This is a genomic window from Achromobacter sp. HZ34 (assembly GCF_002209485.1).
Lineage (GTDB): Bacteria > Pseudomonadota > Gammaproteobacteria > Burkholderiales > Burkholderiaceae_B > Bordetella_C.
In genome coordinates, this window is the sequence record NZ_NJIX01000001.1 from 1,319,948 (window position 1) to 1,377,618 (window position 57,671).

General features: G+C 62.3%; 49 protein-coding genes (1 of these 49 cut by a window edge). 14 read left to right on the plus strand and 35 right to left on the minus strand.

The genetic code is table 11. From position 1 onward, the window contains the following. Nucleotides 1-90 precede the first annotated feature (90 nt). Nucleotides 91-1,119, plus strand: a complete 1,029-nt coding sequence (locus CEY05_RS05610; RefSeq protein ID WP_088596437.1) for a tripartite tricarboxylate transporter substrate binding protein — start codon at nt 91-93, stop codon at nt 1,117-1,119. A gap of 7 nt (nt 1,120-1,126) precedes the next feature. Continuing rightward, complete coding sequence (locus CEY05_RS05615) at nt 1,127-2,104, plus strand: PhzF family phenazine biosynthesis protein (protein WP_088596438.1); 978 nt, start codon at nt 1,127-1,129, stop codon at nt 2,102-2,104. Between the two features lie 120 nt (nt 2,105-2,224). On the opposite strand, the gene CEY05_RS05620 is transcribed toward CEY05_RS05615, so the two are convergent. Next, the gene (locus tag CEY05_RS05620; RefSeq protein ID WP_198952675.1) at nt 2,225-3,250 is read right to left on the minus strand and encodes an aldehyde reductase; all 1,026 of its coding nucleotides are present in this window, start codon (nt 3,248-3,250) and stop codon (nt 2,225-2,227) included. A gap of 107 nt (nt 3,251-3,357) precedes the next feature. Here CEY05_RS05620 and CEY05_RS05625 point away from each other — a divergent pair, with 107 nt between their 5' ends. Beyond that, nucleotides 3,358-4,272: an AraC family transcriptional regulator gene (locus tag CEY05_RS05625; protein WP_233161366.1), complete on the plus strand. Its 915-nt coding sequence runs from the start codon at nt 3,358-3,360 to the stop codon at nt 4,270-4,272. Nucleotides 4,273-4,326: 54 nt separating this feature from the next. Here the strand turns inward: CEY05_RS05625 and CEY05_RS05630 are convergent, their stop codons facing one another. From CEY05_RS05630 to CEY05_RS05655, 6 genes are all read right to left on the minus strand, one after another. Further along, complete coding sequence (locus tag CEY05_RS05630) at nt 4,327-5,244, minus strand: MBL fold metallo-hydrolase (RefSeq protein ID WP_088596441.1); 918 nt, start codon at nt 5,242-5,244, stop codon at nt 4,327-4,329. A 213-nt stretch (nt 5,245-5,457) separates the two neighbouring features. After that, complete coding sequence (locus CEY05_RS05635; protein WP_088596442.1) at nt 5,458-5,910, minus strand: DOPA 4,5-dioxygenase family protein; 453 nt, start codon at nt 5,908-5,910, stop codon at nt 5,458-5,460. A gap of 15 nt (nt 5,911-5,925) precedes the next feature. After that, nucleotides 5,926-6,813: a YghX family hydrolase gene (yghX, locus tag CEY05_RS05640; protein WP_088596443.1), complete on the minus strand. Its 888-nt coding sequence runs from the start codon at nt 6,811-6,813 to the stop codon at nt 5,926-5,928. Nucleotides 6,814-6,946: 133 nt separating this feature from the next. Then, entirely contained in the window at nt 6,947-7,699 is a 753-nt protein-coding gene (locus CEY05_RS05645) for an enoyl-CoA hydratase/isomerase family protein (RefSeq protein WP_233161367.1), read from the minus strand. A 60-nt stretch (nt 7,700-7,759) separates the two neighbouring features. After that, the gene (locus CEY05_RS05650) at nt 7,760-8,950 is read right to left on the minus strand and encodes an acetyl-CoA C-acyltransferase family protein (RefSeq protein ID WP_088596445.1); all 1,191 of its coding nucleotides are present in this window, start codon (nt 8,948-8,950) and stop codon (nt 7,760-7,762) included. A gap of 5 nt (nt 8,951-8,955) precedes the next feature. After that, the gene (locus CEY05_RS05655) at nt 8,956-9,921 is read right to left on the minus strand and encodes an SDR family NAD(P)-dependent oxidoreductase (protein WP_088596446.1); all 966 of its coding nucleotides are present in this window, start codon (nt 9,919-9,921) and stop codon (nt 8,956-8,958) included. A gap of 275 nt (nt 9,922-10,196) precedes the next feature. Here CEY05_RS05655 and CEY05_RS05660 point away from each other — a divergent pair, with 275 nt between their 5' ends. Then, a complete protein-coding gene (locus tag CEY05_RS05660; protein WP_088596447.1) occupies nt 10,197-12,197 on the plus strand; it encodes a GAF domain-containing protein in 2,001 nt (666 codons plus the stop codon). Here the strand turns inward: CEY05_RS05660 and CEY05_RS05665 are convergent. From CEY05_RS05665 to CEY05_RS05690, 6 genes are all read right to left on the minus strand, one after another. Then, nucleotides 12,170-12,886 carry an ABC transporter ATP-binding protein gene (locus CEY05_RS05665; RefSeq protein WP_088596448.1) on the minus strand — a complete coding sequence of 239 codons (717 nt, stop codon included), beginning with the start codon at nt 12,884-12,886 and terminating at the stop codon, nt 12,170-12,172. The two genes, CEY05_RS05660 and CEY05_RS05665, sit on opposite strands and share 28 nt — an antisense overlap. Then, nucleotides 12,883-13,731 carry an ABC transporter ATP-binding protein gene (locus CEY05_RS05670; RefSeq protein WP_233161368.1) on the minus strand — a complete coding sequence of 283 codons (849 nt, stop codon included), beginning with the start codon at nt 13,729-13,731 and terminating at the stop codon, nt 12,883-12,885. Before CEY05_RS05670 ends, CEY05_RS05665 begins: the two co-directional genes overlap by 4 nt. Further along, on the minus strand, nt 13,728-14,723 hold the full coding sequence (locus CEY05_RS05675) for a branched-chain amino acid ABC transporter permease (protein ID WP_198952676.1): 996 nt from the start codon (nt 14,721-14,723) through the stop codon (nt 13,728-13,730). The genes CEY05_RS05670 and CEY05_RS05675 overlap by 4 nt, the downstream gene beginning before the upstream one ends. A gap of 10 nt (nt 14,724-14,733) precedes the next feature. Beyond that, nucleotides 14,734-15,591: a branched-chain amino acid ABC transporter permease gene (locus tag CEY05_RS05680; RefSeq protein WP_088596450.1), complete on the minus strand. Its 858-nt coding sequence runs from the start codon at nt 15,589-15,591 to the stop codon at nt 14,734-14,736. A gap of 14 nt (nt 15,592-15,605) precedes the next feature. Beyond that, nucleotides 15,606-16,802 (minus strand): ABC transporter substrate-binding protein, encoded by a 1,197-nt coding sequence (locus CEY05_RS05685; RefSeq protein ID WP_088596451.1) that lies wholly within the window; start codon nt 16,800-16,802, stop codon nt 15,606-15,608. Between the two features lie 90 nt (nt 16,803-16,892). After that, a complete protein-coding gene (locus CEY05_RS05690) occupies nt 16,893-18,842 on the minus strand; it encodes an AMP-binding protein (RefSeq protein ID WP_233161369.1) in 1,950 nt (649 codons plus the stop codon). A gap of 340 nt (nt 18,843-19,182) precedes the next feature. On the opposite strand from CEY05_RS05690, the gene CEY05_RS05695 reads away from it, so the two are divergent. Continuing rightward, complete coding sequence (locus CEY05_RS05695; protein WP_088596453.1) at nt 19,183-21,423, plus strand: gamma-glutamyltransferase family protein; 2,241 nt, start codon at nt 19,183-19,185, stop codon at nt 21,421-21,423. A gap of 62 nt (nt 21,424-21,485) precedes the next feature. Here the strand turns inward: CEY05_RS05695 and CEY05_RS05700 are convergent, their stop codons facing one another. The 4 genes from CEY05_RS05700 to CEY05_RS05715 all read right to left on the minus strand — a co-directional run bounded on the left by CEY05_RS05700 (nt 21,486) and on the right by CEY05_RS05715 (nt 23,935). Beyond that, nucleotides 21,486-21,992: a hypothetical protein gene (locus tag CEY05_RS05700; protein WP_088596454.1), complete on the minus strand. Its 507-nt coding sequence runs from the start codon at nt 21,990-21,992 to the stop codon at nt 21,486-21,488. 83 nt (nt 21,993-22,075) lie between these two features. After that, nucleotides 22,076-22,663: a TetR/AcrR family transcriptional regulator gene (locus tag CEY05_RS05705; RefSeq protein ID WP_088596455.1), complete on the minus strand. Its 588-nt coding sequence runs from the start codon at nt 22,661-22,663 to the stop codon at nt 22,076-22,078. Between the two features lie 103 nt (nt 22,664-22,766). Continuing rightward, entirely contained in the window at nt 22,767-23,363 is a 597-nt protein-coding gene (locus CEY05_RS05710) for an HD family hydrolase (protein ID WP_088596456.1), read from the minus strand. Between the two features lie 98 nt (nt 23,364-23,461). Further along, nucleotides 23,462-23,935, minus strand: coding sequence for an SRPBCC family protein (locus tag CEY05_RS05715; protein WP_088596457.1), 474 nt, complete (start codon nt 23,933-23,935; stop codon nt 23,462-23,464). Between the two features lie 104 nt (nt 23,936-24,039). Here CEY05_RS05715 and CEY05_RS05720 point away from each other — a divergent pair, with 104 nt between their 5' ends. The 3 genes from CEY05_RS05720 (at nt 24,040) to CEY05_RS05730 (ending at nt 26,412) form a co-directional block, all read left to right on the plus strand. Beyond that, nucleotides 24,040-24,924 carry a LysR family transcriptional regulator gene (locus CEY05_RS05720; protein ID WP_088596458.1) on the plus strand — a complete coding sequence of 295 codons (885 nt, stop codon included), beginning with the start codon at nt 24,040-24,042 and terminating at the stop codon, nt 24,922-24,924. Between the two features lie 382 nt (nt 24,925-25,306). Then, on the plus strand, nt 25,307-25,828 hold the full coding sequence (locus tag CEY05_RS05725) for a hypothetical protein (protein WP_233161404.1): 522 nt from the start codon (nt 25,307-25,309) through the stop codon (nt 25,826-25,828). A gap of 98 nt (nt 25,829-25,926) precedes the next feature. Further along, the gene (locus CEY05_RS05730; RefSeq protein ID WP_088596460.1) at nt 25,927-26,412 is read left to right on the plus strand and encodes a hypothetical protein; all 486 of its coding nucleotides are present in this window, start codon (nt 25,927-25,929) and stop codon (nt 26,410-26,412) included. 253 nt (nt 26,413-26,665) lie between these two features. On the opposite strand, the gene CEY05_RS05735 is transcribed toward CEY05_RS05730, so the two are convergent. Both CEY05_RS05735 and CEY05_RS05740 read right to left on the minus strand, forming a co-directional pair. Further along, nucleotides 26,666-27,562 (minus strand): hypothetical protein, encoded by an 897-nt coding sequence (locus CEY05_RS05735; protein ID WP_088596461.1) that lies wholly within the window; start codon nt 27,560-27,562, stop codon nt 26,666-26,668. Further along, nucleotides 27,562-28,683 (minus strand): hypothetical protein, encoded by a 1,122-nt coding sequence (locus CEY05_RS05740; protein WP_233161370.1) that lies wholly within the window; start codon nt 28,681-28,683, stop codon nt 27,562-27,564. Before CEY05_RS05740 ends, CEY05_RS05735 begins: the two co-directional genes overlap by 1 nt. Nucleotides 28,684-29,224: 541 nt before the next feature. On the opposite strand from CEY05_RS05740, the gene CEY05_RS05745 reads away from it, so the two are divergent. Both CEY05_RS05745 and CEY05_RS05750 read left to right on the plus strand, forming a co-directional pair. Further along, entirely contained in the window at nt 29,225-32,566 is a 3,342-nt protein-coding gene (locus tag CEY05_RS05745; protein WP_088596462.1) for a DEAD/DEAH box helicase, read from the plus strand. Next, complete coding sequence (locus tag CEY05_RS05750) at nt 32,556-33,122, plus strand: hypothetical protein (RefSeq protein WP_088596463.1); 567 nt, start codon at nt 32,556-32,558, stop codon at nt 33,120-33,122. The genes CEY05_RS05745 and CEY05_RS05750 overlap by 11 nt, the downstream gene beginning before the upstream one ends. On the opposite strand, the gene CEY05_RS05755 is transcribed toward CEY05_RS05750, so the two are convergent. Further along, nucleotides 33,100-34,413 carry an SGNH/GDSL hydrolase family protein gene (locus CEY05_RS05755; RefSeq protein ID WP_088596617.1) on the minus strand — a complete coding sequence of 438 codons (1,314 nt, stop codon included), beginning with the start codon at nt 34,411-34,413 and terminating at the stop codon, nt 33,100-33,102. The genes CEY05_RS05750 and CEY05_RS05755 overlap by 23 nt on opposite strands. 111 nt (nt 34,414-34,524) lie before the next feature. Here CEY05_RS05755 and CEY05_RS05760 point away from each other — a divergent pair, with 111 nt between their 5' ends. Continuing rightward, a complete protein-coding gene (locus CEY05_RS05760) occupies nt 34,525-35,487 on the plus strand; it encodes a LysR family transcriptional regulator (RefSeq protein ID WP_088596464.1) in 963 nt (320 codons plus the stop codon). Here the strand turns inward: CEY05_RS05760 and CEY05_RS05765 are convergent. After that, nucleotides 35,423-36,607, minus strand: a complete 1,185-nt coding sequence (locus CEY05_RS05765; RefSeq protein ID WP_198952677.1) for an SGNH/GDSL hydrolase family protein — start codon at nt 36,605-36,607, stop codon at nt 35,423-35,425. The two genes, CEY05_RS05760 and CEY05_RS05765, sit on opposite strands and share 65 nt — an antisense overlap. A 189-nt stretch (nt 36,608-36,796) precedes the next feature. Then, nucleotides 36,797-37,597: an SDR family oxidoreductase gene (locus tag CEY05_RS05770; protein ID WP_198952678.1), complete on the minus strand. Its 801-nt coding sequence runs from the start codon at nt 37,595-37,597 to the stop codon at nt 36,797-36,799. Nucleotides 37,598-37,735: 138 nt separating this feature from the next. Here CEY05_RS05770 and CEY05_RS05775 point away from each other — a divergent pair, with 138 nt between their 5' ends. Then, complete coding sequence (locus tag CEY05_RS05775) at nt 37,736-38,134, plus strand: MarR family winged helix-turn-helix transcriptional regulator (protein ID WP_233161371.1); 399 nt, start codon at nt 37,736-37,738, stop codon at nt 38,132-38,134. A gap of 225 nt (nt 38,135-38,359) precedes the next feature. Here the strand turns inward: CEY05_RS05775 and guaA are convergent, their stop codons facing one another. From guaA to CEY05_RS05790, 3 genes are all read right to left on the minus strand, one after another. Next, nucleotides 38,360-39,952 carry a glutamine-hydrolyzing GMP synthase gene (gene guaA / locus CEY05_RS05780; RefSeq protein WP_088596468.1) on the minus strand — a complete coding sequence of 531 codons (1,593 nt, stop codon included), beginning with the start codon at nt 39,950-39,952 and terminating at the stop codon, nt 38,360-38,362. A gap of 201 nt (nt 39,953-40,153) precedes the next feature. Further along, nucleotides 40,154-41,614 (minus strand): IMP dehydrogenase, encoded by a 1,461-nt coding sequence (guaB, locus tag CEY05_RS05785; protein ID WP_088596469.1) that lies wholly within the window; start codon nt 41,612-41,614, stop codon nt 40,154-40,156. A 301-nt stretch (nt 41,615-41,915) separates the two neighbouring features. Continuing rightward, nucleotides 41,916-42,911, minus strand: coding sequence for a tripartite tricarboxylate transporter substrate binding protein (locus CEY05_RS05790; RefSeq protein ID WP_088596470.1), 996 nt, complete (start codon nt 42,909-42,911; stop codon nt 41,916-41,918). A gap of 174 nt (nt 42,912-43,085) precedes the next feature. Here CEY05_RS05790 and CEY05_RS05795 point away from each other — a divergent pair, with 174 nt between their 5' ends. Then, the gene (locus CEY05_RS05795) at nt 43,086-44,081 is read left to right on the plus strand and encodes a tripartite tricarboxylate transporter substrate binding protein (RefSeq protein WP_088596471.1); all 996 of its coding nucleotides are present in this window, start codon (nt 43,086-43,088) and stop codon (nt 44,079-44,081) included. Nucleotides 44,082-44,193: 112 nt separating this feature from the next. Here the strand turns inward: CEY05_RS05795 and CEY05_RS05800 are convergent, their stop codons facing one another. The 7 genes from CEY05_RS05800 to fusA form a co-directional block, all read right to left on the minus strand. After that, complete coding sequence (locus CEY05_RS05800) at nt 44,194-45,099, minus strand: tripartite tricarboxylate transporter substrate-binding protein (protein ID WP_088596472.1); 906 nt, start codon at nt 45,097-45,099, stop codon at nt 44,194-44,196. 131 nt (nt 45,100-45,230) lie between these two features. Further along, a complete protein-coding gene (locus CEY05_RS05805; RefSeq protein ID WP_088596473.1) occupies nt 45,231-46,226 on the minus strand; it encodes a tripartite tricarboxylate transporter substrate binding protein in 996 nt (331 codons plus the stop codon). Between the two features lie 69 nt (nt 46,227-46,295). Continuing rightward, the gene (locus tag CEY05_RS30800; RefSeq protein ID WP_143220284.1) at nt 46,296-46,541 is read right to left on the minus strand and encodes a hypothetical protein; all 246 of its coding nucleotides are present in this window, start codon (nt 46,539-46,541) and stop codon (nt 46,296-46,298) included. 819 nt (nt 46,542-47,360) lie between these two features. Then, nucleotides 47,361-48,284 (minus strand): tripartite tricarboxylate transporter substrate binding protein, encoded by a 924-nt coding sequence (locus tag CEY05_RS05815; RefSeq protein ID WP_158219261.1) that lies wholly within the window; start codon nt 48,282-48,284, stop codon nt 47,361-47,363. Nucleotides 48,285-48,443: 159 nt separating this feature from the next. Then, complete coding sequence (locus tag CEY05_RS05820) at nt 48,444-49,439, minus strand: tripartite tricarboxylate transporter substrate binding protein (protein ID WP_158219262.1); 996 nt, start codon at nt 49,437-49,439, stop codon at nt 48,444-48,446. A gap of 161 nt (nt 49,440-49,600) precedes the next feature. Continuing rightward, nucleotides 49,601-50,629 (minus strand): tripartite tricarboxylate transporter substrate binding protein, encoded by a 1,029-nt coding sequence (locus tag CEY05_RS05825; RefSeq protein ID WP_088596477.1) that lies wholly within the window; start codon nt 50,627-50,629, stop codon nt 49,601-49,603. A gap of 204 nt (nt 50,630-50,833) precedes the next feature. After that, nucleotides 50,834-52,942, minus strand: coding sequence for an elongation factor G (gene fusA, locus CEY05_RS05830; RefSeq protein ID WP_088596478.1), 2,109 nt, complete (start codon nt 52,940-52,942; stop codon nt 50,834-50,836). Nucleotides 52,943-53,213: 271 nt separating this feature from the next. Between fusA and CEY05_RS05835 the strand changes: the two genes are divergently transcribed. Continuing rightward, nucleotides 53,214-54,062 carry an SAM-dependent methyltransferase gene (locus tag CEY05_RS05835; RefSeq protein WP_088596479.1) on the plus strand — a complete coding sequence of 283 codons (849 nt, stop codon included), beginning with the start codon at nt 53,214-53,216 and terminating at the stop codon, nt 54,060-54,062. A 57-nt stretch (nt 54,063-54,119) separates the two neighbouring features. Here CEY05_RS05835 and CEY05_RS05840 read toward each other — a convergent pair whose 3' ends face one another. The 3 genes in view from CEY05_RS05840 to purL are tightly spaced (at most 41 nt apart) and all read right to left on the minus strand, a layout consistent with a single transcriptional unit that may run on beyond the window. Further along, on the minus strand, nt 54,120-54,737 hold the full coding sequence (locus CEY05_RS05840) for a DUF1415 domain-containing protein (RefSeq protein WP_088596480.1): 618 nt from the start codon (nt 54,735-54,737) through the stop codon (nt 54,120-54,122). After that, nucleotides 54,737-56,209, minus strand: a complete 1,473-nt coding sequence (locus CEY05_RS05845) for a M20 family metallopeptidase (protein ID WP_088596481.1) — start codon at nt 56,207-56,209, stop codon at nt 54,737-54,739. Before CEY05_RS05845 ends, CEY05_RS05840 begins: the two co-directional genes overlap by 1 nt. Nucleotides 56,210-56,250: 41 nt before the next feature. Continuing rightward, nucleotides 56,251-57,671: the 3' end of a phosphoribosylformylglycinamidine synthase gene (gene purL / locus CEY05_RS05850; RefSeq protein ID WP_088596482.1), read on the minus strand. Its footprint extends 2,617 nt past the window's final position; 1,421 of the gene's 4,038 nt are visible here — the last part of the coding sequence; its start codon lies beyond the right edge, outside the window — the gene reads right to left on this strand; it ends in the stop codon at nt 56,251-56,253.

A 57,671-nucleotide genomic window follows, 5' to 3' on the forward strand; every position in this document is an offset into this window, starting at 1 on the left:
GCTGGCGCCGCATTGCGGTTTGGCACGCCGGGCCGGCCTGTCTAGCATGAGCACCATTACTCGATGAATGAATCAAGGGAAATTGCGCTCATGTGGAATTCCAGATTTTTCCCGCGCCGGGACCGCTACCGCCGGCGCCTCGCGGCGATCGCCTGCGCGACCCTCGCCACCGGCACCGCGGCGCTGCTGCCCGCCACGCCGGCTTGCGCGGCCTGGCCTGAAAAACCCATCACCATCATCGTGCCGTTTCCCGCCGGTGGCGGCACCGACGTCGTGATCCGGTCCGTGCAGCCCTTGCTGGCCAAGGCGCTCAACCAGACCATCATCGTGGAAAACCGTGCCGGCGCGGGCGGCACCATAGGCTCCGGGCAGGTGGCACGCGCCCAGCCCGACGGTTATACGGCGGTGCTCGCGACGACCAGCACGCATGCTGTCAGCGTCAGCGTCTACAGCAACCTTTCCTACGACCCACGCAAGGACTTCGCCTACGCCGGCTTCATCGGCGTGTCGCCCTACGTCCTGGCGGTGACGCCCAAGCTGCACGACGACCCGGCCCGTCCGCTGGACGTGAAAACGCTGACGGCCCGCATGAAGCAGGCAAAGACGCCCTACAACCTGGCGTCGGTCGGCGTGGGCACCGTCTCGCACCTGCTGGGCGAGCAGTTCGGCCGCGACATCGGCGTGCCGCTGACCCACGTGCCGTATCGCGGCGCGGCGCCTGCCTATACCGACCTCATCGGCGGCCAGGTCGACCTGATGTTCGACAATCCCATCGCCATGGCTGCCTACGCCAAGGCCGGCAAGATCATTCCCGTCGCCACGACCGCGCCCACCGCTCTGCTGCCGGACCTACCGACCTTTGCCCAGCAGGGGATGCAGGGATACACGCAGACCTTGTGGTATGGCCTGGCCTTTCCCAAGAACACACCGGCCGCCGTGGTGCAGCGTTTCAATGCCGAACTGAACAAGGTGCTGTCCGACCCGGACCTGGTCGCGGACCTCGGCCGCAAAGGCATAGACGCCAAGCCCGGCACGCCCGACGCCATGGCCAAGGCCGTGGACCTGGACGTGGCCTATTGGGGCCGCATCGCCAACGCCGTGGGCGCCCGCATTGACTAAGACCGCCATGACATCGCCCACCTTGCAGCCGCCTGCCCCACCCCCGCCCATGCAGGCCGTGATGCTGCGCGTGTTCTTGCGCGAATACGGCGCCGGGGGCGGCAATCCCGTGCCGCTGGTGGCGCAAGCGCAAGGCATGACGGCCGCGCAGATGCAGGCCGTGGCCCGACGCTACGGCCACGAATCCGCCTTCATCCTGCCCCCCGCCGATCCCGTCAACACGCTGCGGCTGCGCTACTTCGTCCCGGCGCACGAGATGGAGATGTGCGGTCATGCCACCGTAGGCACGCTGTGGGCCCTGCGCCAATGGGGCGCCTGGACCAGCCCGGAGGCTCGCATCGAAACCGCCAGCGGCATCGTCCACGCCCGCTGGGATGCGGCCCTGGGACGCGCATGGATCACCCAACCCGCCGTGCAGGTCCAGCCTCTGGATGTCGCTGCCTGCCGCGCGGTCAACGACGTGCTGCAGTCAGGACCTGGGGCCGATGCCACCGCGGGTGCCACTGCAGGTGCCGCTGCCGGTGGCCGGACCGCGGTCGAACCGCTGGTTCACATGGTGAACGCGTCCACCAGCCGCTACAAGACGCTGATCCCCATGCCGGACGTGGCAACGCTGAACGGGCTGACACCGAAGTTTTCCGCGGTACAAGCCCTGTGCGATCGCATCGGATCGACGGGCCTGTACCCCTATGCGGTGGAATCGGTGGACAGCCAGGGCAGCATCGTGCACGCACGCCAGTTCCCACGGTCATCCGGCTATCCGGAAGACGCGGCCACCGGCATCGCGGCGGCCGCGCTGTGGGGCTATCTGGCGGGCGCGGGCACCATCCCGGTAGGGACACCGGCAGTGCCCGCCGCCGCCACGGTGATCCAGGGGGTAGCCATGGGCTCGCCCTCGGCCATCGACCTGCTGCCCCGCTTCGATCCTGCCGGACAGGTGGACGGCTGCTGGCTCAGCGGCGCGGTGGAGTGGATCACGGATTGAAGGCGGCCACGCCAGCGCGGGCATTTTGCGTGCACGCACGGCACCGCCCGAGCCACCGCGGCGCGGCATCCGCGTGGCCGCCGTCATCATCGAACTGGTGCAGGGCGAAGGCGACTCCAATCAACGCACCAGCCCGAGACCCAGCAAGGTCTCGGCGCTGGCGACGATGGCTTCCTCGCTGGGCCGCGGCGTCCAGCCCAGCAGGCGTATCGCTTTTTCGCTGGTGGCATTCATATTCCTGCCGACCAGCGTCGCCACGCCCCGTAGCGCGGGATTCCGGCGCGCGGCAAGGCGCACCAGCCAATTGGGCATCTGCCACATCGGCGCCTTGCCGCCCGCCGCCCCCATGCGCCGGCGCAGCACCCGCGCGACATCGATCAGCCAAAGGCTTTCGCCGGAGATGGCCAGGAAGCGCTCGCCCTTGGCCGCCGGATGCGTCATGGCGCTCAGGTGCAGGTCCGCCAGATCCCGTGCGTCGACGAAGCCGCAATTGACCTTCGGGCACGCACGCTGGCCCTTCAGCATGTCCGTGACCAAGCGCACGGAGTGCGAATAGTCAGGGCCGAGCACAGGGCCAAGTACTGCCGTCGGGTTGATCACGGACAGCTCCAGCCCGCCGCCTTCCCGCGCGATGAAGTCCCACGCAGCGCGTTCGGACAAGGTCTTCGACTTCTGGTACGGCCATACGTCGCCGGACAGGTCGCTCCAATCCGTCTCGTTGAAGGGCCGCTGCAGTTCACGATGCCCCGCGCAGATCGCACCGAACGCGGAAGTCAGCACCACCCGCTTGACGCCGGCAGCCCGCGCGGCCCGCAACACCCGCAGGTTGCCGTCCACCGCCGGCCGGATCCAGTCGTCTTCGTGGACCTGGCTACCCGAAGGTGTCGGCGAGGCGCCATGCATGACATATGCACAGCCCGCGGCGGCCTCAGCCCAGCCGCTATCGTCGCTCAGATCGGCGACGACGAAAGACAGGCGGTCGCCGGCCTCCGCACCGCCCGCCCGCAGATTGCCGCGTACCTCCGCCTCCCGCGCCAGCGTACGGACGGTCGTCCGCACGCGATAGCCCTCGCGCAGCAAGGCCAGGATGCAGTGCTGTGCGATAAACCCGGTTCCACCCGTGACCAGCACCAATGCTTCGTTCATATCGATTTCCTGATTGCCATTCCTCATTGACCAGGCGGTCAGCTTAGTCGCCCGAATCCGTACTTTGAATACTTGAAAATGCGGATTACTTGCGCGATAGTGCGAGCATGAGCGCCGACCCGTTTTCCGAAATCCTCAATCTGACCAAGACCGAATCCGTCGTCACGGGTGGCTTCACGGCGGGCGGTGCCTGGGCCTTGCGCTTTCCGGCGCCGGACAAGATCAAGTTCTTTGCCGTGGTGAAAGGTGAATGCTGGGTCTGCATCGACGGCGAAGCCGGGCCCATCCATTTCGTAACGGGCGACGTGGGACTGCTATCGGCGAAGCGCGCGTTCGTGCTTGCCAGCGCCCCGGATATCGAGCCGGTCGACGCCATGACCGTGTTTGCCGGCGCTGGCAAACAAGCGGTACAGCTGGGCGATGGCGCCGACTTCACCCATATCGGCGGCCATGTCCTGCTCGACCCGGCCAGCGGCAAACTGCTGGCCGATGTGCTGCCCCCGTGGATACACGTCCCGGCGGCCTCGCCCCATGCGGAGTCCTTCCGCTGGATGCTGGCCCAATTGATCGAGGAACGCGCCAGTGAACAGCCCGGCCGCCAACTGGCATCGGCGCAACTGGCGCAGCTGCTATTCATCCAGATCCTGCGCGCGCACCTGCAATCAGCCGCCGCCATGCCGGCCGGATGGCTGAAAGCGCTGGGCCATCCGCGCCTCGCGCCAGCCCTTCGACTGATGCACGGCGAACCCGCGCGCGCGTGGCAGCTGGAAGAATTGGCCCAGGCCTGCGCCATGTCGCGCACGACATTCGCCTTTCATTTCAGGACCACGGTCGGCACCGCGCCACTGACTTATCTCACCGAATGGCGCATGCGGCTGGCCGAACGGGCGCTGGGCAAGGAAGACACCCCCGTCGCCACCATTGCCCATTCGCTTGGCTATACGTCGGAGAGCGCCTTCAGCACGGCCTTCAAGCGTGCAACGGGACGGTCGCCCAAGCATTATCGCAACGGCCTACGCTAAGCCGGACAGCCGTTGCACGGTGCGATGGCCGCGGCGGCCCACTCGAAGGGGCCCTCAGAAGTCCCAGAACACCGGCACCCAGCGAAAGGCGTCCCCGTCGATCGCCACGCGTCCCACCGAGGGGAACGGCATATGCGTCGCCACCAGCAGCGATCCGCTGTCCGCCATTTCCTTAAGCAGCCCGACGCGCACGCGCACCGCCTCTTGCGGATCGTGCTCGAAGCCGTTCTGCCAGTCCGGATGTTCGAAACCGACCGGGAACACGACGTCGCCCGCGAACGTCAGCTTGTCGCCGCCTGACGCCAGGCGCACCACACTGTGCCCGGGCGTGTGGCCGCCAGTGCGACAGACCGTCACGCCCGGCGCCACCTCGCAGGTTTCCTCGAACGTGCGGATCTGCTCGCGGTACTCGTTCAAGAAACGCGTGGCAGCCGACCGCAGCACGGGCGGCACCGCTTCCGGCATGTCCGTGTGCGTGAAATCCGGCGCCTTCCAGAAGGCGACTTCGGACGCCGCCACGTGAATACGGAGGTCAGGGCGAAACTGCTCCCGGATGCCGTCCACCAGCAGCCCGCCGACGTGATCCATGTGCATGTGCGTAATCACCAGATCGGTCACCGATGCCAGATCGATGCCGGCCGCCCGCAGTCGCTGCGGCACCTGTCCGGCGCGCGGAAAGCCGGGGAATTCCCCACCCAGGCCCGCATCGATGAGTATGGTCTGTGCGCCGATGCGTGCCACCATCACGTTCAAGGGCCAATCGAATCCCTCCGGCGGCAGGAACATTTCCTCCAGCCAGGCAGATCGATCGGCCGGTTCGACATTGGTGGACATGGTCACGGCCGGCAGCGGCAACACGCCGTCACTGATCACCAGCACTTCGATTTCTCCGACCTGCACCGCATAGCGCGACGGCACAAGTTCGTTGGGGCCGGGCATGCCGGACGGGGAAACGCTGTTTGGACTAAGCATGAGTGGACTCTCCGAGGGACGATTCGAATACCCCTGCCGCGGCAGTCGGGCACTGGTCACGGCATAACGCCGTATGTCGTCATCCTAGATAGCCCAGTCACGCGGCGGTAGACCCGCCGCCGGACACGCAGTGTTGCCTTGCGCACACCAAATGGAAAAGCCCCGGCAGGGGCTTTGTCCAATGGCAACGAAGATGTAGACGCGGACGCCTGTTCAAGGTGCCACGGTGGGCTGCGTATTCGGCTCGATGGCCGGTTCCGGTCCCGCTGCATCGGGCAGGCGCTGCGGGTTATGGATTTCGAGAACCTCCCCCATCCATAGCGCATGTTCCAGATGATCGGTCCGGGGACGTCCTGTATTGGGATGGACCAGCACCACCAGGCCTCGGCGATTGATCAACAGCCAGGGCACGAAGCGCGCGAATTCGGCGGGCGCGAAAGCCACCTGATACATGGGCCGCGCGTGCGGGCCCACCAGCGTGTCGTGCCAGCGGCCAAGCAGCACGGGAAAGCGCTGGGCGATTTCCTCGCGCAAGGCCTCGGCGGCCTGGCGTTGCGCCTGGTTCTCGAAATAGATATGGGCGTGATAGCTGCGGATGGTGTCCAGTGTCTGCACCGCTCGATCCTGTGCCGCAGCCGCGGGAGTTGCCGCAAGATTCTTGTCCATGCGCTGTCCTCCGGGTCAGGCCAGATAGCGCTTGAACCATGCAATGCTGCGATCCCATGCCAGCGTGGCCGCCTTCTCGTCGTAGCGCGGTGTCGAGTCGTTGTGGAAACCGTGATTGGTGCCAGGATAGACGTACGCCTCATAGGTCTTGCCGGCGGCTTTCAAGGCAGCCTCGTAGGCCGGCCAGGTGCCGTTGACGCCAGGATCGGTCTGCGCGAAGTGGAACAACAGCGGCGCCTGGATGCGTGCCACGTCTTCCGGCTTGGGCTGGCGTCCATAGAACGGCACCGCCGCGGCGAGCTTGGAATTGGCCACCGACGCCGCATTGGCGACGCCACCGCCATAGCAGAACCCGGTGATGCCCACCTTCCCGGTCGTCAACTTGCTGGCCTGCAGATAATCGACGGCGGCGAGAAAATCGTTCATCAATTTCTGCGGATCGATCTTCTGCTGTAGTTCGCGACCCTGGTCGTCATTGCCGGGATAGCCGCCCACGGAGCTCAGGCCATCGGGCGCCAGGGCGACAAAACCCGCCTTCGCGGTACGTCTGGCCACATCCTCGATGTAGGGGTTCAGGCCGCGGTTCTCGTGCACCACTACCACGCCCGGCACCGCCCCGGCCGCCTTGGCCGGACGCACCAGATAAGCACGGACCTGGCCGTGGCCATCGGGCGACGGATACTGGATATATTCCGCGACGATGTCCGGATCGGTAAAGGAAACCTGCTCCGCCAGCGCGTAGTTGGGGCTCAGCGAAGCCAGGATCCCGGCGGCGGTAAGCCCGCCCACCGCATATTTGGCGGCACGATCCAGGAAATCGCGGCGGCTGATCCGGCCATGCACATAGAAGTCGTATAACTCCAGCAGCTCCGGGGAAAAATCCTTGGCGGTAAGTCGATTCATACGGCTCTCCTGATTCGCGCGTCGGGGGAATGCCGATAGTGCCAGAAGAACCGGAGATTCGTACAGCCTGGGCGCGGTTGCCCGACCCTTTGCTACCTGGCCGGCAGTTGCTCCTTATAACGTAGCCGCTCCCTCACCTACCCGTGAAGCGAGGTTTGCGCTTGTCGGCGAAAGCCGCCAACCCTTCGGCAAAATCCTCGCTTCTCGCATAATCGGCAAAAGCGGTGATCTCGGCACGCGCGGCCTGCGCGGTGCTGACTTCCCTACTCGTGCGCAGCAAGTCCTTGATGACCCGCAAACCCAGGGGGCTGTGCCGCGCTACCGCGCTGGCAAGCGCGCCGGCCGCCTGCTTCAATTCGGCATCGGGCACCACCTGATTGACCAGGCCCCACGCCTCCAGCGTCCCGGCCGGCAGCAATTCGGCGCTGAGCAACATGTAATTGGCGCGGTTGGCGCTGATCTTGCGCGGCAGCCGCGCCGACGAACCACCGCCGGGAATGATGCCGTAGCGGGCATGGCCGTCGCCGATCTTGGCGGATTCCGCGGCTATTATCATGTCGCAGCACAGGATCAGTTCCAATCCACCTGCAATGGCATAGCCATTGACCGCGGCAATGACCGGCATCGGCAATGCCTCGATGCGGTCGAACACCTCCTGCGCATAACGCAGCTTGTCCAGGAAGCGATCCGTGGTCGGCTCGGCCAGGTCCGCCTGGAAACCCAGCAGGTCGCCCCCAGCGCAGAAGGCCTTGCCCGCCCCCGTGATCACGACGCAGCGCACCGCGGCATCGCCATGAAGCGCCTCGATTACATCGCTTAGCTGCTCCAGCATGGCGCCCGACAAGGCGTTCATGCTGGCCGGATTGTCCAGCGTCACCCACGCCACGTCGTCTATCCGTTCGTACTCGATCAGCGTCTTGTCCAGGTCGCTCTCCTCACGTCCAATTCAAACCCGCTCGTAAATCGCCGCGATGCCCTGCCCACCGCCTATGCACATCGTGACGAGCCCATAGCGCGCACCGCGTCTTGCCAGTTCATAGACCATCTTCACCGTGTTGATCGCCCCCGTCGCCCCCACCGGATGCCCCAGCGAAATACCGCTGCCATTGGGGTTGACCTTCTCCGGATCGAAGCCAAGCGTGCGGCTGACGGCGCAAGCCTGGGCCGCGAAAGCCTCGTTGGACTCAATGATGTCCATGTCGGCAACCGTCAGGCCCGCACGCTGCAGCGCCAACTGGGTCGCCGGCACCGGACCCATGCCCATATAGGCCGGATCCACACCGGCATGCGCGTAGGACACCAGCCTGGCCAATGGGCGCAAGCCCTGCCTGGCCACCGCGTCCGCGCTGGCCAGTACGCAAGCTGCCGCGCCGTCATTGACGCCGGACGCATTACCGGCCGTCACGGTGCCGTCTTCCTTCTGGAAGATGGTACGCAAGCCCGCCAGTTCTTCCGCGCTGACATCCGCGCGCACATGTTCATCCGTATCGAACACCACCGTCTTGCCCCTGGCCCTGGTTTCGATCGGCAGGATCTGCTCCTTGAAACGCCCGTCTTCGATAGCGGCCCGCGCGCGCCGATGGCTCAGCAGCGCCAGCGTATCCTGCTGCGCCCGTGTCACCTCGTGCCGGCGTGCCACGTTCTCGGCGGTGACGCCCATCAGGATCCTGTTGAAGGGATCCGTCAGCGCGCCGGTCAGGCTGTCGAGCAAGGACACATCGCCCATGCGGGATCCCCAGCGCATCGACGTCGACAGGAAAGGCGCGCGGCTCATGTTTTCGGCGCCGCCGCCAATGGCAATGTCCGCCTCGCCCAGCTTGATGGCCTGTGCCGCGCTGATCACCGCCTGCAGGCCGGAGCCGCACAGCCGATTCAGCGTCATCGCCGGCACCGTCTGCGGCAGGCCCCCGTCCAGCGCGGCGATGCGAGCCAGATAGGCATCGCCAGGCTCCGTGGGAATCACCTGGCCGAAGAAGACATGTCCGACCGTGGCGGGGTCGATGCCGCCGCGGCGTATCGCTTCGGCGGTGACGCTGGTCGCCAGCCGCGCCGGCGCCACATCGCGCAGGCTGCCGCCGAAGGAGCCGATCGCCGTGCGTACCCCGGCAACGATGAATACTTCCGTCGATTTGTCCATGGCGTTCAGGCCGCCGATCGCGATGACTGGCGCGCGGCGCGGGCCTTCAACAGTTCGCGTTTGGGCTGCTCGAATCCGGTGGCAGGGACATATTCTTCAGCACGGTCGGCCAGTGCCGCCGCGTTCTGCGCGATCGCCTCGGCGGCCGTGGGACCATCCCCGGCATAGATACCCGAGGTATGCGTCACGTTGGCGCACGCGAAGGCGCCGGCGCCGGCACACAGGATGGTCTTGGTGGGCGCGGCGGGCGCAACCAGGTACACCAGGCCTGGGGTCACGCTGCCGGGGGACAGCAAGGCCAGTTCTTCCTCTGGAAACAGCTCGGCGGTCATCCGGGTGGCGGCCGACGGCGCCAGGCAGTTGACATGGATGCCGTACTTCGCGCCTTCTATGGCCAACGTCTGCATCAGGCCGACCAAACCCATCTTGGCGGCGCTGTAGTTGGCCTGGCCAAAATTGCCGTACAAGCCGGAGGACGAGGTCGTCATCACGATACGGCCATAATTCTGGGCCTTCATGATGTCCCAGACCGCCTTGGTGCACCGCACCGCTCCCATCAAATGAACATCGACGATGGTCTCGAAGTCCTCCAGGCTCATCTTGCTGAAACTCTTGTCGCGCAGGAAGCCGGCATTGTTGACGAGGATGTCGATGCGGCCCCAGCGCGCCATGGTGTCCTGCACCATGCGCTGGACGGCGGCGGCATCGGTCACCGAAGCCACACTGGCGAACGCTTCGCCGCCCAGGGCGCGAATCTCCTGCACCACATCTTCGGCGGCCGACGACGCCTGCGTCTGGCCATCGCGCGTCACCCCGAGATCATTGATGACGACCTTCGCCCCACGCCGTGCCAGCTCGATCGCGTGAGAGCGGCCCAGGCCGCCCCCTGCGCCGGTCACGATGGCTACCTGGCCGTCCAGGCGTATGGGCGGCGTGGTGCCGGCTTGTCGTTGTTCTGGATAGGAGTGCATGTCTGAATAGTTATTGATGGAATAGAAGAAAGCGTCACTTGAAAAGGCGTCGCTTCACCCACCCGACTGTACGGAAGGCAATCCCTGCATACAATGTGACTTCCTCACAGATAGCCTAGCCCCATCTGGTCAAATAACACAACCCCCGGCCATCGGAACGGCGCTACGCTATGCCGCTGCCATGGCCTTGCCGCTGCCGTTTCCCCTGAAATTGCAGTCGTCCCTGCCCCCTCCTTGCCATTGCCGACTTTGCCCGTCCCGAAACGTCCGAAACGATGAAGCGCCCCGCCCCTGCCGCCCCCGCGTCCGAGATCACGCAAATCTACGCCGAAATGCTGCGCCTGCTGGACCAGGGCGAAGACCAGCAGGCTTCGCTGACCGCCCTGCTCCAGCAGATCGAGCAGATGGCGGGCGATGACGCCCAGCGCGAAGCCCTGCTCGCCGCCGCGCACCGCGCCATCGCCATCGGCAAGCGCATGGAGCAACACCAGCGCAACGAACTGGACCTGCGCGGCGTTTTCGAAAGCGCCCAGGCGCTGACCGAACTGAAAGAGTTGGACCAGGTCCTGTTCGACATCGTCGAACGCGGCCGGCGGCTGCTGGGCAGCGACCTGGCATGGCTGGCCGGGATGCATCCGGAATATGGCAACCTGGGCGTGCTCGCCGTCAGCGGCGTGTATTCCAACGAAACCAAGAATACGCACACGCCGGTGTACGCCGGCGTCGCCGGCCACGTGCGCCGCACGCGCAGCCCGTTCGCCACCAGCGATTACATGCGCGACACGCACTTCGAACATACCCCCGAAAACGACTTGATGATCGAGCGGGAGGGCCTGCACTCCCTGGTCGCCGCGCCGCTGCTGTCGGGCGCGGAAGTCGCCGGCATCCTGATCGTGGGCGACCGCTATTCCCGCAGCTACCATCCGCGCGAGGTCTCCATCCTGGCGACCCTGGCGGCCCACGCCTCGGTCGCCATGCGCAACGCCAAGGCCTTCGACCTGACCCGGCAGGCCCTGCAGGACACGGAGCGGGCCAATCAGCGCCTGACCGAACAGACCCTCGGCCTGGAGATGGCGGCGGATGCCCACGAGCAATTGACCCGGCTGCTGGCCAAGGGCGCCCCCCTCAAGGACCTGATCCTTACCGTCGCCAATATCCTGCACGGCCGCATCGTGTACCTGGACGCGGCGGGCATCGAGGTCTGCGTGGCAACCCCACGCGAATACGAAGCTCCGCGAGTGATCGATACCTACCGGCCTATCTCCGGCATTGCCGCCGGCATCCAATCCGCCGTCGGGCTCAGCCGCACCACCGGCCGGGCGACCGCCGCGCCGAGCGATACCGGCCAGCATTGCCAGGTGGCCGCCGTCATGAGCAAGGACGAATTGTTCGGCGCGCTGGTGATCCAGACTCGCACGCCCATGACCGAGGCCGCCGTGCGCATCTTCGAACGCAGCGCGACGGCAACGGCGGTACTGCTGCTGTCCGCCGAAAAAAGTTCGGCTTCACTCGACCAGGACATCAACCTGACCGTGCGTGCCCTGCTGGAACCCAGCCAGCACGGCGACGCCGGCCTGCCTGCACGCATCGAACGGCATGGCGTCGATATCCGCAAACCGACGATGCTGGCCATGATCCAGATCGGCAAGACCGAAATCGGCTACGTGGTGCGCAAGCTCTCCAGCCGGCTGCGCCAGTATCCGCACATGACCACCGACCTCGACGGGCGCAGCGTGATGGTGGTCAACCACGCGGGCGAACGCAAGCTGGAAGAGGAACTGCATGCCCTGCTGTTCGAAGAACTGTCGTTCCGCGGGGTGGCTTGCGTGTCCGGCCCCTACCTGGACCTAGCCGGGCTGGCGCAGGCGCATGGCCACTTGAAACGCGCCATCGGCCTGCTGCATGCCCTGCGGCGCGAAAACTGCGTCGTGCACGAAGCCGCATTGCGGCTGTATGGCGTTTTGTTCGAGCATCAGAGCGCGGCGGACCTGGACGCCATCATCGCTTCCGTGGTGGGCCGCTTGACGGATCACGACGCCAAACGCAACACCCAGCTGGCCGACACGCTGCTCGCCTATCTGGACACCATGCAGAATGCACGGGCCACCGCCGTGGCGCTGGGCCTGCACGTCAATACGCTGCACAACCGGCTGGACGCCATCGCGACCGTACTGGGTCCCTGGGATACGGACGGCCGGGTGGCGGACATTCACCTGGCCTTGCGTCTGCGGCGGCTGCAGACCGATGTTCAGGCGACGACGTTCACCCCCAGATAGCGATCCTTGGCCTCGTGGTCCGCAACGAAGGCCGCGTTGGTGCCTTCATACACGCCGTGTCCCTGTTCAAGAATGTAGTGGCGGTCCGCCAGCTGGCAGCAGACCTCCAGGTTTTGCTCCACCAGCACGACGGGGACGCCCGTCGCCCGTATCTGCTTGAGCTGCTCGACGATCTCTTCCACGATGACGGGCGCCAGCCCCTCCACCGGCTCATCCAGCATCAGCAGCCGGGGATGGTTCAGCAGCGCGCGGGCAATGGCGAGCATCTGCTGTTCGCCCCCGGACAACTGGGCGCCGCCATTCCTGCGGCGCTCCTTCAAGCGCGGGAAGATGCGGTAGACATCGGCCAACTGCCAGGGCGAACGGCGGCGCACGGCGATCGCCAGATTCTCCTCCACGGAAAGCAGCCCGAAGATGCCCCGGTGTTCGGGCACCAGGCACAGCCCGCGCGCCGCGATCCGAAAGGATTCCTGTCCCGTGATGTCCTGCCCCTGGAACACCACCCGGCCCTGGACCGGCGGCACCACCCCGACGATGCTTTTGAGCGTGGTGGACTTGCCGGCACCATTGCGCCCGAGCACCGTGACGAGCTCCCCCGCCTTCACCGTCAGCGATACCCCCTGCAGGACATGGCTCTTGCCATAGCAGGCGTGCAGGTTCTCCACGTGCAATACGACATCGCTGCTCACGCGCGGCCTCCGGTGACCATATTGCCCAGATAGGCGCGGCGCACGCGTTCATCGCCACGGATGGCGTCCGGCGTGCCCTCCACCAGCACGCGCCCCGCCTGCATCACCGTGATCGTGTCCGAGATTCCCATGACGATGTCCATATTGTGTTCAATCAGCAGGACGGCATAGCCTTCCTGTTTCAGCGAGAAGATCAAGGCCTTCATCTCCGCGATGTCGTCGATGCCCATGCCGGACGTGGGTTCGTCCAGGAACACCAGCTTCGGCCCCGCTGCCAGCGCCATGGCCACTTCCAGCCGGCGCTGTTGGCCGTGCGACAGATGGCCCGAGGCCCGCTGCGCCACGCCATCGAGCTTGAATTTCTCCAACAGGACGTCCGCCACGGCGACGGCCGCGTCGTCATTGCCGGGGATGCTCCAGCCGAACAGGGCCTTGCGAGGGCTGCGCCCTTGCGCGGCGACACGCAGGTTCTCCCGCACGCTCAGGTTCTGGAACAGGCTGGTCACCTGGAAAGAACGCGCCAGCCCGCGCCGCACCCGCAAGTGGCCGGGCAGATGGCCGATCTCCTGACCCTCGAAATGGATGCTCCCCGCCGAAATCGGCACCGTACCCGTCAGGGTGTGGAACAGCGTCGTCTTGCCCGCGCCGTTCGGGCCGATGACGGAATGGATCGCGCCCGGCATGACCTGCAGGTCGACGCCGCCCACGGCGGTAAAGGCGCCATAGCGCTTGATGACGCCGCGGGCGTGCAGCAGTGCCGCGGCGGCCGCGCGATCGGGGGCCACGGATGCGCCCGCTGCGTAGGGGGCTGCCGCGGAAGGCTCCATATGCGGACCGGCGCTCATACCTGCTCCTTGCTGACTTCGATTCCCGCCGGATAGCCCCTGCCACGCTGACGCACCCGTTGCAGGATACGCCCCAGCAAGCCCCACACGCCTTGCTGCATGTACAGGGTGACGGCGATCAGCAGAAAGCCCAGCAGCATCAGCCAGCGCGGCCAGAAGGACGACAGCCAATCGGCCGCGAGCACATAGGTGGCGGCGCCCAGCACCGACGCAAACAGGTGGCCCGTACCGCCGATGACGGTCATCAACAGTATGGTCTCGCTGGTGTGGTATTCGATGTTGGACAGCGGCGCGATACCGGACAGCATGGCGTGCAAGCCGCCCGCCAGGCCCGTGACGGCGCCGGAAATGACGAAGGCCGCCAGCTTGAACACCCGCGTGTTGTAGCCGACCGCCATGGCGCGCGCTTCGTTTTCGCGGATGGCCACCAGGGTCCGGCCGAAGCGGGATTCCGCCACGCGCTGCATCACGACGAACACCAGCAGGAAGATCAGCGCAACGAAGGTGTAATAGCGCCAGGGACTGCCGATATCGGCAAGCGTCCAGCCGGCGATGCGGGGATTGGGCCGGCCGATGTCCAGCAGCCCATTGTCGCCGCCGGTGATGTCCACCAGCGAATAGGCCAGGAAGTAGAACATCTGGGAAAAAGCCAGCGTCAGCATGACGAAATACACGCCCCGCTGCCGGATGGCGAACCAGCCCACCAGGGTAGCGGCCACCGCGCCGATCGCGATGGCGCCCGCGAGGGTGACCCAAAGGGAACTGTTGAAGTGCAGCAGCAGCAAGCCGCAGGTGTAGCTGCCCAGCCCGTAGAAAATCCCCTGGCCGAAGGACATCAGTCCGGTGAAGCCCAACAGCAGATTGCAGGCCATGGCGGCCATGGCGAAGATCAGCAATTCAGTGGCCAGGGAGCCCGATGCCAGGCACCACGGCAGCGCCAGCGTGACCGCCAGGGCCATGAGGGTAAAGCGATGCTGGATGAGATATTTCATGGTTCTTCCCTCACGCCCGGCCCATCAAGCCATTGGGCCGCCACAACAACACGAGTGCCATGGCTACATAGATCATGAGGCTGCTGCCGGGCGGCCAGATGGTGCTCATCAGGCTCTGCACGATGCCCACCAGCAAACCACCCACCAGTGCGCCCGCGAAGCTGCCCATGCCGCCCACCACCACCGTGACGAAGGCGATGCCCAGGGCCTCCACCCCCATGAAGGGATCGACGCCGCGGATGGGTGCGGCCAACACGCCGGCCAGCGCGGCCGTACCCGCCCCCAGCGCGAAGACCAGCGAGAAGATGCGCCGTATGTTCAGCCCCAGCAGCGCCACCATTTCCGCGGATTCGCTGCCGGCACGGACGACCGCGCCCAGGCGCGTGCCGGCCAGCACCCCGCCCAGGACCACCGCCATGGCCGCGCCCACCGCAATGACGAACAGGCGGTATTTGGGATAGATGAAATCGCCCCAGACCACCACGCCCTGCAGCGCGTCGGGCGGCGCCACGTTATTACCCAGCGGCCCCCAATACATGATCACGGCTTCCTGCAGCACCAGGGCCAGCCCGACCGTGATGAGGATGTGCAATTCGTGCGGCAGGTGATAGACCTTGCGGAACAGCACGGTCTCCGCCAGCCACGCCAGGATGCCGACCGCCAACGGCGCGAGCAGCAGCGTCAGCCAGAAATCGACGCCCATGCCGACCAGCTGGAAGCACGCATACGCCCCGAGCAGAAAAAAGGCGCCATGCGCGAAATTGACGAAGCGCAGCAGGCCGAAGATGATGCTCAAGCCGACGGCCAGGACGAAGTAAAGCACCCCGAGGCCGATACCATTGACGAGCTGGAGAAGATAGACATTCATAGCGTGGCGGCCCGTCAAGCCATCTTGCAACCGGCCTGTTCCGGGGAAAGGAAGAAGCGGCCGGAATTGATGATGTCGGCGTAATCGTCCTTGTCCTTCATCTTCGCCTTGGCCTTGCCCTTGATCAGGTAGAAGTCGCGCAGCACCTGGTGGTCCTCCTTGCGCACTTCTTCCGTACCCGTCACGCCATCGAACTGCATGCCCTCCAGGGCGGCGATCACGGCGGCAGGTTCGGTGCTCTTGGCCTTGTTGATGCCGTCGATCAGCATGCGCGTATTCACGTAGGGCGCAGCCAGGCTGTAGTTCGGCGAGATATTGAACTTGTCGCGTACCTGGCCGACGAAGCGCTTGTTGTAGGCGGTATCGATCGTGTGCCAGTAAACGGCACCGAAATAGACGTCTTCGCAGATGTCCGCGCCCAGCCCTTCGAACTGTTCCAGGCCGGAGGCCGCGGCGACGATGATGGTCATCTTCTGCTTCAGGCCGAAGCTGATGGCCTGGCGCAAGGTATCCGATGCCTGGGCGCCGTAGTTCAACAGGAAGAGCACATCGGCCTTGGAAGCCATGGCGTTGGTCAGGTAGCCGCTGTATTCGCGTTCGGTCAGCGAGTGGTAGCTGTTGCCCACGTGCTCGATGCCCTTTTCCTTGAACAAGGCCTTGGCATTGCGCAGCAGGCCTTCACCGAAGACATACTGAGGCGTGATCGTGTACCAGCGCTTGGCCTGCGGCATCAGGTCGATCAGGGGGCGGGCCGACCCCTGAATCAGGCTGTAGGTCGGCAGCGCCCAACGGAACGTACTGCGGTTGCAGTCCGACCCGGTCAACTCGTCCGCCCCGCCATTGGTAATCAGCAGGCCGCCGGCCTTGTCGATTTCCTTGCTCATCGCCAGCGATTCCGCCGACAGCAAGGCGCCGGTGAACATATTGATATGGCGCTGTTCCATGGCCTCCTGCACGCGGCGCACCGCCGTCGCTGGCTTGGCCTCCGTATCGAGCATGCGATAACCCAGCTTCTTGCCCAGCACCGTGCCCTGTTGTTCCACGGCCAGTTTCATACCCAGCTCGGAATACTTGCCGATGGCGGAAAACGTGCCGGACATCGCGGTCGGGCAGGCAAGCACCAGTTCATCGCTTTGCGCGATGGAAAAAATGGGATGCGCGGCCAGGCCGGCTGCCGCCGAGATCCGCAAAAAGTCGCGTCGATTGGTCATATCTGTCTCCGGTTTATTTTTAATGGATCCCTTCCATGACGGATGGGAGGTACTGCAGTCCTGCGCGCCTACCTCGACGCTGTCACCACGCTACGCTTGCGCCCACGCCACTTCGACCTTGCAATGCAGGTTTGCCAGGGCGGCAGCCAGACTGTTGTCGCACCGTTCACGGTCTGCATGGGTGGCCGCCCGCAGCGTCACTGCGGCTTCCGTTCCATCCTTCGCCGCGGCGATGTCGATCAGTTCGATCGCCTGTCCCAATGCACCAATCTCCATGCGCAGCTTGTAGACCAGCGCCATGTCGCGCAGCGCCGGTTTATAGATCTTGCCCACCCCGGTGACGGGAATCGCGTCGAGCACGAAAAGGTGGCGCGGCCGGGCGGGCGGTTCGGGAATCCGGTCGGCGATGAAGCGCTGCAGTTCATCGGTGTCCACGCTTTGGCCTGGCGCCAATGCCACGAAAATCACTGGCAGTTCGCCCGCATAAGCGTCAGGCATGCCAACGGCGGCGCTTACCGCCACGGCGGGATGGCTGTTGGCGACATCCTCGATCGCTTGCGGGTCGATATTGTGCCCGCTGCGTATGATCAGGTCCTTCTCACGCCCGGTCAGGAAAAGATAGCCGTTTTCGTCCAGGCGGCCCAGGTCGCCGGTGACCAGCCCTCCGTCTGGCGTGAAGGCGTTTCTGTCGTGCTCGGGGTTCAGATAGCCCCGCACGATCTGCGGCCCGCGCGCCACCACGGAACCGACCGTGCCGGCCGGACAAACGACCCAGTCACCCGTCTCGTCGCGGCGCATGATGTCGATGGCCGAGAACGGCGCGCGCAGTCCGACGCTGCCGCGCACATGCCGGCCATTCAAAGGGGTGGCCGCGATGGCCGCCACGCTTTCGGTCATGCCGTATTGCTCCAGCAGCGCAATGCCCGTGCGCTCCTCGAAACGCTGCCCGATCGCGCTGGGCAGGGGCGCGCCGCCGGTGAAGGCGAAACGCACCGACGACACATCGCAGCCATTGACCGGCACTTCGCTCATGGCGCCGATGGAGGTGGGAACACCGCCGATGAACGTCGCGCGATAGCGTTCGACGAAGCGCCAGATGTTCTTGACGATCTCGGGATCGCGCAAACCCGCCGGCGACAGCATCACCACATGGCCGCCAGTGGCCAGCACCGACATGCCTATGGTCGTCGTGCCCCCGACATGGAACAGGGGAAAGCCGTTCAGCGAGACGTCCTGCTCCGTCAGGTCGAATAACTGAGCCAGCGACCAGGCGGCATGAATCTGATTGCGATGCGTCTGCGGTACCAGCTTGGGTACGCCAGTGGTTCCGCCCGTATGGAAAAGCGCGGCGATGGCGTCGGGATCGGCGACGTAATCGAACGTCAATCGATCCCCGGGCTGGCGGTCGATGAGTTCGTCCAGGTCGAGCACGCGCGGATCGTCGCAATCGGCCTGGCCGCCCAGTACGAGAATGGCTTGCAGGCCCGGCACACGGGCAATCACCTCACACGCCTTGGCCCAGACCTCGGCGTCCAGGGCCGGGCCGGCGCACACCAGGATGCGCGTCTGCTCCGCTTGCAGCAAGGCGGCGATCACGTCCGGCGCCAACAGGTAATTGATGCAGCTGGCGGTGCCGGCGGTTTCCGCGCCCCAGATCAGCGCGGGCACGCGGGCATGCGTCCGCGCCAGGATGGACACCACGCCCTGGCCGGCAATACCGAAATGCGCGAACAGATTGGCCGCTCGCGTAATCTCGGCCAGCAACTGGGCATGGGTGTACGTCGTCGGCGCATCGTCCAGCGCCGCGGAACGCAACATCGTCAGCGCGGGCCGGTCGCCGTACAGCGTTGCGGTTGCCTGGAACACCTCATACATGCTGCGTGACGGCAGCAACTCGTCGTAAGGCTCGCGCTCCAGGCGTTCGATATCGCTGAGTGCCCGGATCCTTTGCTCCGAACGAGTCGTCCTTATTCTTGCCCGCCCCTCGCCCGTCTCCCTACGCGGAGGGAGCGCCGGGTTGTCTCCAAAGCGCTGTTCCAAATGAATTCCTTCTCGCGTTTTTTGGGGAATATCGATACGCGTTGATTGGTTCGAGAAGTGTAGGAATCGGCAGCGGCGCGGACAATGTGTGCGTGTCATAGCGCAGCGCGTTGAAATTATGAGAAAAGCACATAGGCGTGATGCGCTGCCGCTTGCGGCGCCAAGAATTGGGGGGTCTGACAACCGAATGGAATGAAATCCATGTTTTGGAGAGGGGAACCCCCTGATACATAGCCGTTGCCGCCCGAATACTGGCCTGAATAAAATTCCAGGCATTCTGACGACCGCCGCAAAGGCGGCACCGTCGCTACATCAATAACCACGACACAAGGGAACGCGCATGAAGTACGAAGCATTCGGTACTCGGGGCCTGGTGGGCGCATTGCTGCTCGCGGCGGCGTTGCTGGTCAGCGCCTGCCATGGCGATCGCTCGTCGGACGACGACGCGCCGCCAAGCACGTCGCCACCGGCCACCACGCCGTCTTCCGACTCGTCGGGCGACAAGCCGCCAGCCGACTCCACCCCCACGGGACGTACCGTCACCTTCGACCCCAGCATGTGCAAAGCCCAGGCGGGTGCCCCTTATGGCCAGATCGTCGGCATCACCGGGACGAACATGATGGTCACGTCGGCCGACATCAACGCGTCAGCGGCCGGGTGCAAGATACTGGCCAACGGCGGCAGCGCCATCGATGCCGCCATCGCCGTGCAAGGCGTGCTGGCCGTGGTGGAACCGTTCGCCTCCGGCCTGGCGGGCGGCACCCTGGTCACCTACTACGACGCCGCCACGCAGAAAGTGCGCACCTTCGACGGCCTGGCCGCCGCCCCCGCCACCACCGGCGGCGCGGCGTCGATCTACCAGGCCGCGGTGACGGACGACCTGAGCTGCAAAGCCGGTCTGGCGCTGGGCAGCAGCCTGTCGGCCTGGCAAGGCAATACCAATATTTCCGGACGCGCCGCCGGCGTGCCAGGCACTTTGAAAGTGCTCGACCTGGTGCATCAGTATTACGGCAAGAAGGATTGGGACACCTTGTGGGACGACGCCATCGGGTACGCGAGCAACGGCTTCCCCATGTCGCGGTACATGTACGCGACGCTGTACAACTCGGGCACCGACTACGACGAAGACACCGGGCTGCCGCTGCCCGCGGGCGGTGAACCGGCCTGGGTCAACAGCAGCGGCACGGCCAAGGGGGCGGTGCGCTGCAAGTATGGCGACATCCACAACCGTTATTGCGACGCCAGCGATCCGGACTCCGCCAAACCGCTGGCCGTGGGCACCGTCATCAAGAACCCTGAACTGGCCACCACGCTGAAGGAAGTGCGCGATGGCGGCGCGGCGGCTTTCTACGACGCCGGCGGTCCCATCGTCACGGCCATCCTGGCGCGTTTCGCGGCCGACAAGTTCAAAAGCGACGGCAGCAACAACTGCTATGCCACGTATTCATCGACGAACCCGCAGCCCGCGCGCATCCCCAGCCTGATGAGCGCTTCCGACTTCACCAACTACCGGGCCATCGAACGCAAGCCTTTGACCGCGACGCGCTTCGGCACCACCGTGTACACCCAACCGGCGCCCTCTTTCGGCGGCGTGGTGGTGCTCTATACGCTGGGTCTGCTGGAACGCAAGGGCATGGCGGCGCAGACCTTCGGCAGCGATGAGTATGTCCATCTGGCGACAGAGGCCAGCCGTCTGGCGAATATCGATCGCCGCACCTACATCGGCGACCCCGCCTACTCGAACATCGATGCGCGCATCCAGGGCATGCTGGCCGACGGCTATCTGGATGGACGGGCCGCGCTGATAAGCGCTACCGCCATGTCCTCGGTGACCGCGGGCACCACGGCGCAAGGTATTCCAGCCTATGTGGCGACCGACCCCAGCCTGTATGTGCCCCTGGCGTCGGCCAAGGTGTCCAAGGCCGTCCAGGTAGCCAGCGCGGAAAGCTCGCCGCTGACGGTTGCGCAGATCGGCGGCCCCGGTCCGCGCAATGAAGACTTCAATACCACCAGCAACGTCGCCATCATCGATGGTTATGGCAATGCGCTGTCGATGACGACGACCATCAACACGCATTGGGGCGCGCACATCGAAGCGGCCGGGATGATCATCAACGATGCGCTGTCGAATTTTTCCGCCGGCGCGGTGGGTGGCGACGTCAATGGCCTGGCGCCGACCAAGCGCCCACGCACGTCCATTTCGCCGTCGATCGCGCTGGACGCGCAGGGCCGGCTGCGCCTCGTGTGGGGTTCGGCCGGCGGCGGCCCCATCCCTGACTACATCGTGAAGTCTTTCCTCGGCAATGTCGTATTCGGCCAGGATCTGCAAGCCTCGCTGGATGCCGACAACTGGAGCGGCCAGGACAGCGCGGACTCCGTCGCCGAACTGGAAGCCGGCAAGCCCATTGCCGCCAACCTTGGCAGATTGACGTCGTACTACCGCTATCCCGCGGGAACGATAGCCCTGGACGGCCTGGTCAGCGGCTTGTCGGGGATCGCCGTCACCTACGACGCCGACGGTAATCCCACCTACTCCGGCGCCGCCGACAACCGGCGTAATGGGGCGGCTTACGGGTATTGATCGCGGAAGGCGGTGCTGGTACGAGTGATCGTGGTACGGGCGGTCCTGGTACGGGACCCGCCCTACGAGATCAGCCGCGCCCGTTGGCGTTCGGAGCGAAGCAGGAAAAACTGCAATATCGATCCCAACACGAATAGGCCCAGCCACACCCCGAGTGCACCGCGCACGAGGGGCGAATCGGGACCGGTCGCGAGGGGATGGGCGACCGGTAGCCGAGTCAGCGTCTCGTTGATGCCAGGAACCAGCAACAAGAAGAAGCTGAACGACAAGCCAAGCTGTTGCAGATAAGGCCGCGCGCCTCCAAGAAACGCAATCCGATTGACGCATAGCGCGCCGAGTGTCGCCAGCAGCGCCACGATACCTAGCGCATGGCCGAGATTGAAGCCACCGGTGCTGGACAAGCCGAAGGACGTTGCCACGGATACCAGCAGGCCCGCCAGGTAGACATGCCCGGACCGCGTGGCAGCGTCGATTTTGCTGTAGCGGGCAAAACAGTAAAGCCCGGCTGCGAAAGTCGCCGCGCTGATGGCGGTGTGGAAAGCACCCAGGGTGGAAACAGGATGTGGCATAGGATTCTCTGAAAAGACAATCAACTAGTTGGTCGATTAGATGGTTAAAAAATAGCGCGCCTTGCGGCACGCTTCTCCGATGTTCAAGCAGGTGTCGTCAGCCGGGCGATTGCGGTTCGGGAAATCGCCTGGAACGATTCGGCGTTACCCAAGGCCCGCGCCGTCAACATGGCGCCGTGGACCGTGGACATGAATGCCTGCGCTTCGTTCAGCGCACTTTCGCGCAAGCTGAATTGGCCATTCGCGGCGCCCTGCTCCAGGACCGTTGCCAGCCAAGCCGACAGGTCGGCGAAATATGCGCGCACTTCCTCGGCGATCTCAGCCGGGATCATGGGTAATTCCGCCGCCAGCATGGCGCATATGCAGATGGACGACGAGCCTTCCCGGATGCACTCCAACCAGTAATCGGCATACGCCGTCAGCCGCGCCAGCGGATCTTCGATCTGCTGGTCGAGCACGGCGAACCCTGCGCGGGCCTGCTCGCGATGGCGCTTGACCACCGTCAGCACCAGATCCGCCTTGCTGGGGAAATGGAAATGGATGCTGGCCTTGCCGATGAGCACCCGTTTGGACACGTCGGCGTAGCTGAATCCGTGATAACCGCCGGCAGCCAGCAGCAGCTTGGTCTGGTCGGCAATCTCGGTGGCTCGGGAGGAAAGCTCCGCACTCATGGCTGATCACTCGGTTCGTTCAAACGTAGACGGAGGCAGAAAGCCGCAGGCGACCGTACTGGCGTGTGGCATTCTGCGGTGGCTGTCTCCAATCGTCAATCTACTAGTTGGTTGATTGACTGTCAAGCTGCCCGGCATAATGTTCAGCCACCCACTGCTCGCAGAGCGCCCATAGCTTCGGCGCACCACGCTTGATCGCCGGCCCGTAACGGTCGAAGACCTGTTGCTGCGGCACGCCGCTCTCCGTCCAGGTCCCGCCCCCGGTGAACACATTGATGAGAAGAGGCTGGAAGCGATCCAGCGCTTTCGCGAACTTCGCGTCGTCCGTCTCGGCATTCTCGAACTCATGCCACAGATCGACGAACGTATCGCGCTGGGACTGCGGCAACAGGCCGAACAGGCGCGCCGCGGCCTTGGACTCCTGTTCAGCCTGCACTTCCTGCGACGACCCACCGTGGATCGGAAAATCGCCGACATCGATCTCGACGATGTCATGCAGCAACAGCATCTGGATGACCCGATTAGTATCCACCGCGGCACTCGCGTACTGGCTCAAGACCAAGGCATACATCGCCAGGTGCCAGGAATGCTCGGCTGAATTTTCCTTCCGGCTGCGATCGAGCAAGGGCGATTGCCGGACGACGCTTTTCAGGCGATCGATCTCCTTCAGGAAGCTCAGCTGCTTCTCCAGTTCACTCATGGCATGGTCCTCCACCCGCTAGTAACGCGACAGCATAGTCTACGGACCGGCCAGGGCCGATATTGCCTGATCCGGTCTCGTATTCGCTTGGAGAGGCTTCAGAGTCGCCCCTCGGCAAGCAAGTCGCGCGTGCGCTTCAACGTCGACAGCAAGGCGGCCTTATACCCCTTGTCGCTGTCGAACTGCGCCTGCTCGGCCTGCTCCTCGGCGCCGCCCGGCTGCTTGCCGCGCAGGCCGGTATAGCAGTAGAAGCGCAGTTGAAGCGCACCGGCCTCGTCTTCGAACAGCTCGTTGACGATCGCGCCTTCGCGCGGGCCGGTGGCCTGGAAGAAGGTCACCTTGTGCTGCGGTTCCAGCGTGATGATCTCGCGCAGATCGGCGCCGGCGATGGTGGCCTCGCGTACGAAATGGGTCGCGCTTTCCTCCACCACGTCGCAACGGGTGCAAAGGCCTGCCGGCAGGAACAGGCGGGCGTCGCGCGCCTTGAGCACCAGGCCCTGCCATGCCTGCGCGCGGGTCAGTTTCGTTTCACCGGCGGGGTTTACCGGGACGGTAGCGGTTGAGTAGATCATGATGAATTCCTTTGTCGGGTTGGGTATGACCAGACTTTAGTCGGTTTCATATTCAAAACACAGACTCTAAAATAGAGACACCCTGTACTGAATATGAGACACCCATGGATCTCAATGCGCTGGAGGATTTCCAGCTGGTGGCCACGCACGGCGGTTTCGGCAGGGCCAGCCGTGCCAGCGGCCGCTCCAAAGCGACATTGTCACGCCGGGTGGCCGATCTGGAAGAAGACCTGGGCGTCCGGCTTATCGAACGTGGCAGCCGCAGCCTGGAACTGACCGAAGCAGGCCAGGCCCTGCTGGATCGAACCGCGGGGCCGATGCGCGAGGTCGACGAAGCCGTAGCCGCGGCGCGCGACGGTCTTGCGACACCGCGCGGCCGTCTGCGCATCGCGGCACCGCTGTTGTTTTCGCAAGTAGCCCTGGGGCGGCTGGCCGCCGCGTTCCAGGCAATCCATCCCGAAGTGCAGATCGAAGCCGTGGCCGAGGATAGATTCGCCGACCTCGTCGACGAGCACTTCGATGTGGCCATCCGCATCAATCCGTCCAAGGACAGCGCGCTGGTTGGCCGCTGCTTCGCCAGGGACCGGCTGGTCCTGGCGGCCGCCCCGTCCGTTCCCATGCCCAAGGCGCGCCGCGGTCAGCCGTCCCCGGTCCCGGCCATCGTCATGCCCACCTATCGCGACGGCGAGCTATGGTCCGTGCGCGATGGCCAGCTCCTTGTCGAACCGCGGCCCGTGTTACGCCTGTCCTCGCTTCTGACCATCCGCGATGCCGCTGCCGCAGGCGCGGGCGCCGCCATGTTGCCGCGGTCCATCATCGGCAGCCTGCTGGATAAGGGCGAACTGGTGTCGTGGGGCTTGGCCGGCGACGCAGTCGAGCTTTGGGTCCTGCATACCTCCCGGCGCTTGCAGAGTCCCAAGGTACGGGCCTTCGTGGAGTTCATGTGCGAGCAATATCCGGACGGGTCGTTCGTCGTTCCGATACGGTGACCTCATTGGCCCACACACTTCGGATTTCTGCGCCGGCGAGCGACATCGGCTGCGTTTACCAACAATTCACCGAGGTCAGCGTCAGCGCCAGCCTGCTCGACCTCCTTACCGGCGGGATAGGGCTTCGGCTGGACCGCTACCGCATTGCAATTTCTTGCATTTTCGCTGTAACTCCTAGAAAGGATATCGGGCAAAATTCGTCCCATTAAAAAAGCGCTGAGGCGCGCGCTTCGGCGAGTTGGGATAGCAAATTCCTGCCGTCGTAGTTGAGCAGGAAATGCAAAGACACATCTACTCCCCATACAAAGCGTCACGACCGGTCGAAGCTGTAACGACCCTGGCCCGACGGAACCATAATTCATTGACTGCGGGCACGGACTGGATCCGCCTGACATCGCTCGCCGTGCTCACCGGCCTGGTGGCACTGGCCTGCACCGGCTGCAGTTCACTCTACTCGGAAGGTGCCCAGGCAGGCGCTGGTGTCGGCGGCGCATTGGTCGCATCGCGCGTCACGGACAATGCGGCGGTTGCGACCGGGATAGGCCTTGGTGCGCTTGCGCTGGCGAAGGCCGGCGTGCAGTACTCGGAGCGTGTCGTTCACACGAACACGCAGAACAGCATCGCCACCGTGGCGGGCCCGCTCAAGGAGGGCGCGATTGCGAACTGGTCCGTCAATCACTCCTTCCCGATCGAGGACGATGCGCATGGCCGCGTGACGGTCAGCCGCCAGATCAGCACCGGCGCGCTCGATTGCAAGGAGATCGTGTTCTCCGTCGAGCACGACGCGACGAAGGATGCGGCTGCTTCGAGTGCGTTCTATGTCGCGTCGGTGTGCCGCGACGGCAAGACGTGGAAGTGGGCATCGGCCGAGCCTTCCACCGATCGCTGGGGCGCACTCCAGTGAGCGGGGTAAAGCGCTTGCGCGATCCCGTCGGCGAACCGTCGCATGCGTCGCGTTGCGGATGGCGCCAAGGCCGCACAGGCCACCGAACGGTGCCTTGCATGCTCGCCATCCTTTGCGGGTGCATGGTAGCCATGACGAGCGGCTGTTCGTCGATCGGCGCCGCCAGCGGCGCGGTCGCCGCGGTGACTACGGGCGCCTTCACGGCCAACCCGGCCGTAGGATTGGGCGTGGGCATCACCGTACAAGCCGCCACGGATGAAGCGGTCAATCGTTTCGTGAAGAATATGCATGCGGACCAGCAGAAGCTGATCGCCGAGACGGCCGGCCGCTTGCCGGTAGACGGCACTGCTACATGGCAGGTCAAGCATTTCCTGCCGGTGGAAAACGGCCACGGCCAGGTCCGCGTCACCCGCTCCTTCTCGTCCGTGCTCGCGTCCTGCAAGGAGTTCGCGTTCTCCGTGCAGGACGGCGATACACCCACGTCACCGGAACAATGGTTCACCGCCACGGCGTGCTTCGACCAAAGCGCCTGGAAGTGGGCCAGCGCCGAGCCCGCTGTGACTCGGTGGGGATCGCTGCAGTGAGGGGCTCTGTGTTTGCAGCGCCGTAGCTCTGCGGGCACTTTTTACTATTCCGAAGTGGTTTAACAGGCAGGAAAATGGATTACTGACAGTGATCATTTTCCTGAAATGGTAAACCTCTGCCACCAAGCTCACTCGGCATACAGGAAATCTCGGATCTTCCCTTGCCTCTCGTCTTTCAAGGCCAAGGCGCTTCTTGGCGTGCCCCGAAACTCATCGCATCGACGCGCCAGCAGAACTGCAGGCGCCTCAACTGTCAGCCGATGCGCGCAAGCAAGCATTCAATAACGTTGCTAGCTTGTCGCTGACGCAGCACCCTCGCCTCCCGTTGGCCAGGATCGTTGCCCTCTCCGACCTCGAACTTGGCGACTGAAACAGGACCGTCCTTCCGAAAACCCTCGACTTCCGTATCCGTCGCGAACCGACGGCGCAGAATCGACAGCGACGCATCAACAACGGCACCATGCTTGCCGCCGCGTTCCCTATGGAATTCAGCGGCCACCGCGTCCATGCCATCTGGGGCATGCTCAATGCAATAAATGAGATCGTGCGCGTCCTTCCTCTCGAAACGCTGATCGAACGCCAAAGACTTCAGACACGTAAAGCTGACGAGATTCGCATGCCTGATTTTCTCGATGGCCACGCCGTTCCCGCCTAGCAACTCGGCCCGAATTTCCGTGATCTGATGCAGATCGAACACGATCGAAGAATGCGGGATGTTTATCGCCGAGATAGTTCCTTCCGTCGGCAACGGCTGGACCTTCCCACCAATAATCTCGGTAGCGTCCGTGAGCAACTCAAGCACTATCAGCACACCATGCTCCGTGCGCGTCTGCCAACGCCAGGACAGCTTCTGCTGCTTGTCATTTTCTGCCCTCTCGAAGCGCATCTTCTTCAGGTTGTCCTCGAGCGTATGGTATGCGTCCGTGTCCACAAGAATCTGAAGATTTACGACGACATCTATATCCAGCGTACCCGCATGCGCAGGGACCATGGGAGGCCGGGCTGCGACGAGGTATCGCGGCGTCAAGCCGCCGACAAGGTAGACCGACTCTTTCCACGGCCCCAACCCCCGAAGCAAGGTCACGAGAACGCGTTCACAATCTATCGTGTACCGATCACTGTAGCCATCCAGCGTTGAAGGTTTTCGCATCAAAATCCAATCCTTTCTCGACGTAAATGTTCGGCCATTTCCTTGGCACGACCTTCACCTCGCGAAAGATCCAGATAGACCTGTATCGGACTCGCCAGCCAGACCCCACCGGCTTGTTGGCGAAAGAGCAGTTCCCCTGTCGATTTCGTCTCGATAACCACGAGGTTCGCCCCTTCGTGGACATTGCGCGCGTCGAGTTCCATGAGGGCTGCGTCAACATCGGCACCGGGGAACAGCCGCGCCCGCACCTGCGACAGTACCGACAGAAACGGGGCATAGTGCTGCGCCGCTGCTTCAGCCGTCACGGCATAGGAGGCTTGATGTACGTTCAAAACTTCAGCGAGCCGATCGATCAGTGCACCTGCATCCAGTCCCGGCACGTAATACCGGTGCAACGTTGCCGCCCGCGAGGTGGAAACCTGCCTCTCCCACTCATCCAGCAAGGCGCCAGGCTCGCGCAGAAACCTTTCCTTGCCGGGCCCCTTCCCGCGACTCTCCAACCAATCGAATCGATCCAGCTCTGCCAGCACGTCCGAAACGGTCGAAGGCGCTACTTGGGCGCGATTCGCCATGTCAACGACGCCAAACCACTCCTGGTGAGTCGTCAAGAGTGCATGCAACACCTGGGCGCGTCTGCCCGAGAAGACAGACCCGATTGCCTTTTCGAGAACTTTCGGGAGAGGCTTGTCAATGTAGATATAGGCACCCGAGATAGGCAGGAACAGGCTTCCGCCACTGTCGCAGTAAGCCACTCGTTCGTGTCTAAGCAGATCTTTAGCTCCCGACGAGATCGATTCGGCTAGAAACAGCCGCTGGACGCTTGGCGCGCCACCGTCAGTGGCTCCAGAGTATCGCCACAAGCCTTGGCGAATATCCCGTGGATAGGCATCCTTCCTCGCCTCCACGAGTAGCCGGACTGACTTGCCGGCGATGGTCAGGTCGACCACGGCATCAGCGTGGTCGTAGCCGCTGGAAGCTCCCTTCGTGCGGACCACCCGAGCATGCGCGTCAGGCAATTGCTCGATTTCATCGAGGAATTGCCTGAGTAGGAGGGACTTATGGGTGTTGCGCGATCCAGCCATATTCTCGACGGTCTGCAGCGATGCTGACCCCAACATCATAGTCAATATTCTCTATTTCAGCCATATTCGCTGTTCAGCGAATATCCTCCCTTTGGCGAAAATACAAGCTTGCATCATCTCTCTTCGGGCCCACCGCCGGGGCGGCAAAACCTTGGGTGCAAACGAATTGCACCAACTACTGACCGACGGCGCCACACCCTCGCTGATCGACCGCGGCTGTCCGGCTGCACCTTCGCTTGCTCGATGACCAACAACACGGTGAGCGCAGGACTCGGAACACCGGCGAATGGACCATCGAGTTGGCCCCGTAAAACGCGGGCAGCCTGCAGCGTACGCGCGAACGGATCATGTTTGATCGTCTGCGCACTTATTGCTCCGACAAGAGCTCTTTATGGAACGCGAGACCACAGACTATCGCTCTTTTTCGAATGAACAAGTGCTGGCTCAAACACGGCCGCCGAATTCTTCATTCATGAGCGGCTATCATGACGCCCGATTCTTCATAGAACTGATCGCTCTCGACCTGTGCTCCGATATCGAAACGGGGACCGGGCGCCGAATAAAAAGGTGAGATCCGATTTTGAGCCGCACGCACAACGAATCCTTGCGCATCCTGCGCTTCTGGCGCGACCTTGAGGTTTTCAACATCCCGGCGGCTCCTTCCGCACGCGATGCCAACAGCCAGACGAAAATCTCCACGCTACGGCGTAGTAATTGTTCCTATGAACTCTTGCCTTGGCATAGTACCGACTTCTCGCCGACGAAGGAGACAGGCTACGTACACGTCGTCTATGTGGGCGTGGCCGACACGGAAGACCTGTCCAAGCTGTTGCTCAAAGGCATTTTCCTGGACCAAACGCTAAGCGAACGGGAATGTCGACGTGTGACTGGAAGCGGTTGGCTGGCCGCCTTCGTGGTGGACGAATCGGGCCGCCCGAAACCCGACAGCTACCTACCCGCCAGCTTCGCGCAAGGCGTGGCAGCGATGCGGGAAACCAGAACACTGGATAATCTCAACGCGCGTATCGCACGTGCTAAAGAAGAGTTCGCCCAGCGTTGCCAACAACTCCAGGATAACGCGCGCGCCAATACCGCGAACGTAGGCATCCTGGCCTGGGATGACCTCGACATTGAACTGGACATCGTGCGCCGCCAGCTCGGCAAGGCGGCCAGCGATCCGCGTCTGGACTGGCGTGTCGTGGTGAGGACCAGCCGGGTCAAGCGCAACTACCTGGACGACAATCTGGAGGCCGCGAAAGATTTCCTGAATTCGTTTTACCTGGATGACCTCGATCGATTGATCGCGCAGGCAGAAATTGGACGTCCCTTTGGCGCGGCCTTGCAGGCTTATCTCGGGCCGCCACTGCGAACACAGGATCGCATCGACATCCTCACCAACCATGCCGCCATGGCTGGATTGGTCAGCGCTAAGCGCTTGCCCAGCGCGCGCTGGCCGGCCTCCCCCAAGCACCCTCTGGTCCTTGCGCAACATGCCGCCGTCTCGCAAGTGACGCACTCGCTTCGCGGCGCGCAGGGGCTGATCGGCGTCAACGGCCCCCCCGGGACCGGCAAGACCACGCTTCTTTGCGATGTGATTGCCGAGATCGTCACCGAGCGAGCGCGGCGTATCGCGTCGCTGGACCGCCCCGTTGCATTGTTCGAAGAAAAGATCACCGTTGCGGGCAAGAGCTTCTATCCGCTCAAAGCCGACGTGGTCGCCGGCACCTCGATCGTGGTGACCAGCACCAACAACAACGCGGTAAAGAACATCACCCAAGAGTTGCCCGCAAGCAAGAAGGTCGCTGCTCAGTTCGATTCGGCGGATTACTTTGCGAATGTCATGCGCGAAGTCTTTCGGGCGCAGAAAGTCCTGGACGAAAACAAGGAACCTGTAGACACCTGGGGAACCATCGCGGCAGCGCTCGGGAATGCCAGCAACCGGCGCTCTTTCGCACAGGGCTTCTTTCGTGACGAATATGTTGTCAAGCGCCAGACGGATCGATTGCCGGCGCAAGTGCAGGGTGACGAACAAGGATCCACGATGGATCCGGCGAACGAAGAAACCGGGGAGCAACTTCCTGCGAAGGAGCATCCGCCGTCGATAAAGCAAGTGCTAGAAGCCGCTTCCAACGAATATCCGCGCTACCAGGAAGAATGGCGTAAGGCCAGACAATCCTTCCTGACGCTGCAGGCGGAGTTTGAGAGCTGCCGTACCGTGCTGGAACGAGCCGAGACCGCTGCCCTGCGCATCGGCGAAGCGCGTAGCCGATTGAATGAACTATTGGCAGAAGAGCACACCCTTGAGCAGGATCTTCAAACCCGCCAGTCGGCCGTCGAAAAAAGTGGTGAAACCCTGGTAACCCAGCGCACCATTGTCGAAGCGAACAAGGCCGTGCTGGCGCAACTGCGTGCCGGCACACCGCGCAACCTGTGGGACTGGCTCATGGAAATGTTTGGTCAGGAGACCCGCCGGATGGCGGATTTGCGCCAATCGCTAGAGGCGCCTACGCGCGCATTGGCCGAGGCCTCAGCCACCCTCGCCAGAATATCCAAGGAAGTAGCGGCCTCCGAAGCCGCACTGGAACAGCGGCGAACGCAGCGAAAAGCAGCTTACGCCGCGCGCGTGTCGCTCGAACGAGAACTGGAGGAATACACCCAAGCGCTGCAAGCCGGCCATGAAATGGGCGTTACGCACTATCCGGACAAGGCGTTCTGGCTGTTGGCAGCGGATACCCGCCACCGTGCCAGCGTAACTGTCGGCCCCAAGCTGGACGACTTGCGCGCCAGGCTTTTTCTGCAGGCGGTGGATCTTCACCGTCTTACCGTGTTGGCCAATGCTGGCAAGTTCATCGCCAACCTGCGTGCGGTGAACGGCATGCTTACCGGGGGCTCGCGCGACAAGCTGTCGACCGAGCATCGTCCGCTTTTGTGGGACGCTTTCTTCTTCGTTGTCCCGGTTGTTTCCACGACGCTCGCTTCATTCGATCGGCTGTTCGCCGGCATGGGGCAAGCCAGCCTTGGCTGGCTGCTTGTCGACGAAGCGGGCCAAGCCACGCCGCAGTCGGCGGCAGGCGCGATCTGGCGCAGCCAGCGTGCGGTACTCGTGGGGGATCCACTGCAAATCGAGCCGGTTTTCACCGTTCCCAAAAGCGTCGCGGATGAGCTGCGACGCCACCACGACGTCGCAGCGCACTGGTCGCCCATCGACGAATCCGTGCAGACCTTGGCGGACCGTCTCACGCATGTCGGCTCCTGGGTCGAGACGACCAGCAACTCGTCCTCGGATGAGGCTCCCGAACGCATATGGACCGGCATGCCATTACGCACGCATCGCCGCTGCGACGATCCCATGTTTTCGGTGGCAAACCGCATCGCCTACGCCGGCCAGATGGTGCAGGGTCGGGTCGACGAATCAGGACAGCCGACCCCCTGGGACTTTTCCTGCAGTCTGGGTGAAAGCACATGGTTAGACGTGCGCTCCGATCGAGTGAAGCACCCCGTGTCGGAAGATGAAATTGACTGCCTGCTCGACTGCCTGGCGCAATTGCGGCGTGACGGAAACAAGGCCAAAATTTATGCAATCTCGCCTTTTAGCAAGGTCGCTCAGTTGTGTCGAGATCGTGCCAAGGCCGCGAAGTTCGAGGGCGTTGAATGCGGCACCGTCCATGCTTTCCAGGGCAAGGAAGCACAGATCGTCTTCTTGGTACTCGGTACTGCGCCCGGACAACAGGGTTCAGGCGCCCGAAGTTGGGCGGCAAGCAAGCCGAATCTGCTCAACGTGGCGGTCACGCGAGCCCAATGCCGTCTGTACGTGATAGGTGATACCAGTCAGTGGGGTAGTCTGGATTATTTCCGCGAGCTATTGAGCGCACTACCGGTGAGAAGCATTCCGTCGGCAAAGGAAAAATCGAATGCACTATGAATTCCCCGAAGTCCTCAACGACCTGATCGACTATTTCCTGATCGGCGACATCTATCTCCTGAAGAAATTCAAGGAAGATAACGCGCTGTCGGACGATCTCGGATCGGAGTTCATCAGCAACGACAGCGGCGATGACGCCGTCAAGGACGGTATCGTCATCCCCTTGGCGGGCATAGCAAACTATCCATATACGATCATCTTCAATCTCGGCGACGCGCCAGAGCTGCTCAAGCCGGAGAGCCGCCTGCAGCACCGACGCGGCGGCTATTTCCTGCGGATTGAACACAGACAGGTCATGCTTTTCACATGGCGGATCCTGCAGAACTTCACCGATGCCGCCCTCGACGCACTTCAGAAACGCTATCGCGAACCGGCCCGACCGCAGATTGAAATCGATAACGGCATCTATGACGTCGAAATCCTGGGCGGCGAAGTCCTGAGAAACGATTACTACGAACCGGCACTCGAATTTGTCGTGAGGAGAACGGAACGCACTCAGCTGACGGAAGAGGTCGACATCAACTACCACTTCACTATCGACAGCGAGAGCTATTGAACGTACCGAGTTCCGGCAGTACGGATTCAAGATCAACGGCTTCGGCCATCGCTCGGTTACCTTCATCGCCGGGATGGAGATGGTCCCCGGAGTCGTAACGCTCCGCAATCCGGCGAGCATGGCTGGGATCGCGCAACACCTCATCGAAATCGATCACGGCGTCGAATACGCCGCCATGGCGTATCCAATCGTTCACCTGTTGGCGCAAGATCTCCTTATCAGGCTGATAGTAGTTATCCAGCGGCGTGCCAGGCAAAGCCCCCTCGAACGGTGTCAACGTTGCCCCCAGCACGCGAACACCGCGGCTGTGGGCTTGCTCGACCAACTGCCGATACCCCGCGGTCAACTCCTCCAGTGTCGGCCGGCGCGCGTCTCGTGCGAAAGCGGTGCCCGGCCATGAAATATCGTTGATGCCCACCATCACGATCACGCTACGAACCCCGGGCTGTCCAAGCACGTCACGATCCAGGCGAGCCAGCGCGTTGACGCCCATGCCGTCCGACAACAAGCGCGCACCGGATATGCCGGCATTGACCACGGCGACACCGTGCGGAGCGAGTCGAGCAGCCAGGAAATCCGGCCAACGGCTGTTCTTGTCCAGGCTTGCCGTCGCCCCATCGGTAATCGAATCACCGATTACCGCGACCGCATGAGCGGGCTGTCCCGTTTCGACCTGAATACCAGTCAATAGTGGGCGGGCGGTGGTGTCCTGTATGGCCGCACCATCTGCCTTCGTCAGCGCCAAAGCCGAACTCTGGTCGCCAGATACGATCCAGCCGGTTTCCCTACCGTCCCAATGAAACGTGCTCAAGGGCGTCGTATTCGGCAGATAAAGGCTTACGGTCACCCGCGCCAGCGCAGGCAACGGCATAACGACAGGGTCGCTGACCAATGACGCGCCGGGGAGGATGTGCGCAACGTCCCGACCACCGAACGTTACAGTACGCATGCTGCCCGCGACCACGTCACCGCCCTGCCCGGGCTGTGCGACCGTGGCCTTGCCCACGGTAAGCGGCTGCTGGCCATAGGCATTGGACAGCACGATGCGCAGACGCTGGCCGCCCAGGCTGATCCGCGCCACCTGGCGCACAGTCTGGTCGTGCAATACCGGCGGGACATTCGTGGGAAACAGGAAATCCGTTCCCCAGACGGGCTGCGGGCTGGCTTGCCAGGTGGCGACCCAGGCCGGCGAGGCCGCAACCGCAGGTGCGATGTCCATGGTGCTGCCGGTCGCCAGCACCAAGGCCAGGACCGCCGAGGCACTCGATCGTGATTTCATGGATTGGCTCATTTCAGTGAATTCATTAGCTATTAATGTGGCAATGATGAATTCAAAGACCAGATTGGAATAGACTGCACGCAGGAACAGCATTTATGAATCGAATTCACGAAGGAAACGCTCATGGCCCGCCTGGAAGTCAACCGATCGGGTGAACTCGAAGTGTTCGTGCGCGTCATTGAACTGGGCGGCTTCTCCGCTGCCGCCCGCGCCTGTGGCATGACGCCCTCGGCCGTCAGCAAGCTGGTCGCACGCCTGGAGCAACGCTTGGGCACACGGCTGGTGAACCGCTCCACGCGGCAACTTCAACTCACGCCCGAAGGCTGCGCATTCTACGAACGTGGCGTGCGTATCCTGGCCGACCTGGAGGAAGCTGAACGCAACGCGAGCGAACACACAGCGCCGCGGGGCCATCTGCGTGTGAGCGCCAACGTCCCCTTCGGCCACCACTTCTTGCTACCTTTGGCGACCGAGTTCCTGGAACGCCATCCTGGTGTGACGCTGGACATCGTGTTGACCGACGAGGTCATCGACATTCTGGAGCAACGTACCTGTGTCGCCGTGCGCGCCGGTCCGCTGAAAAGCTCAAGCCTGGTCGCACGCAAGCTTGGCGGCACACGCATGATGATCGTCGGCGCTCCAAGCTACCTTGTTCGTCACGGTACGCCGGCCACGCCGACAGAACTGTTGGCACACAACCGCTTGGGTGCGAACTATGTGCGCGCTCAACCTGGGTGGCCTCTGAGGTATGCGGCTGAGGATGTCGTGCTGCCAGTTACGGGCAACGCGCAAGCCAGCGATGGCGAAGCGTTGCACCGATTGGCCCTGGCCGGCCTCGGCCTAGCACGCCTGGCTGCCTTCCAGGTCCGCGACGACATTGCGGCCGGCCGGCTGCTGCCCGTGCTAGAAGATTGCAATCCCGGCGACATCGAGGAAATCCACGCCGTCTATGTCGGTCAAGGCGGCAACCTGCCGCTGCGCGTCCGCGCTTTTCTGGATTTTCTGGTTGAGCGGGTGAATATCAATCCGTTTGGCCAACCGAACCGTCATGGCCGAATACCAGGGAAGCAAAACGTTCGCCGATAAGGCGATGCGAGGATCCATCTGGATGCAGCGCATCCGGCAGCGGATGGATGGCAAAGTCCGCGGCGCCATAGAGCATGAGGCCGTCGATGTAGTACAGAAGTGGATCGTCAACCGCGCGTTGCTCGACGATGCGTTGCAGTTCACCACGAATCACTTGCAGCGTCAGCTTGCCTGCCTGGCGATCCGCACTGTTGCCAGTGGCCTTGAACATCACTCTGCCCTCGGCCAACGCGTCGAAATCGAAGGCGCCAGGGCCAGGCGTGTCTTCGTGGATGGGGCAATACAGCGGCGAGATCACGAACAATGGCGTGTCTGGATGCCCCTCCCGGATGGTGTCCAGGAATCCGTGCACGGCCGGGGTGAACGCACGGACACGCATCAGGTCAGTGTTTACAAGGTTGATGCCGATTTTCAGGCTGATGACATCGGCGGGAGTATCCCGTAGCGTACGGGCCGTAAAGGGATCCAGCAGCGCGCTTCCACTAAAACCCAGATTCAGTAAATCCAGATCTCCGAGCGACGCGGCGATCGCGGGCCAGATCGACGTCGGATTAGCCGCATTCGACCCCTGGCTGATCGAACTGCCATGATGCATCCAGCGCTTACGGGTGGCAGCGGGCACGCGATCCAACGCCGCGTTGGCGCGCAGTTCAACTAGTTCTGTTGTTTCGTTGTGAGGCAGCCAGATTTCGACCTTTTTACGAGTATCCGGCAAGGCATGTAACCGAAGCGTACTCGGTACGCCAGATTCTCGGGTTACCACCCCACTTGTCATGTCCATGGTGACGAGGTCGCTGCTGGTCGCGCTGGCTTGAAAAACCAGCTGGCCGTCCACCAGAACGTCATAGACACCAGGGGGACGCCGCGGAGCGCCAGCATAGGCATAGCGAGTAGGCAGCACATCCAGCTCGATCTCTGTCGCCTGCGTAAAGAACGCCAGGCGAACGCCGGAAGGCTGAGACTCGGCCATCGCGAGTTGGGCGTCATCGCATTGCGCACGAGCGCGCGCAGGAAGGCGATGCAAGCGCAACCCTCGCGACGTATGTTCAACTTCCAGAGCCCCGCGTACGAAAGGCTCGATTGGATGCGCCGTCATGCCGGGCGATGTTTCATTTGTCATTTACCACTACCGCAGAGTCGCGCCAGCCTCAAGGTTAGCCTGGCTACCCGTTCGACTTCAGATACCGTCCCGGCGTCTCCCCCACCTGCTTGCGGCCGTCCCCTCAGCTATGTCGAGATCACGCGAGATGCCTGGCCATCCATGTCAGTGCGGCAGGAAGACCATCGAGCACAATGGCCTTCCCTCCTCTTACTTCGCAAGGTTGTATCGGGGTGCCGGCGCACCTACCTGGGTCGCGGCGAACAAGGTCGCGCGCGCAGTGTCGAAAGTGTGCCAAAGGCCTGCGTCAGCGACCGATGGCCAAGTCACCTGTTCATCGGCATCGAGCCCCGCCAGGGCCGCATCAACACAATTTTCTGCCGTCATCACGCGTTCAGCGCCAAGGGCAGACAAGGGGACGCCAGATACGCCTTCCGTCCAGATCTCGGTGTCGGTCGACGCAGGAAGCACCACCTGCACCTTTACACCGGTTCCCGCCAACTCCTCTTGAAGGCCGCGGCTGAATGCCAACACATACGCCTTGGTGCCGCTGTAGACCGAGCTGATGGGGAGGGAATGCACGGCGAGAACGGAAGCGATGTTGACAAGAACGCCCTCCTTTCGCGCCCTGAACCCCTCCAGGGCTGCGTGTGCCAATCGGGTCAGCGCTGTGATGTTCACGGAAATCTGCGATAGCGAGTCCTCCAGCGACGACTCGGCTAGCGGGCGCAGGCGAGCGAAACCCGCGTTGTTGATGAGAACCTGGATGCTGGGATCGCTAGTCAGCCGGTCCTCAACATTGGCAACGTCGGAATCTTTGCCGAGGTCTGCGACCAAGGGATGGGCTTTGACGCCGTATTTGGCGGTGAGTTTTTCCGACAAAGCGGCAAGTCTGTCCCCACGACGGGCAACCAGCACAAGGTCATAGCCACGGGCAGCAAGGCGGTCAGCGTACACGGCGCCAATTCCAGACGAAGCACCAGTCACAACGGCGGTTTTTGAAGAGGGCATCGAAATCTCCGACTCGAAGCGGGGCCCGCAGCAGGGGCAAAGACGCCCTTTGAAGTGCTTGCCTGCACAAATACTGCGGTCAGGCGTGCGGCTCGCCGCCTTGGGAATCTCTATGACGACGCCTTGGCTTCTTCAGGCTTGAAAGCCACTCAGGTCTCTTTGCTATCAGAGATCGAACGAATGGTCACGGCGGCCGGTGGACAATCCCCTGCTTTGCAGGACTTGGCGTCGAACATGGCGGTGCAAATTTCAGCTTTAACGCACGCTCTGCGTCCATTGATCCGCGACGGACTGATCGAACTGCAGGTGGATGAGTCGGACAAGCGTGTGAAACGTGCTGTCTTGACGAGCTCGGGCAGCGAACGCCTGGCGCAAGCGATCGTTCACTGGGCTGGCGTCAATCGACGCGTCGATGACGTACTGGGCAAGGAGTCGGCAGCGCAGCTTCGGGCGCTGGCGGATTTCGTCGGCTCGGATGATTTTTTGACGGCGTACGGAGGAAGCCCGGCAGACTCACTCACCTCTGATCCTGCCTGACACCCCCGGCACCAGCCCCTGGCGTTTCACGCCAGCGGCTTCCCTGGAACCATCGCGCTTCGGTGGCCTCAGTCCCTAAGCCCAACTCGCTCAGCCCCAGCCGACCACCATCGATTGCTGGTCAAGCCAGGTGGCGCCGATCACGCGTGCCTGCCCAGGAGACCTTTACCATCAAAGACAGGTTTGGCCTGGATAGCGAACGGGATGTTCTCGATCCGCCTGAGTTCACTCCCACTCGATCGTCGCCGGCGGCTTGCTGCTCACGTCGTAAACCACCCGATTGATCCCGCGCACTTCATTGATGATCCGACCGCTCACCTTGGCCAGCAGCGAATAAGGCAACTGCGCCCAATCGGCGGTCATGAAGTCCGACGTCTGCACCGCGCGCAGCGCGACGACGTAGTCGTACGTCCGGCCATCGCCCATCACACCCACCGACTTCACCGGCAGGAACACCGCGAACGCTTGCGACGTCAGGTCGTACCAGGACTTGCCGCTCACCGGATCCAGCGTGCTGCGCAACTCGTCGATGAAAATCGCATCGGCACGGCGCAGCAGATTCGCATATTCCGTCTTCACTTCGCCCAGGATGCGCACGCCCAGGCCCGGGCCGGGGAAAGGATGGCGATACACCATGCCAGGCGGCAGGCCCAATGCCACGCCCAGTTCACGGACTTCGTCCTTGAACAATTCACGCAGCGGTTCCAGCAGCTTCAGATTCAAGGTTTCCGGCAAACCACCGACGTTGTGGTGGGACTTGATCGCCACAGCCTTGCCCGTCTTGGCACCCGCCGACTCGATCACGTCGGGATAAATGGTGCCTTGTGCCAGCCACTTGGCCGCCTGCAACTTGCCCGCCTCGGCCTGGAAGACCTCGACGAATTCACGGCCGATGATCTTGCGCTTGGCTTCGGGATCGCTTTCGCCCGCCAGCTTGCCCATGAACTGCTCAGTGGCATCGACGTGAATGATCTTCACGCCCATGTTCTCGGCAAAGGTCTGCATGACCTGCTTGCCCTCGTCCAGGCGCAACAGGCCGTGATCGACAAAAACGCAGGTCAGCTTGTCACCGATCGCCTTGTGGATGAGCGCGGCCGCCACGGAGGAATCGACACCGCCGGACAGGCCCAGGATGACCTCGTCATCACCCACCTGGTCGCGAATACGGGCAACCGCTTCCGAGACGTAATCAGGCATATTCCAATCGCCCGAGCAACCGCAGATCTCGTTGACGAAGCGGCCCAGCAGCGCCTTGCCCTGAATGGTATGCGTGACTTCCGGATGGAATTGCACGGCATAGAAACCGCGCGATTCGTCGGCCATGCCGGCAATGGGGCACGACGGCGTCGACGCCATCAGCTTGAACCCCGGCGGCAGCGCGGTGACTTTATCGCCATGGCTCATCCACACCTTGAGCATGCCATGGCCTTCAGGCGTGGTGAAATCCTCGACGCCTTCCAGCAGACGGGTATGGCCGTGTGCACGAACCTCGGCGTAACCGAACTCGCGGTGATCAGACCATTCAACCTTGCCGCCCAGTTGCTGCGCCATGCTCTGCATGCCGTAGCAAATACCCAGCACCGGAACGCCCAGTTCAAACACCGCACCCGGAACGCGCATCGACGCTTCATCGTAGGCCGACGCATGGCTGCCCGACAGGATGATGCCCTTCAAACCCTGCGCCACTTGGCCACGCACGAACTCATCGTTCACGTCACCCGGATGAATTTCACAGTACACGCCGGCTTCGCGGACGCGGCGCGCGATCAGCTGGGTGACCTGTGAACCGTAATCGAGAATAAGGATGCGCTGGTGCATAGTGGGCTCTGGCTGGATAGATGCCGCCGCTGGTAAAACGTCGGCCAATGGCTGGAAACGGAAAATGTTAAGCGCTAAATAGTCAACACTGACTAATAAAAGCGGTCAAAAAAACACTATTAGACGCTATTAAGCAAAAGCGCACCGGCGGGAAGCAGGCTTCCTCCGGTGCGCGTTGGCCGCTAGGCCTTACGCCGAGGATCAATCGGCGCGGTAGTTCGGCGCTTCCTTGGTGATCTGCACGTCATGCACGTGCGACTCACGGAAACCGGCCGACGTGATCTGCACGAATTCGGTCTTGGTCCGCATGTCGTCGATCGAAGCGCAGCCGCAATAGCCCATGGAGGCACGCACGCCGCCGGCCAGTTGATAAAGGATCTGCAGCACGCTGCCCTTGTAAGGGACGCGGCCTTCGATACCTTCCGGCACCAGCTTGTCGGCGTTGTTGGCGGGATCCTGGAAATAACGATCGGCCGAACCATCGGTCATCGCGCCCAGGCTGCCCATACCGCGGTAAGACTTGTACGAACGGCCCTGGAACAGCACTACTTCACCCGGCGCTTCGTCCGTGCCGGCGAACATGCCGCCCATCATGCAAGCGTAGGCGCCAGCCGCCAGGGCCTTGGCGACGTCGCCCGAATAACGGATACCGCCGTCGGCGATCAGCGGCACGCCAGTACCTTGCAATGCCTCCGCCACATCGGAAATCGCGGTGATCTGCGGCACGCCCACACCCGCCACTACACGCGTGGTGCAGATGGAACCAGGACCGATACCGACCTTGACGCCGTCGGCGCCATGTTCGACCAGTGCCCGCGCCGCCCCTGCCGTGGCGATATTGCCGCCGATGACGTCAACCTTGGGATAGTTCTGCTTGACCCAGCGCACGCCTTCCAGCACGCCACCCGAGTGCCCGTGCGCGGTATCGACCACGATCACGTCCACGCCCGCGGCGACCAGCTTTTCGACTCGCTCTTCCGTGTTGCCGCCGACGCCGACCGCCGCGCCGACGCGCAACTGGCCCTGGGCGTCTTTATTGGCTTGCGGGTGGGCGGTGTTCTTGACGATATCCTTGACGGTGGCCAGGCCGCGCAGCTCGAAACGATCATTGACGATCAGCACGCGCTCCAGGCGGTGCTTGTGCATCAGTTGCTGGGCTTCTTCCAGCGTCGCGCCTTCGCGCATCGTGACCAGACGCTCTTGCGGAGTCATGACGTTGCGCACCGGCTCGTCCAGGCGCGCTTCGAAACGCAGGTCGCGGTTGGTAACGATGCCGACCACTTTGCGCCCTTCCACTACCGGCAGCCCGGAGATGCCGTGCTGCTGCTGCAGGGCAATGGCATCACGCACCTTCATCTGCGGCGTCACGGTGACGGGGTCGATGACAATGCCGAATTCGTGGCGCTTGACGCGAGCCACTTCACGGGCTTGCTCGTCGGCGGTCAAATTCTTGTGGATGATGCCGATCCCGCCTTCCTGGGCCATGGCAATCGCCAGGCGCGACTCCGTCACGGTATCCATGGCGGCGGACACGAGCGGGATATTCAGGGAGATGTTACGGCTGAGGCGGGTCTGGAGAGATGTATCGCGAGGCAATACATTCGAGTACGCGGGCACCAACAGGACGTCGTCGAAGGTGAGCGCGGTTTTGATGAGACGCATGGGAAGCTCCGGGCGCAAAGCAAAATTATACGCGTTCTGTACTTATTTACTAGGTGTTTACCATTAAGAATGCCTATGCGGACCGGAAAAAGTTCGGCGGTGCAACATGGGAGTCGACGTGATGGCGAGGGTGATCCGACCCTAAAATGTAACAGCCAAGATTGTAAACGGATGAGCATGCTCTTTTTCACATACCCGGGAATCGCGGATCCGGGCCTCGAACAGCAATATTCTGGACAGCGCAGACGGGACTACCCCGCCCGGTGCCAATGGACTCATCCCATCGACGGTCTTCGATAGCCTAATGAATCAGGCCAATCTGCCTCGCGTCCATGGTCGCGATCCACTTCCTGGCATCCTGATCAAGGAACGTCTCCAAGGTCTCCGGCGTATTTTCCGACGGAGGCATCACATACCCGGCGTCAGTCAGCTTGATACGGATATCCAGATGGGACAAGACCGCGTTGATGGTCCGGTTCAATCTGTCGATCGCGTGCGGTGGCGTGCCCCTCGGCGCCATGATGGCGAGCCAGCCCTGTGCATCGGCGTCCATGAATTTGTATTCCGCCACGCTGGGAATCGAGGGCATGGCCCCCACTCGGTTCCGTGAAAACACCGCCAGGATGCGGACCTTGCCAGCTTCCACGTATGGCAGGACAGACGGCGCGGAAACGATGGCAAACTCGATTCGTCCGGCAATCACATCCATCAAGGCTGGCGTTTCCGCGCCGTAAGGACGGCTCGTCCACGGCATACGCGCTCGCTCTCGCAAGGTCTCGCACAGAAGTTGTGTGGTTGATCCCACCCCTCCCGACCCGCAGACCAATTTATCGGGATACTCGTTTGCCAGGGCGATCGCATCCATCAAGCATGCTCCGATCACGTGACATCCCATGACCAGGACATAAGGAACATTGGCGACCAATCCCACCGGAACCAGGTCCCTGAAGAAGCCGCGCTTGATGGGCTGAACCAGCCTTCTATGCAACGTCACGGGTCTTGCGGCAAGGAACAGGGTATATCCATCCGGCTTGACGCTCGTCACCGATGCTGCGGCAGTGTCTCCAACAGCCCCGGGGCGATTGGCGACTATGACCCGCTGGCCAAGGGCTTCTCCCATCAACCCGCTCAAATGGCGCGCGATGATGTCAGCGCCATCACCAGGCGGCTGGCCGATCAAGAGCGTTATCGGGTGATTCGGATAGGCGCCGACCCAGATATTGGTGCGAATCGCAGCCGTGGGTATCGTGCGCGCCGCGACCGCATACAAACCAAGTTCACTCCTGCCCTGATCCATCCTTCGGTCTCCTGTATATCGCACGTAGAAACGAGCACTGCCGCCAGCGCGCGACAGCTATCGCCTGAGTGATGCCACAGCCCCACGAGTTCCGATGGAACGGACCGCGCCGTCAGCCAACTAAACCCGACATGTGGTGCCCACATGAGTACCGCAATGACTATGGAGGCGTGAATGCAATTCAGTAAACGCAAAGTCTGGGTCGCCTTGATGGCGACCAGCGTGATGCCCTTAGGAGCTCACTCATCGAACACGGAAGGCGTCTATCCAAACAAACGGGTGACCATCGTGATCGGAGCTTCTCCAGGGGCAGGCGTCGATATCCTTTCCAGGCGAATCGCCATGGAACTGCAGCAGGAACTTGGTGTAGAGATCTCCATTCAGAACCGTCCGGGCGCATCGGCCAATATCGCCGCGGAACAAGTTGCACGGAGCGAGCCGGATGGGTACACGCTATTCATCGCCTCCCGATCAAACGTGACGTATGGGGCGATGCAGGAGCACCCTCGCTATGACTTGAAACGAGATCTGGTCCCTGTTGTCGTGGTTGCGACGACGCCGACCGTCATCATCTCGGGAAGAGAAACGATGATCATGACCACAAGCGAATTGCTCTCCCGAGCGAAGACGCATCCTATGTCGATCAAATGCGCGTCAGGTGGAATAGGCTCCACGGGGCATCTGGTCTGTGAAGAATTTCAGCAGGAGGCGAAGGTCGAGTTACTCCACGTGCCCTATACCTACGCCGATCAAGCTTTCAGTCACCTCATAGGCGGACATATCGATACGATCTTCGCTACGCTGCCCGCTGCGCTCCCCTACATCCGCGCCGGGGCCGTGCATGCGATCGCGATCTCCGGCGACGAGCGCGCGCCATCAGTGCCAGGAATTCCAACGTTTCGTGAAGAAGGCTTCGCCCAATTGCATGGCGACACCTGGTTCGGATTGGTCGCTCCAAGCGGCACACCACTCCACATCATCGAAACGCTGAACCTCTCTTTGAATCGTATCCTTGCGAGGCCGAAATTTCGCGAACAGTTGCTCGAACTTGGCTACGGCCTTCCTCAACTGAACAATAGCGCCACATCGTTCGAGCAGTTGATATCCGACGAGATATCGCATTGGACTGACCTGATCGCAGAGCGCGGAATCGCCTCCTCCGTACACTGAAATACCGCGGCATGGCCAGCAGGCCAGCGGCCGAGGTTCGAAGTCGGTCCTCCGCCGCGGCCCAGGAGAAGACCAGACGTGCGAGTCGGGCGGATTGCCACCGCAGTAAAACTTATTGATCTCTTGCAAGCCGCCGTGCGGCCAGCATCTTCACCCACTTGTCGGTATCCAGTTCGAAAAACGTCTTGAGTTCTCCTGGCGTGTTTTCCGTTGTCGGGATTGCGTAGCCCAGCTGCATGAGCTTCTTGCCCACCGACACGCCGGATAGCGCCTTGTTTACCGCGCCATTCAATCTGGCGATCAGAGGCAATGAGGTTCCCCTTCGAGTCACAAGCGCAATCCACCCTTGCGCCTCCGCTCCTTCCAGGCCGAATTCGGCGATGGTGGGAACAGCTGGAAGATACGGCAGCCTGTCATCCGAAAATACCACCAGCGCTCGCAGTCCGTGCGCGCCCAGGTGAGGTAACGCTGAAGGCGCGCCGATGATGGCGAAGTCCGCTCTTCCCGCCATCACCTCCGCCACCGCGGCAGGATCGCCGTCGTACGGAACATCCAGCCAACTCAAATTCGCGCGCTCGCGCAGGGTTTCAAATACAAGACTCGGCGTTGTGCCGATACCGCCCGATGCACAGGTGAAGCCGTACTGTATCGAGTGGTCCTGATCGAGCAGCTCTCGTAATGTCACGGCCCGCATATGCTTGCCGGTGACCAGAACGTAGGGCACGTACGTGATCATCGCTACCGGAGAGAAATCCTTGGCGAAGTCGTACTCGATTTTCTTGGACAACGATGAATGAAGCGCCGCGGAGCGTGAAGCGATATATACCGTGAAACCATCAGGATCAGCCTTTGCGACCGAGATGGCGCCGGCATTCCTCCCTGCTCCCGATCGATTATCAACGATGACCTTCTGCCCCAAATCATCCGCCATGCGCCTGGACAGTCGTCGAGCAATGAAATCAACACTACTACAGGGTGGTTCGCCTACGACCAGGATGATGGGGCGACTTTGAGGCATATTAAAAACCCTATCGAAGATATTTGGGCCACTGCGCGATCGTTATCATTGGAGGACAACCGCGGTATGCCAAAGCTCCCCATGCGTAGCCGCGGCCCTTCTAGGCTTGATAGTGCGGATAGCGCCCCCGCCTAGTGCAGGTTCTTTATCTGCCACGCTCTCAGGATATCTGTCCATTTCTCTGTATCCGCCTCAATGAACGCCTCAAGCGCCTCTGGCGTACCCTTGATTGTTGAAACCGCATACCCGAGGCCGACAATCTTCTTTTGGAACTGAGCATTGGAAAGGGCATTGTTAATGGATCGGTTCAGGCGAGTAATGGCATGCCTGGGGGTTCCCGTCGGCGCGACGATCGCGCACCAACTCTGATCTTGAACATTCCGAACCCCAAACTCTTCAATGTCAGGGACAGACCGGATGGCTGGCACTCTTTCGTGTCCGAATGCCGCCATCGTCCGCACATTGCCCGCCCTGATAAACGGTAGTGCCGCGGGCACCGAAACAACAGCGAAGTCGACATGCCCTCCGGCCACATCCATCAAAGCGGCCGCCTGGCCGGCATACGGGACATGCCACCAAGGCAAACGAGCTTTTTCCCGCAACTCTTCGCATAGAAGATGCGAGGTCGTCCCTATGCCGCCTGAAGCGCAAGTCATCTTCCCCGGCGCTTTGGCCACCAGGGCGAACCCTTCTTCCAGATTCTTTGCGTTCACTTGTTTTCCCATAACCAGCACATAGGGAACGGTGACAAGAATTGCAACGGGCACGAAGTCGTGCGAAAAATCAAAATTTATGTCTTTGTACAGAGTCTTATGCAGCGCGATCGGCCGTGCTGCGACAAAGAAGGTATATCCGTCTGCCTTGGACCTGGCTACCGACGCGGCAGCAATATTTCCTCCTGCACCGGGCCGGTTCTCAACCACGACTTTCTGCCCTAGATCGTTCGACATGTACATCGCCAAATGACGGGCAATGACATCGCCTCCATCACCTGGAGGAAAACCGACGACCAGCGTTATGGGATGCACCGGGTACACCTCTATCGGGACATCCGTAGACATCGCCGCGAACGGTAAAGCGCTACCCGCGACGATCAACAACCCTACACTTCGCTTTACTAATTTCATCCTGGATCTCACTAGGTCGAGTGCATGAGAAAATTTCGCTGCCAACCGAGACAGCCCCTGGTCGACGATTTACTGACGCACGGAAAATCGCCGCCGGTTCAGAACCCCACCATAAGCGCCGGCCGCATCCTGCACGCTTCCGGGCCTGCTTATCGCCCGCTTCAGCAAGATATCTGTCCACCGCTCGGTGTCTTCATCGATGAACACTTCAATAGGCTCAAGCGCATCGTTCACTGCCAGACGCAGGCGACCAGGTCTGACTCCAGCACCGGGACGCTTGTCGACGATGACTCTCTGGCCCAGATAATCGGACATGTACCGCGTCAAATGGCGGGTAATGACATCGACACCATCCCCGACAGGAAAGCCCACGACCAACCGTATCGGGCGCCTCGGAAACACATCGAACACGACTTCGGAACAAAACGCGGCCCTGGGAAATGCGATCCCCGCCAGGACTAGTAGACCCAGCCTACTTCTGCAAAGGTGCATCCTCGATCTCCTCTGATCTCGATCGTCGAAAACAAGAATCATGCAGCGCGCGACAGCTACTGCTGAGTACGGAGACCGTGCTTGCCGGTTCCGCCGGTGAGGCAAAAACTGCTCTCATAACAGTTTCTGGATGCACCTCACGGGAACACCGAGATGCATCTCCGCAGGGTGGTCCGCCACGCTGAATCAGGCGTAGACCGGCCGTTGCTGCTCGAACAAATCCCCAAAAAAAAAGCCAACGCGCAAAGCGTCGGCATCCATCCTTCAAGCTCCGGGTTACCTGCTACGCAAGCCCCCTGATCGGCGCTTTCTCAAGCACCTTGGTCCAGGTCCCTGTAGTTTCAATCATGAACGCCTCCGGCGCGTCCGGCGTATTCCCCGCGGCCTGCCGACACGTCCGCCAATACCGCGGTAGCACTGGAACAGGAAACATGCGTCCAAGGCAGCCCGGCCTTTTCCTTCAATGCCTCGCAGATGAAATGATGGCTCGACCCTAGACCGCAGGATCCACAGGTGTACTTATCCGGCTCTGCCTTCGCCACAACGGCGCCGATATTTCCGGCAGCGCCGGGACGCGAGCAAAAACGCCGGCACCTGCCGTGCCGGTCGTCCTGTTTCCCGGCCGCGCCGCGCTGCAGGACATCAGTCCGGCGTCCGCCGCTGCTGCAAGATCTCAGTCCATTTCTCCGTGTCTTCGATCAGGAAGGTTTCCAGCACTTCGGGGGTGTTGTGCGCCGCCGGCAGGACGTAGCCAAGCTGGACAAGCTTCTTACGCACAACGGCGTTGGTAAGCGCCGCGTTGATGGATTGGTTCAAACGTGAGATTGCGTGCGCGGGAGTGCCGGTCGGTGCCATGATCGCGCACCACCCCTGCGCCTGCGCGTCGCCGTAGCCAAGTTCCTTCATATGGGGAACGGACGCAACTGCGGAAACCCTGGTATCCGCAAACACTGCCATGGCCCGAACAGAGTCGGACGCGATGTACGGCAATGCCGCCACAACTGAAGTAACGGCAAAGTCCGCCCGACCACCAATCACATCTACCAGCGCGGGAATTTCTCCGTTGTACGGGACGTGTGCCAATGTCACCGCTGCCTTCTTCTGCAAATCCTCGCACAAGAAATGATTCGTCGAACTCGGCCCTGGCGACGCACAGGTGTACGCGCCCGGCCGGCCGCGCGCCAGCATCAGCGCATCCTGCAGCGTCGTCGCGGCGACATGTTTCCCCATGACCAGGACATAAGGAACCCGGACCACCATCCCGACCGGAACCAGGTCCTCGGCGAAGTCGTAATCGACATTGCTGTACATCGCCTTGTGGAGCGCTACGGGCCTTACGGCGAGGTAAACCGTATAGCCATCCGCATCGGACCTGGCCACCGCGGCCGCGGCAATATTCCCCAGCGCGCCAGGGCGATTGTCGATGATGACCTTCTGGCCCAAGTCCTCCGTCATATACATGGCGATGTGACGCGCAACAACGTCAGCACCACCTCCCGGTGGAAATCCCACCACCAACTTTATAGGGCGATTTGGATACACTTCAACGACCATATCGGATGACATCGCAGGCATCGGGAGCGTAGTCCCCGCCACGATCAACAAACCAAGTCCATTCCTGCAAAGGCCCATCTTCGATCTCCTTTACCACGATCATCGAAAACAAGAATCCTGCAGCGTGCGACGGCTATTGCTAAGTGGAACGCAGTGCACGCGGGTTCCCTGCTACTGAAGCCCTCGTATCTGCGTCTGCTCCAGCACCCTGGTCCAAATCTCTGTGTCTGCAACCAGGAATGTCTCCAGCATGTCGGGCGTGTTCACGGGACTCGGCTGGATATAGCCGAGATCCGCGAACTTCTTGCGGACGCTATCGTTGGAGAGCGCTGTATTGAGCGATTTATTGAGTCGCGCTATCGCATGTGACGGCGTACCGGTTGGCGCTACGAGGGCGCACCAACCGTGCGCGCTCATGTCTGAGAATCCAAATTCCTTGATATCGGGAACATCGGGAATCGCGGGGACCCGGCCATCCGAGAACACCGCCAAAGCGCGAATCCTTCCCGACGTGATGAGAGGCAAGGCCGCGGTGACCGTAGCCAACGCAAAATCCGTGCGACCACCCAACATATCAATAAGTGAGGCGACACTACCGGAGTATGGGATGTGAGCCCAAGGCAAGCTCGCCTGATCCTTCAATGCCTCGCATATTAGATGACTGGTCGATCCCAGCCCTCCAGACGCACAGGTGTACTTCCCAGGAGTTGCTCTGGCCTTCCCAATCGCCTCCGGCAACGTTGTTACGCCCACGTGATTGCCGGCAACCAGAACGAAGGGAATCCTGGCGATCATTCCAACTGGAACGAAGTCCTTCGCAAAGTCGTATTTGATTTGCCGGAACATTACCTTGTGAAGTGCCACCGGTCTCATTGCCATGTACACGGTATATCCATCGGGCGCCACCTTTGCCACTGAAGCGGCACCCACGTTTCCGGTGGCGCCCGGCCTATTGGCGATGATGATTTCCTGCCCTAACTCCCGTGCCATCAAAGTAGTCAGCAGACGGGCTACGACATCCGCGGCGTCGCCGGGCGCCGCACCGACCACCCACGTTATAGGACGCTTCGGATACACCTCGATCTCCGCATCCGATACCGCCCCAAGCGCGGGAAATCCGCACCCCGCCACGATCAACAAACCAAGTCCATTTCTGCAAAGGCCCATCTTCGATCTCCTCTGTATAGATCGTCGAAAACAAGAATCCTGCAGCGCGCGACAGCTATTGCTGAGTAGGGCCATCACGCAGGCTGGTTCCGCCACTCACTCAAAAAACTGATCGCATAACAGTTGGTTCGCCGTCGCAGCGGTGGAAAACGCCTCCCCTATCAAAGCCCCTCCATCCCCCGTTGCTCCACAACCCGAGTCCATCGTTCGGCATCCTCGGCGAGGAAAATCCCCGCTTCCTCCGGCGAATTGCGCTCCGCTGCCGGCAGCACATACCCAAGCTTGACCAGCTTCTCCCGCAGCCTCTCCTTGGAATGCATCGCATTGATGGCACGGTTCAAGCGCGCCACCGCATAGGCAGGCGTGCCTGCCGGCGCGGCGATGGCGTACCAGCCTTGCGCCCTCACATCGCCATATCCATATTCCTCGATGGCCGGCACCGACGGAATCGCCGCCACCCTGTCAACCGCAAACACCGCCAGAGGACGCACCAGGTCCCACTTGATGAAGCGCAACGCTGCCGCGACAGTGACGATGGCAAAGTCCGCTTCGCCGCCGATAACCTCCGTGACCGCAGGCGTGGCACCGTCGTACGCGATGTGTTCCCAGGACAAGCCGGCCTTTTCTCCCAGGGTTTCACACAAGACATGAGCCGTCGATCCAGGTCCGGCCGAAGCGCAGGTGAATACGCCAGGCTTCTCCCGCGCCAACGCGACCGCGTCGTGCAATGTCTCTGCCGCGACATGCTTGCCCATGACCAGGACATAAGGCAGATGCGCAATCATGCCGACAGGCTCCAGGTTGCGTGAGTAGCCAATCGGGATGGAATCCAGCATCGCCCTGTTCGGCGCCGAAGGCCGCACGGCAAGATTGACCGTATACCCGTCAGGATCGGCAATCGCCACGGCCGCGGCAGCGACGTTACCCGCGCTGCCCGGCCGATTACTCACGATCACGGGCTGCCCCAGCTCTTGCGACAAGACATCGGCAAGATGGCGAACGACCATGTCGGGGCCATCGCCAGCGGAGAACCCGGTAACGAGCGTGATCGGACGCGTGGGGTACACCTCATCACCTGCACCAGAAGGCAGGTCGAAGACTGAACCCGTAGCCAAGCCTGAAGCGAGCAACAGGGTAGGAATCAATCCCCCTACCCCGATGAAAAATCCTGTTTTACCGAAAAATGCCATCCCTGATCTCCTTGGGGCCGACACGGCAGCAAGGCCGTGTCCAACACGCAAATAAAACGCGCGCCATGCGCGCGATCACTATTCGCTATGTAATGGCATGAATCGCTAAGGTTCCGACAACTCCCTAAATAAAAACCGCCGGCGCATGACGCGCCGGCGGTCCGGGCACTACCTATACGAGCAATCTACGCGAGCATCGCCAAATCAGCGGGCAGTCTTCTCCGCCATGACCTGGTCGGCGATCTGCTTGGGCACTTCAGCGTAATGCTTGAACTCCATGGTGTAGGTCGCGCGCCCCTGCGTCAGGGACCGCAGCGACGTGGAATAGCCGAACATCTCGGACAGCGGAACCTCGGCACGCACCAGCTTGCCGCCACCACCGGCGATGTCGTCCATCCCCTGCACCATCCCCCGCCGCGACGAAAGATCGCCCATCACATTACCCATGAAGTCCTCGGGCGTTTCCACCTCGACATGCATCATCGGTTCCAGCAGCACCGGCTTGGCGCGACGCATGGCTTCCTTGAACGCCATCGAGCCGGCCATGCGGAACGCGTTTTCGTTCGAGTCGACATCGTGGTACGAACCGAAGGTCAGCGTCACCTTGACGTCCACCACCGGATACCCCGCCAATATCCCCGCCTTCAAGGTATCGACAATACCTTTCTCGACGGCAGGAATGAATTCACGGGGAATCACACCGCCCTTGATGGCGTCGACGAACTCAAAGCCCTTGCCCGGCGCTTGCGGCTCCAGGGTAATCACCGCATGGCCATACTGGCCACGCCCGCCGGACTGCTTGACGAACTTGCCTTCGACATCGGACGCGGTGCCCCGCACCGTCTCGCGATACGCCACCTGCGGCTTGCCCACTGTGGCTTCCACGCCGAACTCGCGCTTCATGCGATCGACCAGGATCTCCAGGTGCAACTCACCCATGCCCGAGATGATGGTCTGGCCGGATTCTTCGTCCGTGTGCACGCGGAAGGACGGATCCTCCTGCGCCAGGCGATTCAGGGCAATGCCCATCTTCTCCTGATCGGCCTGGGTCTTGGGTTCCACCGCCTGCGAAATCACCGGCTCCGGGAACACCATTTTTTCCAGGATGATCACGCTGGTCGGGTCCGACAAGGTATCGCCCGTCGTCACGTCCTTCAGCCCCACCGCGGCCGCGATATCGCCCGCGTAGACTTCCTTGATTTCCTTACGCTCGTTGGCATGCATCTGCAGAATCCGGCCCAGGCGCTCTTTCTTGCCCTTGCCAGGAATCAGCACCGTGTCGCCGGACTTGATCACGCCCGAATACGCGCGGAAGAACACCAACTGGCCGACGAAGGGGTCGGTCATGATCTTGAAAGCCAGCGCCGAGAACTTCTCGTCATCGGCCGGATGTCGTTCGATTTCCTTGTCATTGACGTCATGCCCCGCGATAGCAGGCACGTCCACCGGCGACGGCAGATAATCGATCACGGCATCCAGCATCGCCTGCACGCCCTTGTTCTTGAACGCGCTGCCGCACAGCATCGGCACGATTTCGTTCTTGATGGTGCGCGCGCGCAGGCCCTGCTTGATCTCGTCCTCGGTCAGCGTCGCGCCGCCCAGGTACTTCTCCAGCAGTTCCTCGCTGCCCTCGGCGGCCGCTTCCACCATCTTGTCGTGCCATTCCTGCGCGGTGGCCTTCAGGTTCTCCGGAATCTCTTCATACTGGAACTTGACGCCTTGCGTGGCATCGTCCCAGACGATGGCACGCATCTTCACCAGGTCGACCACACCTTCGAAATGGTCTTCCGCGCCCACGGGAATCTGGATCGGCACCGCGACGCCTTTCAGGCGCTCGCCGATCTGGCGTTGCACGCGGAAAAAGTCCGCACCGACGCGATCCATCTTGTTGACGAACGCGATACGCGGCACTTTGTATTTGTTGGCCTGGCGCCAGACGGTTTCCGACTGCGGCTGCACACCGCCGACCGAGTCGTAAACCATGCACGCGCCATCCAGCACCCGCATGGAGCGCTCGACTTCAATGGTGAAGTCGACGTGCCCCGGGGTGTCGATGATATTGATGCGGTGCTCGGGATAATTGCCGGCCATGCCCTTCCAGAAGGCGGTGGTGGCGGCCGACGTAATGGTGATACCGCGTTCCTGCTCCTGCTCCATCCAGTCCATGGTCGCGGCGCCGTCGTGAACCTCACCTATCTTGTGATTCACCCCGGTGTAGAACAGAATGCGCTCGGTCGTCGTGGTCTTGCCAGCGTCGATATGCGCGCTGATGCCGATGTTGCGGTAGTTCTCGATACGGGTCTTGCGGGTCACGGTGGTTTCTCCAACGGATGGACTTGCCCGGCCATGGCCAGTGGGCCGGCCGGGGCTGGCGCTATCTTCACCCTGCATGGGGCGAAACGCAAGAGCGCCTGGGGCGCCCCCGCGGCCGACCGGTAGGGTCAGCCTGCGCAGGTCAAAAAAATGAGGGCGAAACGGGGAATTTCAAGCATATGACCCCATTAACCAAGGTGTTATTAGGGGGGGCGGCTAAAATGGCGCAAATCCATCTCTGCCGCCTGCCTTCGCGGCCTCCGCTGTTTCCATGTCAAAGAATCACGATATCCGCCCCGGCCAGTCCGTCGAACTGCTCAAGGAACTCCACATCCTGACGCGCGACGGCAAATTGAACCAGGACAGCCGGCGCAAGCTGAAGCAGGTCTACCATCTGTTCCAGTTCATCGAGCCCCTGCTCCAGACGCTCAAGCAGGAAGAACGCGACATCACCCTGGTCGACCATGGCGCCGGCAAGTCATATCTGGGGTTCATCCTTTACGACCTGTTCTTCAAGACGCTGCACGACGCCTCGCACATCTATGGCATCGAGACCCGTGAAGAACTGGTGCAGCGTTCCCAGGAACTGGCGACCCGCCTGGGCTTCGGCAAGGGCATGTCCTTCGTCAACCTGTCAGTGGCCGAATCCATCGTCTCCGACAAGCTGCCTGCCCAAGTCGACGTGGTCACCGCCTTGCATGCCTGCGACACCGCCACGGACGACGCCCTGCGCTTTGCCCTGAAGAAGCATGCCCGCTATATCGTAGTGGTGCCCTGCTGCCAGGCCGAAGTGGCCAGCGTCCTGCGCAAGCACAAAGGCGAAACCAAAAAGGACCCGCTCTCGGAAATCTGGCGCCATCCCCTGCACACGCGGGAATTCGGCAGCCAGGTGACCAATGTGTTGCGCTGCCTGCAACTGGAAGCGCACGGCTACCAGGTCAGCGTCACCGAACTGGTGGGCTGGGAGCATTCGATGAAGAACGAACTGATCATCGCCCAGTACAAGAACCAGCCGCAGCGGCGCGCGGCCGAGCGGCTCAACGAAATGCTGGACCGGATCGGTTTGAAGGAATTGCGTGACCGATTCTTCGCGCCGGAAGCGCTGGACGCCGCGGCCTGAGATGGGACCAACCTGCCATGGCCGGAATAAGCCATGGCATGGCCTGGAAAGCGCCCCTCAATTCCCTTCCCGCATCAACTTGCGCCAGCCTTCCAGACCCAGCCGCCGCATCGTTTCCTGGTTCTTTTCGTAGATGTCGTCCGGGTCAGGATAGGTTTCCAGCACTTCCTCGATGCTGTCTTCGCGCAGCAGATGCAGGATGGGAAACGGCGCCCGGTTGGTGTAGTTCTCGATATCGTCGGGCTGCGTGTCCGCGAACTGGTAGTCCGGATGGAAGCTGGCGACCTGCAGCACGCCGCGCAGGCGCAAGCGCTTCAGCAAGCGGTCGGCCGTATCCAGGAAATCGTTGAATTCGTAGAAATCCACCATACCGTCCGGCAGGATCACCATCGTCGTATCGATGTCCTGCGCGTCGGTGTCCGCCAGCAATTGCAGCTCGGATTCCAGCTCGGCGGCAATGTCGGCCGCTTCCGTGGCCGCGCTGACCACGTAGCGGATCTGCCGCTTCACGTGCACCCGCTTGGCAAACGGACACAGATTCAAGCCGATGACCGCGCGCGTCAGCCAATGCTGCGTCACCCGCGCCACTTCCGCGATATCGGGATGATTCCCCGCCAGGTGGCGGGCGTCGAGCACGACGGTCTCGACCACCCCGTCTTCGTTGCCAGGTTCCATCACGCCACCGGCAGCGCTGCCATGGTCTGCGCCACGGCCGCGGTCAGCTTCTTGCCGTAGGGCACGTGCAGGAATTCATTGGGGCCGTGTGCATTCGACTTCGGTCCCAGCACGCCGCACACCATGAACTGCGCCTTGGGGAAGCCCTGCTGCAAGGTATTCATCAGGGGAATGGTGCCGCCCTGCCCGATGTACCCACAGGGCGCGTCGTAGTACTGCCGCGAAGCAGCGTCCAGCGCCTGCGTCAGCCAGGCCTGCGATGCCGGTGCATTCCAGCCCGTGGAGGCGCCCGCGTTCGGATTGAAGGTGACCTTGGCGTTATAAGGCGCGTCGGCTTCCAGCAGGCTCTTCAACTCCTGCGCGGCGGCCACGGCATCGACCAGCGGCGGCAGGCGCAGCGACAGCTTGAAAGCGGTACGCGGACGCAGGACATTGCCGGCGTTGGACAAAGGCGGCAGGCCATCGGCCCCCGTCACCGACAGAGTCGGCCGCCAGGTGCGATTGAGCAGGGCCTGTTCGGGCTCCGTCGTCATGGGCAGGACGAAACCGCCATCGGCGCCGCAGCTCCAGGGGAAACGGCGCCATACCTCGTCACCGAGGATCTTCGCCGTCGCATGAACCTGCTCGATGCGCTCGCCGGGGATTTCGCAATGGAAGCTCTGCGGCAGCAGGCGGCCCGTACCGCTGTCTTCCAGGCGATCCAGCAAGTGGCGCAAGATGCGGAAGCTGGACGGCACGACGCCGCTGGAATCACCCGAGTGCACGCCTTCGTCCAGCACCTGGACTTCCAGCGTGCCGGACACCATGCCGCGCAAGGACGTCGTCATCCAGAGCTGGTCATAGTTGCCGGCGCCCGAGTCCAGGCAGACCACCAGGGCGACGTTGCCCAGGCGCTCGCGCAACGCGTCGACATAAGGCAGCAGGTCGTAGCTGCCCGATTCCTCACAGGTCTCGACGATGCCCACGCAGCGCGGGCGCGGTATGCCCTGCTTGTCCAGCGCCATGATGGCCGTCAGCGACGCATAGATGGCATAGCCGTCATCGGCGCCGCCACGGCCATACAGCTTGCCGTTCTCGTACTTGGGCGTCCACGGCCCCAGGTCGTTGCGCCAGCCGGAGAACTCCGGCTGCTTGTCCAGGTGGCCGTACAGCAGCACGGTGTCGCCGTTGTCGGCGCGGGTGGCCGGGGCCTCGAAGAAGATCACCGGCGTGCGGCCCGGCAGGCGCACCACTTCCAGCTTCAGGCCGGCCACTTTCTGCGCCTCCACCCATTGCGCGGCGTCACGCACCACGCGCTCGATGTAGGCGTTCTTTTCCCAGTCGGCGTCGAACGCCGGGCTCTTGGCGGGAATGGCGATGTAGTCGGTCAGCGCCGGGATGATCTCCTTATCCCACTTTTCGTCGACGTAGGCCTGCAGGGCCTGCGGATCGAGGGGACCGGACAGCGCGGAATCAGGCACACGAGCATTCATGATGACGATCCTTCATTTAATCCGTATTTATTTGAGCCAAATCACTTGAGCCATACCCGCGCATTGCGGAAGGCGCGCATCCACGGGCTGAACGCCCCGCCGGAATCCCTGTCGCCCCAGCTTTCCGGCGCCCACGACATCATGACGTTGCGCGACACGCGCTCCGGGTGGGGCATGATGGCCATGAAACGGCCATCGGCCGTGGTCACCGCGGCCAGGCCGGTCGGGCTGCCGTTGGGGTTGTAGGGATAGGTTTCAGTGCGATTGCCGTAGTTGTCGACGTAGTAAGCCGCGCCTGCCACCTTGCCCGCATCGCCTTGCTGCGAGAAATTGGCGTAGCCTTCGCCGTGCGAGACGGCCACGGGAATATGGCTGCCCGCCATGCCCGCGAAGAAGATGGAGGGCGACTCGGCGATTTCCAGCATCGACAGGCGCGCTTCGAACTTCTGCGACTGGTTGCGCGTGAAGCGCGGCCAGGCTTGGGCGCCGGGGATGATGGGGGCCAGCGCGCCGAACATCTGCGCGCCGTTGCACACGCCCAGGCCGAAGGTGTCCTGGCGGCCGAAGAAGGCGGCGAACTGGTCGGACAGGCGATTGTTGAAGCGGATGGTGCGGGCCCAGCCTTCGCCGGCGCCCAGCACGTCGCCATAACTGAAACCGCCCACGGCGACCATGCCGTTGACGGTGGCCAGGTCAACGCGGCCGGCCAGCAGGTCGGTCATGTGCACGTCCACGGCCTCGAAACCGGCGGTATCGAAGGCCCAGGCCATTTCCACATGGCTGTTGCAGCCCTGCTCGCGCAGGATGGCCACGCGCGGACGCTTGCCGGTGGCGATGTAAGGCGCCGCCACGTCTTCCTGCGGATTGAAATTCACGCGCGGGGTCAGGCCGGGATTGGCGGTGTCGAGCCAGGTGTCGAATTCCGCCTGCGCGCAGTCCGGATTGTCGCGCAGCGCCATGATGCGCTGGCTGGTCTCGCTCCAGGCGCGCGCCAGGTCCACGCGCGGCTGGCCCCAGATCTTGCGGCCGTCGCGATAGAACTCGATTTCATCGCCGCCATTGAGGCCACCGATGACATGCGAGAACTTGGACAGGCCCGCGCCGCGCAGCACTTGCATGACGGCATCGCGTTGCGCCGCCGGCACCTGGATCACGGCACCCGCCTCTTCCGAGAACAGGGCTTTCAAGGTCAGCTCGTCGCGCTGCACCTTGACCTGCTCCGGACGAATCTTGTAGTCGCCCCAATCGGCCGAATTCTCGTCGATGGTCAGCATGTCCAGGTTGACGGACACCCCGGTGCGGCCGGCAAAGGCCATTTCGCACAGGGTGGCGAACAAGCCGCCGTCCGAACGGTCGTGATAGGACAGCAGCGTGCCGGCCTCGGCCAGCGTACGCATCGTGATGAAGAACGCGCGCAGGTCTTGCGGCACGTCGATATCGGGCACGCTGTCGCCCACCTGGT

Bases quoted from the DNA above. Each gene is read 5' to 3' on its own strand.
- CEY05_RS05610 (WP_088596437.1), top strand. From the start codon at position 91: ATGTGGAATTCCAGATTTTTCCCGCGCCGGGACCGCTACCGCCGGCGC.
- CEY05_RS05615 (WP_088596438.1), top strand. From the start codon at position 1,127: ATGACATCGCCCACCTTGCAGCCGCCTGCCCCACCCCCGCCCATGCAG.
- CEY05_RS05620 (WP_198952675.1), bottom strand. From the start codon at position 3,250: ATGAACGAAGCATTGGTGCTGGTCACGGGTGGAACCGGGTTTATCGCA.
- CEY05_RS05625 (WP_233161366.1), top strand. From the start codon at position 3,358: ATGAGCGCCGACCCGTTTTCCGAAATCCTCAATCTGACCAAGACCGAA.
- CEY05_RS05630 (WP_088596441.1), bottom strand. From the start codon at position 5,244: ATGCTTAGTCCAAACAGCGTTTCCCCGTCCGGCATGCCCGGCCCCAAC.
- CEY05_RS05635 (WP_088596442.1), bottom strand. From the start codon at position 5,910: ATGGACAAGAATCTTGCGGCAACTCCCGCGGCTGCGGCACAGGATCGA.
- yghX (WP_088596443.1), bottom strand. From the start codon at position 6,813: ATGAATCGACTTACCGCCAAGGATTTTTCCCCGGAGCTGCTGGAGTTA.
- CEY05_RS05650 (WP_088596445.1), bottom strand. From the start codon at position 8,950: ATGGACAAATCGACGGAAGTATTCATCGTTGCCGGGGTACGCACGGCG.
- CEY05_RS05655 (WP_088596446.1), bottom strand. From the start codon at position 9,921: ATGCACTCCTATCCAGAACAACGACAAGCCGGCACCACGCCGCCCATA.
- CEY05_RS05660 (WP_088596447.1), top strand. From the start codon at position 10,197: ATGAAGCGCCCCGCCCCTGCCGCCCCCGCGTCCGAGATCACGCAAATC.
- CEY05_RS05670 (WP_233161368.1), bottom strand. From the start codon at position 13,731: ATGAGCGCCGGTCCGCATATGGAGCCTTCCGCGGCAGCCCCCTACGCA.
- CEY05_RS05675 (WP_198952676.1), bottom strand. From the start codon at position 14,723: ATGAAATATCTCATCCAGCATCGCTTTACCCTCATGGCCCTGGCGGTC.
- CEY05_RS05680 (WP_088596450.1), bottom strand. From the start codon at position 15,591: ATGAATGTCTATCTTCTCCAGCTCGTCAATGGTATCGGCCTCGGGGTG.
- CEY05_RS05685 (WP_088596451.1), bottom strand. From the start codon at position 16,802: ATGACCAATCGACGCGACTTTTTGCGGATCTCGGCGGCAGCCGGCCTG.
- CEY05_RS05695 (WP_088596453.1), top strand. From the start codon at position 19,183: ATGAAGTACGAAGCATTCGGTACTCGGGGCCTGGTGGGCGCATTGCTG.
- CEY05_RS05700 (WP_088596454.1), bottom strand. From the start codon at position 21,992: ATGCCACATCCTGTTTCCACCCTGGGTGCTTTCCACACCGCCATCAGC.
- CEY05_RS05705 (WP_088596455.1), bottom strand. From the start codon at position 22,663: ATGAGTGCGGAGCTTTCCTCCCGAGCCACCGAGATTGCCGACCAGACC.
- CEY05_RS05710 (WP_088596456.1), bottom strand. From the start codon at position 23,363: ATGAGTGAACTGGAGAAGCAGCTGAGCTTCCTGAAGGAGATCGATCGC.
- CEY05_RS05715 (WP_088596457.1), bottom strand. From the start codon at position 23,935: ATGATCTACTCAACCGCTACCGTCCCGGTAAACCCCGCCGGTGAAACG.
- CEY05_RS05720 (WP_088596458.1), top strand. From the start codon at position 24,040: ATGGATCTCAATGCGCTGGAGGATTTCCAGCTGGTGGCCACGCACGGC.
- CEY05_RS05730 (WP_088596460.1), top strand. From the start codon at position 25,927: ATGCTCGCCATCCTTTGCGGGTGCATGGTAGCCATGACGAGCGGCTGT.
- CEY05_RS05735 (WP_088596461.1), bottom strand. From the start codon at position 27,562: ATGCGAAAACCTTCAACGCTGGATGGCTACAGTGATCGGTACACGATA.
- CEY05_RS05740 (WP_233161370.1), bottom strand. From the start codon at position 28,683: ATGATGTTGGGGTCAGCATCGCTGCAGACCGTCGAGAATATGGCTGGA.
- CEY05_RS05750 (WP_088596463.1), top strand. From the start codon at position 32,556: ATGCACTATGAATTCCCCGAAGTCCTCAACGACCTGATCGACTATTTC.
- CEY05_RS05755 (WP_088596617.1), bottom strand. From the start codon at position 34,413: ATGAGCCAATCCATGAAATCACGATCGAGTGCCTCGGCGGTCCTGGCC.
- CEY05_RS05760 (WP_088596464.1), top strand. From the start codon at position 34,525: ATGGCCCGCCTGGAAGTCAACCGATCGGGTGAACTCGAAGTGTTCGTG.
- CEY05_RS05765 (WP_198952677.1), bottom strand. From the start codon at position 36,607: ATGACAAATGAAACATCGCCCGGCATGACGGCGCATCCAATCGAGCCT.
- CEY05_RS05770 (WP_198952678.1), bottom strand. From the start codon at position 37,597: ATGCCCTCTTCAAAAACCGCCGTTGTGACTGGTGCTTCGTCTGGAATT.
- guaA (WP_088596468.1), bottom strand. From the start codon at position 39,952: ATGCACCAGCGCATCCTTATTCTCGATTACGGTTCACAGGTCACCCAG.
- guaB (WP_088596469.1), bottom strand. From the start codon at position 41,614: ATGCGTCTCATCAAAACCGCGCTCACCTTCGACGACGTCCTGTTGGTG.
- CEY05_RS05790 (WP_088596470.1), bottom strand. From the start codon at position 42,911: ATGGATCAGGGCAGGAGTGAACTTGGTTTGTATGCGGTCGCGGCGCGC.
- CEY05_RS05795 (WP_088596471.1), top strand. From the start codon at position 43,086: ATGCAATTCAGTAAACGCAAAGTCTGGGTCGCCTTGATGGCGACCAGC.
- CEY05_RS05800 (WP_088596472.1), bottom strand. From the start codon at position 45,099: ATGCCTCAAAGTCGCCCCATCATCCTGGTCGTAGGCGAACCACCCTGT.
- CEY05_RS05805 (WP_088596473.1), bottom strand. From the start codon at position 46,226: ATGAAATTAGTAAAGCGAAGTGTAGGGTTGTTGATCGTCGCGGGTAGC.
- CEY05_RS30800 (WP_143220284.1), bottom strand. From the start codon at position 46,541: ATGTCCGATTATCTGGGCCAGAGAGTCATCGTCGACAAGCGTCCCGGT.
- CEY05_RS05815 (WP_158219261.1), bottom strand. From the start codon at position 48,284: ATGTCATCCGATATGGTCGTTGAAGTGTATCCAAATCGCCCTATAAAG.
- CEY05_RS05820 (WP_158219262.1), bottom strand. From the start codon at position 49,439: ATGGGCCTTTGCAGAAATGGACTTGGTTTGTTGATCGTGGCGGGGTGC.
- CEY05_RS05825 (WP_088596477.1), bottom strand. From the start codon at position 50,629: ATGGCATTTTTCGGTAAAACAGGATTTTTCATCGGGGTAGGGGGATTG.
- CEY05_RS05835 (WP_088596479.1), top strand. From the start codon at position 53,214: ATGTCAAAGAATCACGATATCCGCCCCGGCCAGTCCGTCGAACTGCTC.
- CEY05_RS05840 (WP_088596480.1), bottom strand. From the start codon at position 54,737: ATGGAACCTGGCAACGAAGACGGGGTGGTCGAGACCGTCGTGCTCGAC.
- CEY05_RS05845 (WP_088596481.1), bottom strand. From the start codon at position 56,209: ATGAATGCTCGTGTGCCTGATTCCGCGCTGTCCGGTCCCCTCGATCCG.